The organism is Flavobacterium rhamnosiphilum, from assembly GCF_004349195.1.
Classification (GTDB): Bacteria; Bacteroidota; Bacteroidia; order Flavobacteriales; family Flavobacteriaceae; genus Flavobacterium; species Flavobacterium rhamnosiphilum.
Genome location: NZ_SMLG01000003.1, coordinates 230,686 through 288,356 on the forward strand (window position 1 = coordinate 230,686; position 57,671 = coordinate 288,356).

General features: G+C 35.1%; 46 protein-coding genes and 1 tRNA gene (2 of these 47 only partly in view). 12 read left to right on the plus strand and 35 right to left on the minus strand.

All coding sequences use genetic code 11. From position 1 onward, the window contains the following. Positions 1–247: the end of a L,D-transpeptidase family protein gene (locus tag E0I26_RS06095; protein ID WP_131915605.1), read on the plus strand. It extends 1,334 nt beyond the left edge of the window; 247 of the gene's 1,581 nt are visible here — the last part of the coding sequence; the start codon falls outside the window, past its left edge; the stop codon is at positions 245–247. A 93-nt stretch (positions 248–340) separates the two neighbouring features. On the opposite strand, the gene E0I26_RS06100 is transcribed toward E0I26_RS06095, so the two are convergent. The 12 genes from E0I26_RS06100 to E0I26_RS06155 all read right to left on the minus strand — a co-directional run bounded on the left by E0I26_RS06100 (position 341) and on the right by E0I26_RS06155 (position 14,454). Further along, a complete protein-coding gene (locus E0I26_RS06100) occupies positions 341–655 on the minus strand; it encodes an HPF/RaiA family ribosome-associated protein (protein WP_131915606.1) in 315 nt (104 codons plus the stop codon). Between the two features lie 109 nt (positions 656–764). Then, positions 765–1,034, minus strand: coding sequence for a hypothetical protein (locus E0I26_RS06105; RefSeq protein ID WP_131915607.1), 270 nt, complete (start codon positions 1,032–1,034; stop codon positions 765–767). A 104-nt stretch (positions 1,035–1,138) separates the two neighbouring features. Continuing rightward, positions 1,139–2,110: a HaeIII family restriction endonuclease gene (locus E0I26_RS06110; RefSeq protein WP_131915608.1), complete on the minus strand. Its 972-nt coding sequence runs from the start codon at positions 2,108–2,110 to the stop codon at positions 1,139–1,141. After that, on the minus strand, positions 2,110–3,201 hold the full coding sequence (locus E0I26_RS06115) for a DNA cytosine methyltransferase (RefSeq protein WP_131915609.1): 1,092 nt from the start codon (positions 3,199–3,201) through the stop codon (positions 2,110–2,112). Before E0I26_RS06115 ends, E0I26_RS06110 begins: the two co-directional genes overlap by 1 nt. 5 nt (positions 3,202–3,206) lie before the next feature. Then, positions 3,207–3,482 carry a helix-turn-helix domain-containing protein gene (locus E0I26_RS06120; RefSeq protein ID WP_235831721.1) on the minus strand — a complete coding sequence of 92 codons (276 nt, stop codon included), beginning with the start codon at positions 3,480–3,482 and terminating at the stop codon, positions 3,207–3,209. Between the two features lie 452 nt (positions 3,483–3,934). Continuing rightward, complete coding sequence (locus tag E0I26_RS06125; protein WP_394346098.1) at positions 3,935–6,022, minus strand: prolyl oligopeptidase family serine peptidase; 2,088 nt, start codon at positions 6,020–6,022, stop codon at positions 3,935–3,937. A 244-nt stretch (positions 6,023–6,266) separates the two neighbouring features. Next, the gene (locus E0I26_RS06130; RefSeq protein WP_131915690.1) at positions 6,267–7,280 is read right to left on the minus strand and encodes a PDDEXK nuclease domain-containing protein; all 1,014 of its coding nucleotides are present in this window, start codon (positions 7,278–7,280) and stop codon (positions 6,267–6,269) included. 148 nt (positions 7,281–7,428) lie between these two features. After that, complete coding sequence (locus E0I26_RS06135; RefSeq protein ID WP_131915611.1) at positions 7,429–9,636, minus strand: TonB-dependent receptor; 2,208 nt, start codon at positions 9,634–9,636, stop codon at positions 7,429–7,431. A gap of 150 nt (positions 9,637–9,786) precedes the next feature. Then, complete coding sequence (locus tag E0I26_RS06140) at positions 9,787–10,140, minus strand: hypothetical protein (RefSeq protein ID WP_131915612.1); 354 nt, start codon at positions 10,138–10,140, stop codon at positions 9,787–9,789. A 99-nt stretch (positions 10,141–10,239) separates the two neighbouring features. Further along, a complete protein-coding gene (locus tag E0I26_RS06145) occupies positions 10,240–11,229 on the minus strand; it encodes an aspartate-semialdehyde dehydrogenase (protein WP_131915613.1) in 990 nt (329 codons plus the stop codon). A gap of 268 nt (positions 11,230–11,497) precedes the next feature. Next, positions 11,498–11,914 (minus strand): large conductance mechanosensitive channel protein MscL, encoded by a 417-nt coding sequence (gene mscL, locus E0I26_RS06150; protein WP_131915614.1) that lies wholly within the window; start codon positions 11,912–11,914, stop codon positions 11,498–11,500. Positions 11,915–12,006: 92 nt separating this feature from the next. Next, a complete protein-coding gene (locus E0I26_RS06155; RefSeq protein ID WP_131915615.1) occupies positions 12,007–14,454 on the minus strand; it encodes a bifunctional UDP-N-acetylmuramoyl-tripeptide:D-alanyl-D-alanine ligase/alanine racemase in 2,448 nt (815 codons plus the stop codon). Between the two features lie 224 nt (positions 14,455–14,678). Here E0I26_RS06155 and E0I26_RS06160 point away from each other — a divergent pair, with 224 nt between their 5' ends. Continuing rightward, positions 14,679–15,284 (plus strand): hypothetical protein, encoded by a 606-nt coding sequence (locus tag E0I26_RS06160; RefSeq protein ID WP_131915616.1) that lies wholly within the window; start codon positions 14,679–14,681, stop codon positions 15,282–15,284. Here the strand turns inward: E0I26_RS06160 and E0I26_RS06165 are convergent. From E0I26_RS06165 to E0I26_RS06185, 5 genes are all read right to left on the minus strand, one after another. Continuing rightward, complete coding sequence (locus tag E0I26_RS06165; RefSeq protein WP_131915617.1) at positions 15,279–16,010, minus strand: porin family protein; 732 nt, start codon at positions 16,008–16,010, stop codon at positions 15,279–15,281. The genes E0I26_RS06160 and E0I26_RS06165 overlap by 6 nt on opposite strands. A gap of 702 nt (positions 16,011–16,712) precedes the next feature. Further along, a tRNA-Ser gene (locus E0I26_RS06170) sits at positions 16,713–16,799 on the minus strand. A 61-nt stretch (positions 16,800–16,860) separates the two neighbouring features. Further along, positions 16,861–17,889: an asparaginase gene (locus E0I26_RS06175; protein WP_131915618.1), complete on the minus strand. Its 1,029-nt coding sequence runs from the start codon at positions 17,887–17,889 to the stop codon at positions 16,861–16,863. Further along, a complete protein-coding gene (locus E0I26_RS06180; RefSeq protein ID WP_131915619.1) occupies positions 17,879–19,015 on the minus strand; it encodes a 1-acyl-sn-glycerol-3-phosphate acyltransferase in 1,137 nt (378 codons plus the stop codon). The genes E0I26_RS06175 and E0I26_RS06180 overlap by 11 nt, the downstream gene beginning before the upstream one ends. Positions 19,016–19,080: 65 nt before the next feature. Next, positions 19,081–19,860 carry a TatD family hydrolase gene (locus tag E0I26_RS06185; protein WP_131915620.1) on the minus strand — a complete coding sequence of 260 codons (780 nt, stop codon included), beginning with the start codon at positions 19,858–19,860 and terminating at the stop codon, positions 19,081–19,083. Between the two features lie 156 nt (positions 19,861–20,016). On the opposite strand from E0I26_RS06185, the gene E0I26_RS06190 reads away from it, so the two are divergent. Both E0I26_RS06190 and E0I26_RS06195 read left to right on the plus strand, forming a co-directional pair. Then, positions 20,017–20,454: a retropepsin-like aspartic protease gene (locus E0I26_RS06190; RefSeq protein WP_131915621.1), complete on the plus strand. Its 438-nt coding sequence runs from the start codon at positions 20,017–20,019 to the stop codon at positions 20,452–20,454. Between the two features lie 27 nt (positions 20,455–20,481). Further along, positions 20,482–21,249: a hypothetical protein gene (locus E0I26_RS06195; RefSeq protein ID WP_235831722.1), complete on the plus strand. Its 768-nt coding sequence runs from the start codon at positions 20,482–20,484 to the stop codon at positions 21,247–21,249. 81 nt (positions 21,250–21,330) lie between these two features. Here E0I26_RS06195 and E0I26_RS06200 read toward each other — a convergent pair whose 3' ends face one another. The 5 genes from E0I26_RS06200 to E0I26_RS06220 form a co-directional block, all read right to left on the minus strand. Further along, a complete protein-coding gene (locus tag E0I26_RS06200) occupies positions 21,331–21,528 on the minus strand; it encodes a hypothetical protein (RefSeq protein WP_131915622.1) in 198 nt (65 codons plus the stop codon). 4 nt (positions 21,529–21,532) lie between these two features. Then, positions 21,533–22,141 (minus strand): hypothetical protein, encoded by a 609-nt coding sequence (locus E0I26_RS06205; protein WP_131915623.1) that lies wholly within the window; start codon positions 22,139–22,141, stop codon positions 21,533–21,535. Next, complete coding sequence (locus E0I26_RS06210; protein WP_131915624.1) at positions 22,141–25,146, minus strand: HsdM family class I SAM-dependent methyltransferase; 3,006 nt, start codon at positions 25,144–25,146, stop codon at positions 22,141–22,143. The genes E0I26_RS06205 and E0I26_RS06210 overlap by 1 nt, the downstream gene beginning before the upstream one ends. 138 nt (positions 25,147–25,284) lie before the next feature. After that, positions 25,285–26,514 (minus strand): 2-oxoglutarate dehydrogenase complex dihydrolipoyllysine-residue succinyltransferase, encoded by a 1,230-nt coding sequence (odhB, locus tag E0I26_RS06215; protein ID WP_131915625.1) that lies wholly within the window; start codon positions 26,512–26,514, stop codon positions 25,285–25,287. Positions 26,515–26,684: 170 nt separating this feature from the next. Next, on the minus strand, positions 26,685–29,456 hold the full coding sequence (locus tag E0I26_RS06220; RefSeq protein WP_131915626.1) for a 2-oxoglutarate dehydrogenase E1 component: 2,772 nt from the start codon (positions 29,454–29,456) through the stop codon (positions 26,685–26,687). Between the two features lie 119 nt (positions 29,457–29,575). Between E0I26_RS06220 and E0I26_RS06225 the strand changes: the two genes are divergently transcribed. Continuing rightward, on the plus strand, positions 29,576–30,094 hold the full coding sequence (locus tag E0I26_RS06225) for a hypothetical protein (protein ID WP_131915627.1): 519 nt from the start codon (positions 29,576–29,578) through the stop codon (positions 30,092–30,094). 50 nt (positions 30,095–30,144) lie between these two features. Here E0I26_RS06225 and E0I26_RS06230 read toward each other — a convergent pair whose 3' ends face one another. Continuing rightward, entirely contained in the window at positions 30,145–30,498 is a 354-nt protein-coding gene (locus E0I26_RS06230) for a hypothetical protein (RefSeq protein ID WP_131915628.1), read from the minus strand. A gap of 218 nt (positions 30,499–30,716) precedes the next feature. Beyond that, positions 30,717–31,691 carry a polyprenyl synthetase family protein gene (locus tag E0I26_RS06235; RefSeq protein WP_131915629.1) on the minus strand — a complete coding sequence of 325 codons (975 nt, stop codon included), beginning with the start codon at positions 31,689–31,691 and terminating at the stop codon, positions 30,717–30,719. Between the two features lie 196 nt (positions 31,692–31,887). Between E0I26_RS06235 and E0I26_RS06240 the strand changes: the two genes are divergently transcribed. From E0I26_RS06240 to E0I26_RS06260, 5 genes are all read left to right on the plus strand, one after another. After that, on the plus strand, positions 31,888–32,409 hold the full coding sequence (locus E0I26_RS06240; protein ID WP_131915630.1) for a YceI family protein: 522 nt from the start codon (positions 31,888–31,890) through the stop codon (positions 32,407–32,409). Between the two features lie 137 nt (positions 32,410–32,546). Then, entirely contained in the window at positions 32,547–33,143 is a 597-nt protein-coding gene (locus E0I26_RS06245; RefSeq protein ID WP_131915631.1) for a TetR/AcrR family transcriptional regulator, read from the plus strand. A 3-nt stretch (positions 33,144–33,146) separates the two neighbouring features. After that, the gene (locus E0I26_RS06250) at positions 33,147–34,487 is read left to right on the plus strand and encodes a TolC family protein (protein ID WP_131915632.1); all 1,341 of its coding nucleotides are present in this window, start codon (positions 33,147–33,149) and stop codon (positions 34,485–34,487) included. A gap of 5 nt (positions 34,488–34,492) precedes the next feature. Next, entirely contained in the window at positions 34,493–35,560 is a 1,068-nt protein-coding gene (locus tag E0I26_RS06255) for an efflux RND transporter periplasmic adaptor subunit (RefSeq protein ID WP_131915633.1), read from the plus strand. A 68-nt stretch (positions 35,561–35,628) separates the two neighbouring features. Beyond that, the gene (locus tag E0I26_RS06260) at positions 35,629–38,805 is read left to right on the plus strand and encodes an efflux RND transporter permease subunit (RefSeq protein WP_131915634.1); all 3,177 of its coding nucleotides are present in this window, start codon (positions 35,629–35,631) and stop codon (positions 38,803–38,805) included. 103 nt (positions 38,806–38,908) lie between these two features. Here the strand turns inward: E0I26_RS06260 and E0I26_RS06265 are convergent, their stop codons facing one another. The 9 genes from E0I26_RS06265 to E0I26_RS06305 all read right to left on the minus strand — a co-directional run bounded on the left by E0I26_RS06265 (position 38,909) and on the right by E0I26_RS06305 (position 53,556). Beyond that, positions 38,909–41,062, minus strand: coding sequence for an alpha-N-acetylglucosaminidase (locus E0I26_RS06265; protein ID WP_131915635.1), 2,154 nt, complete (start codon positions 41,060–41,062; stop codon positions 38,909–38,911). 60 nt (positions 41,063–41,122) lie between these two features. Further along, complete coding sequence (locus E0I26_RS06270; protein ID WP_131915636.1) at positions 41,123–42,670, minus strand: MGH1-like glycoside hydrolase domain-containing protein; 1,548 nt, start codon at positions 42,668–42,670, stop codon at positions 41,123–41,125. Positions 42,671–42,813: 143 nt separating this feature from the next. After that, positions 42,814–44,367, minus strand: a complete 1,554-nt coding sequence (locus E0I26_RS06275) for a glycoside hydrolase family 31 protein (protein WP_205728774.1) — start codon at positions 44,365–44,367, stop codon at positions 42,814–42,816. Between the two features lie 217 nt (positions 44,368–44,584). Next, a complete protein-coding gene (locus E0I26_RS06280; protein WP_205728775.1) occupies positions 44,585–46,072 on the minus strand; it encodes a RagB/SusD family nutrient uptake outer membrane protein in 1,488 nt (495 codons plus the stop codon). Between the two features lie 23 nt (positions 46,073–46,095). Beyond that, the gene (locus tag E0I26_RS06285; protein WP_165929413.1) at positions 46,096–49,464 is read right to left on the minus strand and encodes a TonB-dependent receptor; all 3,369 of its coding nucleotides are present in this window, start codon (positions 49,462–49,464) and stop codon (positions 46,096–46,098) included. Positions 49,465–49,706: 242 nt separating this feature from the next. After that, positions 49,707–50,879, minus strand: a complete 1,173-nt coding sequence (locus E0I26_RS06290) for a FecR family protein (protein ID WP_131915639.1) — start codon at positions 50,877–50,879, stop codon at positions 49,707–49,709. 87 nt (positions 50,880–50,966) lie between these two features. After that, positions 50,967–51,566: an RNA polymerase sigma factor gene (locus E0I26_RS06295; RefSeq protein WP_131915640.1), complete on the minus strand. Its 600-nt coding sequence runs from the start codon at positions 51,564–51,566 to the stop codon at positions 50,967–50,969. A gap of 284 nt (positions 51,567–51,850) precedes the next feature. After that, positions 51,851–52,291: a LexA family protein gene (locus E0I26_RS06300; protein WP_131915641.1), complete on the minus strand. Its 441-nt coding sequence runs from the start codon at positions 52,289–52,291 to the stop codon at positions 51,851–51,853. Continuing rightward, complete coding sequence (locus E0I26_RS06305) at positions 52,282–53,556, minus strand: Y-family DNA polymerase (RefSeq protein ID WP_131915642.1); 1,275 nt, start codon at positions 53,554–53,556, stop codon at positions 52,282–52,284. Before E0I26_RS06305 ends, E0I26_RS06300 begins: the two co-directional genes overlap by 10 nt. 404 nt (positions 53,557–53,960) lie before the next feature. On the opposite strand from E0I26_RS06305, the gene E0I26_RS06310 reads away from it, so the two are divergent. Next, entirely contained in the window at positions 53,961–54,629 is a 669-nt protein-coding gene (locus E0I26_RS06310; protein WP_131915643.1) for a hypothetical protein, read from the plus strand. Positions 54,630–54,706: 77 nt separating this feature from the next. Here E0I26_RS06310 and E0I26_RS06315 read toward each other — a convergent pair whose 3' ends face one another. Then, positions 54,707–55,423 (minus strand): DsbA family oxidoreductase, encoded by a 717-nt coding sequence (locus E0I26_RS06315; RefSeq protein ID WP_131915644.1) that lies wholly within the window; start codon positions 55,421–55,423, stop codon positions 54,707–54,709. A 310-nt stretch (positions 55,424–55,733) separates the two neighbouring features. Beyond that, the gene (locus E0I26_RS06320; protein WP_131915645.1) at positions 55,734–56,696 is read right to left on the minus strand and encodes a Gfo/Idh/MocA family protein; all 963 of its coding nucleotides are present in this window, start codon (positions 56,694–56,696) and stop codon (positions 55,734–55,736) included. Positions 56,697–57,445: 749 nt separating this feature from the next. Here E0I26_RS06320 and E0I26_RS06330 point away from each other — a divergent pair. Next, positions 57,446–57,671 carry the 5' portion of a hypothetical protein gene (locus E0I26_RS06330; RefSeq protein WP_131915646.1) on the plus strand. 170 nt of this gene lie beyond the right edge of the window, so the window shows 226 of its 396 coding nt (coding positions 1–226); its start codon is at positions 57,446–57,448; its stop codon lies off the right edge, out of view.

Sequence of the window (57,671 nt, forward strand, 5' to 3'; positions counted from 1 at the left end):
ATGCATCCGTGTGGCCAAACCAAAAGAACTTGCTGCCATGATTATGAAGAACGATAAAAAATGGAATCCTGAAAAAATAGCAACCGCGATGAACAGCGGAGAGGAATATTGGTACACGCTTAAAAACAAAATTCCGGTGTACATTGGTTATTTTACCGCCTGGGTAGATGCGGACGGCGTGATTCATTTCTATCAAGATGTCTATAAAAGAGACGAAGCATTAGCAACCTTACTGTTTGACAAATAAAAGACAACCTCTTTCTCCAGAGAATAACTAACAAAAAAATGACACTGTCTTGTTTAGACAGTGTCATTTTTTTGTTTGCCAAAAGGCAACTATTTAATACGCTTTCTGTTTTTCGAAAGCGGTGTCCAACACTTTTTTAATTTTGTCCAAGGCACCGTGAAATGCTTTCTCTGTAGTATCGGCATGATTGGTAACCGCAACGGGTTGCATATTTACCGGTCGGGCTTCGATTAGGCATCGTTTGTCGTTGACTCCGGATTTATCACTGTTTTCGTCACCAAGATGCACTTCTAAACGAGTTACTTTATCTTCAAAACGCGCCAAAGCTGTTCCTATTTCCTCCGCTATATACGCTTTCAAACGTGCGTTTCCTTCTACATTGTTGTCTGTGTTGATCTGTACTGTCATGTTTTTATTTATTTAATGTTGTCTTTCAAATTTACCGATTGTAGTACGAAAAAACGAGCCAATTAATAAAACATTGTGAGAAAAAAGTGGATTTAAGGTAGGGATTGGATTAACCATTTTCTAAATAATCATAAATAAAATCATTCTCAGTTTCAAATTCAGAATCTAATTTCATTACAAACCGAGAAGTTAGTTTTTCTATCCAATTTTCAATTTCTTTTTTTGAATTTAGATTATCCAAAAAAAGCAATTGTGAATTTTCTTCAGAAAAATCATCATCAAAGTACATAATAATGTCTGCTTTAAAAGTATCTGCAAAATTCTCTTCTGTTTGATTGAGAAGTTGCTCTAAGTATTCGATTTTTTCAAGTAAAGTCATTTATATAAATTTTTAAACCGCCTAAATTTCATTAGTAAATGAAGTTTTTTAAATAAATACAAAAACAGACAGACCATAGTCCAAACTAGATTACATAATTAACATTAACCAATAAATAATTGATTTGAGAAAAGAGAATGTGGAGCTGAAACTAAATTAATATCGAATTTTAATGACGGCTCAATTCGAGAACTTGCATTATGAATCCTAAAAGAAATTTGCCATCCTTCATTTAAAGTTACTAAAAGTGTTGTTTGAGAATTATCCTGATAAACGACTTCAATCAATCGATTGGGTAATTTTAACTTTTGAATTTTTGCTTTTGGCTTGATATTTTCAAAAGGCAAATTCAATGTGCCGTGTAAATTATAAGCTTGTATTTCAACTTTATTTTTCCCTTTAATGACTTTATAAAAATCTTGATTACCAATTAAATACTTAACCAACCTTTCTGCTACGATTCCAGGATTTTGTTTATCTAACCTCAACAATTCAGCCCTAAAAGCATCCAAAACCGGCACATAAACTGATGTATGATAATCTCCTAAAGTTTCCCACTTCTGTGTTGCTTTGCTTGCTGTTCTTAATTTTGCCAAATTACTAAAAACAGGATTAATTTCTTCAAAATAATCAACGGAACAAGGGAATCCTAACCATTTTTGGCCGAAATCAATATCATTTGACAAACGCGAGTGTTTAACTGCTCTATGATTATTTTTTGCTGAAATTCCTATCTCCCATTTTTGTAATGACCTAATTGCTAACACATCACGAACATCTCCTGTTTGACCTGCTTTATCTGCAACAATTTCGAGTTGCAAAATATCATTTTCGTTAATTCCATTTGCCAACCGTGGCTCTATATCAAGCAGGAAATTAACAGCAAAACTTGCAACTAATTTATAATGACTTTGTTCTTTTTCATCAAAACTCACAAAACATTTAAGAGCCGTTTTAAATGGTTCATTTTCGATAACCGTAACAGAAGTTACAACTTTTAAACGTTCTAAAAATTCATTTAACAAAGCGTATTCAAAGGCTTTACCATTGATTGTTTGAGTTGATATTTTTACCATTATATAGATATGCTTTTAATTATTTCGTTCATTTTTTCAAGCACAATATTTCCATTCACCTCAGCTACAATACTTTTTGGAGTAACTTTTTTTACAACTTTTAATTCTTCCAAATCAGAATATATTTTTTGAGCTAAAACCTTCCCCATTCTCACAGGAACTGCATTCCCAATCATTTTGTAACCAGCTACAACACTATTATACTCAAAAGAAAAAGTATCAGGAAAAGTTTGAATTCTTGCACATTCACGAACGCTTAATCTTCGGTATAAATGTTCCTTTCCTTTTACAAATTCCCGAATATTTTGTTCAATAAAATTCATCTTTGGTGCTTGCGGATGAATTGGTGCATGTCTTCCACCAGCTTGAATCGTAAAAGAAACTTCATCCCAAGAACGAACTCTATTTCTTGACATAAACATAGAAGAAAAACCTCCAATCATGTATTCGTGGTTTAATACTTTGCAATCACTTCCGTTAGTATAGTTCCCTACTTTAGCAGCTAATGCCGTATCTTTTAAATCCCCAATAGCTTTTTCAAGTGTGATTTTGCTTTCAAGTGTAGTTGGTCTTGGAAAAGTAAATTTTATCTCTAAATCCTTTCTATAACCGATAAAGAAAACACGTTTCCTATCTTGCGGAACACCATAATCAGAAACATTCAACAATTGGAATGTCAGATCGTAACCAATATCGGTAAACATCTGTTTTATGTTTGCCAAAGCATCTTTATGTGCTGGCAATAACATTCCAGATACATTTTCAGCTAAGAAAAACTTTGGTTTTTTATCTGCCAAAATTCTCATAAACTCATAAAAAAGCTGACCTCTTTTATCTGCAATTCCTCGTTTTGAACCAGCTTCCGACCAACTTTGACAAGGTGGACCGCCAATTATTCCATCACAATCAGGAACTTCGTTTGAAGGAATATCAACAATACTTCTTCTATCTAAAATCGTGTTTTTATGATTTTTTTCATATGTTGCCCAAATTTCTTTGTCGTATTCATTTGCCCAAACAACATCAAATCCAGCTTTTTCAAAACCAAGATCTAGACCTCCAGCACCTGCAAAAAATGAAACTATTTTCATATATATTATTTCTTAAAACTATTATCACTAAAGAAGCTTGTAAAATCAGTATCGAGTGCGAGTATGATTTTTTCAATTATTATTATTGAAACATTTCTTTTTCCTTTTTCTATATCTGAAATATAATTCCTGTCAACATTCGAAATATTAGCTAGTTGCTCAATAGAGAAGCCTTTTTGCTCTCTTAATTCTTTTACTTTTTGACCAAATTTTTCTTTAATCTCCATATTTGATAAAATTAGTTTTACGCCTACAATTGACCCGCCTACAATTGACCTCATTAATTTTTAGTTTTCAACTTGATTTTTTTACTCCAAAAAACGCCGTTAGGTGTTTGATATTGGTAGCAACCAAAAACCCACCACCAAGAACAAGTCCCGTAGGGACGAAACCTATAATCCCTACGGGATATTATTGTGTGTATGAAAAAAATTTTACCACTATTAAATCCCATACGAGATAAAAATGTTCCCGAATTGAATTGGGTTTTCGATTTATTCCACAAAAAAACGCTACTCTTTCGAATAGCGTTTTTTGAATTTGTTATTGGTATCTGTTATGATGTGATTGCTTTGCCGCGTACCTCGCAACTCCTCGCAATGACAATCGTCTGAGGAATCGAATGTCCTAGCCCTGATGGGAACGGCATCCTTTTCCTTCCGCCTCTTTCGGCGGAGGAAAAGATACAGTGTACAGCAGGAAAAAGCTCCTAAAATAAATCCTGTTAGTCAAACTATGGCAATAACACCACTCCCATGTTGAATAAGGTAAAGGCCTGAATATCGACATTTTCCTGAATGGTTGCCGCCACTGATTTTCCGGCGCCATGTCCTGCATTGATGTCAATACGGATCAGCGTTGGATTTGTTCCGGTTTGTTTCTCCTGTAATTCGGCAGCAAATTTAAAACTGTGCGCCGGCACTACTCTGTCATCGTGATCGCCCGTAGTGACCATGGTTGCCGGATATTGAATCCCTTTTTTTATGTTGTGCACCGGAGAATACCCTTTGATGTAGCTGAACATTTCCTTGCTGTCCTGTGCCGTTCCGTAATCATACGCCCAACCTGCTCCTGAGGTAAAAGTATGGTAGCGCAACATGTCCATCACGCCCACTGCCGGCAAAGCGACTTTCATCAACTCCGGACGTTGCGTCATGGTAGCGCCCACAAGCAATCCTCCATTTGACCCACCGCGAATGGCAAGATATTGTGACGAAGTGTATTTTTGAGCAATCAGGTATTCTGCCGCAGCGATGAAATCATCAAATACATTTTGTTTTTGCATTTTGGTTCCCGCATCGTGCCATTTTTTCCCGTATTCGCCACCACCACGTAAATTTGGCACGGCATAAACGCCTCCATTTTCCATCCAAACGGCATTGGCAATGCTGAAACTTGGTGTCAAACTCACGTTAAATCCTCCATAACCATACAGCATCGTTGGATTTGTTCCGTCGAGTTTCAATCCTTTTTTGTGGGTAATAATCATTGGGATTTTGGTTCCGTCTTTGGACGTATAAAACACTTGTTTGGACTCGTATTGCTCGCTGTCGAAATCTACTTTTGGTTTTTGATATACCGCCGAAGTTCCGGTTTGTGGTTCGAATGAAAAAGTAGAACCCGGAGTAATGTAATTCGTGAAGGAATAATACAAGGTTTTCTCTTTTTTCTTCCCGCCAAAACCACCGGCAGTTCCTACGCCCGGCAATTTAATTTCACGCACCAGTTTCCCCGAATAATCGTATTGTTTCACCACCGAAACAGCATCTTTCATATAATTAGCAAAGAAATACCCGCCACCTGTAGATGGAGACAACACATTCTCAGTCTCTGCAATAAAGTCTTTCCAGTTTTCCGGTTTCGGGTTGTTGACATCTACGGTAACGATGCGTTTGTTGGGCGCATTCAAATCAGTTTCTATGAATAATTTTCCGCCTTCGTTTTCAATGATGTTGTTGTCGCTCTTGAAATTATCCACAATAGTCACAATAGGACTGTTCGGTTTTGTCAAATCTTTGATGTACAATTCGTTTCCGTAGGTAGAATTAGAAGCTGTAATAACCAAATAACGGTCATCTTCGGTCACGCCTCCGCCTACATAACGGCGTTTTTGGTCGGCGCCAAAAATCACTTTATCGTCTTTTTGTGCGGTCCCTAACTTGTGGAAATACAGTTTATGTTGGTCAGTTTTTGCCGATAATTCGCTTCCTTTTGGTTTGTCATAACTGGAATAGTAGAATCCTTCGTTTCCTCTCCAAGACACACCGCTGAATTTCACATCGACAATGGTATCTTCAATTATTTTTTGGGTAATGGCATCCATGATAATGACTTTTCTCCAGTCGCTTCCGCCTTCTGAAATGGCATAGGCTACTTTAGAACCGTCTTTGGAGAAATCCAATCCGCCAAGCGAAGTGGTTCCGTCTTTAGAAAACGTATTGGGATCCAAGAACACGGTTTCGGTTCCTTTGGCATCTTTTCTGTACAACACCGATTGGTTTTGTAAACCGTTATTTTTATAGTAGTATGTGAAATTTCCTTCTTTGAAAGGCGCGCCTATTTTCTCATAATTCCACAGTTTTTCCATTCTCGTTTTTAACGCATCACGAAACGGAATTTGGGCTAAATAACCATATGTCACTTCGTTTTGGGCTTTTACCCAAGCACCGGTTTCCGCAGATTTGTCGTCTTCGAGCCAGCGGTACGGATCCGGAAGTTTGGTATCAAAATATACATCAACGGTTTCCCCTTTACTCGTAGTGGGATAGGTTACCGGTTTTTGGTTTTGGCCAAAAGTCGCCATTGCAGAAGATACAGCCATTATTAAAAAAGTTTTTTTCATTAGATTCTGTTTTAGGTTGTTACAAAAATAGGAAAATAGTTACTGTTATAAATGAGGAAAAGTCTTAAATAAAACTAAAATACGCTACTCTTACGAATAGGATTTGGTTGCAATAAGAATACAACAAATAATTATATGTTGAAAAAAATTAAACATATAAGTCATGTAAGTTAAAAACGCTACTCTTTCGAATAGCGTTTTTTACTTACAGTTATGTGAATCCCTAATTATTTTCTTTTCCTATCTCAAAATTTTCCAACTCAATTTTCACAGCTTCCAGCAATTGTTGTTCTGTAGGCAGGTATAATTTATATTGACTGGCTACAATATTTTTTTCATTTTCAGGCAGCGTGAATTTTACGACACCGTCATTTTTATTGGCACAAAGCAAAATACCAATAGTTGGATTTTCACGAGGAAGTTTTTCTACTCGATCGTAATAATTCACATACATCTGTAGTTGACCAATATCCTGATGTGTGAGTTTATCTGTCTTGATTTCGATAATGACGAAGCATTGCAATATTCGATTATAAAAAACTAAGTCTGTAAAAAATTCATCGCCATCAATGTGTATTCTTTTTTGTCTGGCGACAAATGAAAAACCATTCCCCAGTTCCAATAAAAAATCTTGTAAATGGGTAATTATGGCACTTTCTAAATCTCTTTCATAATAAGCCGCTTCCCTTTTTAGTCCCAAAAATTCCAGATACATAGGGTCTTTTATAATCTCTTTAGCATCCGAAGGCAGTTTTTCATTTTTTGCTACAGCAAGTACGCTTTCTTTATCATTACTCATTAGGAGACGTTCGTATAAGCTACTGTTAATTTGACGTTCAAGTTGTCTTGATGTCCAATTATTTTTTACGCTTTCCGCAACATAAAACTCTCTTTTATATTGATTGTCAATTGCCAAAAGGAATTTATATTGTGTCCAACTCAATTGCGTCCGCAGTGCGGACGCAATTGGAAACATTCGGTAAAACTGTCGGTATCTCTCTAATTGCCTCACTGAAAAACCACTTCCATATTCTGGTCGTAATTGTTTCGAAAGAAATTTAATTAAGTATGTTCCATAGTCTGCACGGTCCTTTCCGTCTTGTTCTTCCTCGAAGATACGTTGCCCAATATACCAATACATCAAAGTTCTTTCATTGTCTACCGCTCTAATAGCTTTGTCTTTGGAAGCTGCTATAATGGCTTTAATATCAGGAATTACAGATTGGTTTTGTAGCATCATTATTTTGGGTTATAAAACTTATTCTATTCTATATACAATAATACGAAAAAAAGCACTGAAACAGTAATCAACACTTTTTGTCCTTAAAACTAAAAAACGCTACTCTTTCGAATAGCGTTTTTGTTTTTTTACTCAAGCAAATGAATTACAAATTAAAATTCACACCCAAAACGATGTTTCTTCCAATGTTTGGAATACCATCCGTTTTTAGACGGGAAAGATGCGCAATGTATCTTTTATCAAATAAATTATTCCCGTTGATATTGACGTCAAAAGCGGTTTTACCCAGTTTTACAGTTCCGCCAAAACCTAAATTCACTAAGTTATACCCATTCGATTCTGTCTCAAATCCGCTTACGTTTTTTTGGTTGAACGTACTGGAAACATTCAATGTTGCAAAACCATCTTCCAACCAGTTTTTGATTTTAAACTCAGTTCTAATGGTGTTGTTCCAATTGTTAGCCGGGATTAACGGCAAGTAATCTCCGTTTTGTTTCTCGCCGGTTACGGTTTCAAAACTGGTTTCAAAATGCAACCAATCTAATGGATGAGGGTGAAAATGCAGTCCAACTTCACCTCCGTATAATTTGGCGTTATTCTGGATATAATCAAAAACAGCATTTTCGTCAATCACTTCTCCTGTTGGCGAAGTGTAGATATAATTGTTGATGTGATTGTAAAATCCATTTACAAAAAACTCAAAATGATCCGTTTTGTATTCTAAATTTAAATCTGTTTGTACGTTTTGCTCGGTTTCTAAATCGCTGTTTCCTACTTCATAGCGATTCGTTCCTTCATGCACTCCATTAGAAGTTAATTCGGCAAGGTTTGGCGCTCTAAATCCAGAAGCCACGTTCAAACGCAACGTCAAATCATCGGCCAGATTGGTTTTGTAACCCAAAGACGCATTAAAACTGTCATATGATTTATCGATGGCTTCAAAGGAACCTTCTTCACCTGCAATTCCTTGCGCATCCGTAGTAATATTTCTATTGTCAAAACGCAATCCGGCTTGCAACACATTGGAATTCCACTCATAGTTAGCCGTTCCAAAAACACCAAAATCATTCGTAACAGCATCTGGAATTAAATATTCTTCTCCTGAATTTGTATTGGTTTGGTGCATTCCCTGAACTCCAACAATGGTTTCTATTTTTCCCATTTTTGGCAAATGGTATTTTGCATTGTAATTGAATGTCTTCAGTTTCATGTGTAAAACAGCCACATTGCTGTCTTCAAACTCACTTCGATCATTAGCAACATACCCTAAATCAAGATCCAGTTTTGATTTTTCGAAAAAGAAAACAGAATTCAAACTCAATAAATGATTGAAAACGCCTTGTTTTGGAAATCCGGTTTTCTTGCTCGTCGTTTGGTCTGCAATTCCATCTTTCGGAATTCCTAAATCCAATTCATTGTAATTGTATCGCAATACACTTGAGAATTTGGCATTGCTGTAGCCAATTCCTGTTTTGAAATCGGTTTCATTGTAACGGGTATTCGTCACTCGGTCGCCATCCGCAATTTTATAATCAGAATGGGTGTTGTAACTTCCACGAGCCATGAATTTCCAGTTATCGGTGGATGTTTTCAAACCCAAAGAAGAACTGCTTCCGGCGGTATTCGAGAAGTATTTTTGACTGAAATTAGCTTTAAAAGTATTCGCATCGGCAAATTTTTCTGGGTTGAAATACAAAACACCACCCAAAGCATCGGAACCGTACAACAAAGAAGCCGGTCCTTTAATTACCTCAACGCTTTCTATTCCTGAATCGTTCAATCCCAAACCGTGTTCGTCACCAAACTGTTGATTTTCTATTCGAACACCTTGAGAATACACCAAAACACGATTCCCGCTCAAACCACGAATTACCGGTTTCCCGATAGACGTTCCGGTAGAAACCTGAGAAACTCCGGGAATAGTGGCCAATCCTTCGATTAAAGTGGCCGTTCCTTTTCGTTGCAAATTTTTGATGCTTTCGTGCTCCACTTTCATCACGTTTTGTGATTGTATTTTATTGAAAGCGGTAGAAACGATTACTTCATCCATTTCGAAAATTGCTTCTTCAAGGATAACATCAAGCGTGTTTTCTTTTTGAAGACTGTTTATGGTTTTATTTTGGGTAGCAAATCCTACGAACGTAAAGCTGATTTTTAAGTTTCTATTTGGCAGATTGGAAAGTATGTATTTTCCGTTTTCATCTGTAGTGGTTCCTTTATGCGATTCTGACGCATATACCGAAACGCCTTTTATGGGTTGGTTACTTAAATTGGTTACGGTTCCCGAAAGGGTATTTTGTGCCTGAAGCATCGCCGAAAAACCCAAGAATAGGGCTATGATAAATTTTTTCATTGAAAATGATTGTATAGTTCTTCCTCTCCCCAGCCCTCTCCGAAGGAGAGGGAGCCGAGACCGGAATTATTTAGTAAATAAAAAGAATGATTCGTGCTGAAATAAATTCAACAGAAGCTAAAAATGAATTCAACAGAAGCTGAAATAAATTCAGCTTAAACTATTTACGGGAGGACCTCGAAGGGAATACAAACTGCCGGAAAACGAAATAACCGTTTCCGTTGCAGTAAAAAAATAAGGGATTTCTTCAATACTGGAGTACAATTGATAGGAGAAATCTTTTGGAGTAATGTAACTGCCAAAAGCGAATTCACAAACATAACAATGGTCTAATTTGTGGTGCTGGTGCGTTATCTCCGTACCGGTAACATTGTATTTATGGTGGCACTGCTTTTGGGAAAGCTGTTTTTCCAAATGCTCATAGGTATGAAATGACTGAAACAGCATTGAGAACAATACTGTAACAACCAGAGAAAGACTTACTATGAGTTTATTCTTTTTCATTCGAACCAAAGGTAACAAAAACAAGAAAAAAGAAAACCATTTGTCTCACAAAATATATTTTTGCGAAACAAATGGTTTCATTTTAAAATAAAAATTGATTTATACCAATTTGGCTGCAATCAAATATTCTGCAATTTGTATCGTGTTTGTCGCCGCTCCTTTTCTCAAGTTGTCCGCAACAATCCACATATTCAATGTATTCTCCTGGCTTTCGTCACGACGAATTCTACCTACAAAAACGTCATCTTTTCCTTGTGCATACATTGGCATTGGGTACGTATAGGTGTCATTATTATCCTGAACCACTACGCCATCTGTATGATGCAAAATGTTCCTTACTTCATTTACGTCAAAATCATTCGAGAATTCTACGTTTACCGCTTCACTGTGTCCGCCTACAATTGGCACACGAACTGCAGTAGCTGTAACGGCAATTGTATTATCGCTTAAGATTTTTTTGGTTTCACGAACCAGTTTCATCTCTTCTTTAGTGTATCCATTTTCTTCGAAAGAATCACATTGTGGAATCGCATTTCTGTGAATTGGGTATTTGTAAGCCATCTCACCTTGAACACCTGCGTATTCATTTTCCAATTGTTGCACTGCTTTCACGCCTGTTCCAGTGATGGATTGGTACGTAGAAACAATTACACGTTTGATGTTGTATTTTTTGTGCAAAGGAGCCAAAACCAATACCATTTGAATGGTAGAACAGTTAGGATTCGCAATGATTTTATCTGCTGCAGTCAATTCAGTTGCATTGATTTCCGGAACGATTAATTTTTTGGTTGGATCCATTCTCCAAGCCGATGAATTATCGATAACAGTTGTTCCTGCTGCCGCAAATTTTGGAGCCCACTCCAATGACGTATCGCCACCTGCAGAGAACAAAGCAATATCCGCTTTCATGTCTACTGCCGTTTGCATACCCACTACTTTATATTTTTTACCCTTGTATTCAATTTCTTTACCCACTGATCGCTCAGAAGCAACCGGAATTAATTCTGTTACAGGGAAATTTCTTTCTGCCAAAACTTTCAACATTACTTCGCCAACCATTCCGGTAGCGCCTACAACTGCTATTCTCATCTTATATTTTATTATTGAATATTAAATTTGAAGTACAAAAGTAAGTAATATTGAAATCAAAACAAGGGCGTTAACAAAAAATAACAAAATGTTATATTTACAACAAATAGTTATTGAGTAAAATTTGTTGCTTTTAAATTCTTTTGTAAATCTCAAATCTGCGGTATGATTTTATTTCATAAAAGCCCAAAGAAAAACCGCCTCGATTACGAAGCGGTTAGTCCTGAAATTAATTCAGGATAAATTAGAATATATAATGTAGCGGAAATTATTTTTTCAATAAATCTCTAATCTGAGTCAATAATTCTTCTTGTGTTGGTCCAGCAGGAGCAGCAGGAGCAACTTCTTCTTTCTTTCTGGCTTTTTCAGCAGCTCTTAAAACAACGAAAATAAAGAAAGCAATAATAACGAAATTAATAATCGCCTGTACCAAGTTACCATACGTAATCACAGCGGCACCGGCAGTTTTAGCAGCAGCCAGCGTTTCGTAACTGTTCCCGTCCAGCGTGATGAATTTCTGGGTAAAATCAATCCCACCAGTTATCAACCCTACGATTGGCATAATAACATCATCCACGGCAGATCCAACAATTTTACCAAATGCACCACCAATAACTACAGCAGTTGCTAAACTTAGAACGTCTCCTTTCATTAAAGAAGCTTTAAAATCACTGAAAAATCCCATAATTTATTTATTATTAGGTTAAAATTTATCTTTACAAAAACGAATTTAATCAAAATTTTAATACAATTAACAGCCTTTGGCCCAATATTTAATTACTCCCTGTAAAAAACCCGTTTCACTCGTTGGGAAATACTGGTAAGAATTTCATAGGGAATTGTGTTTAGTTTTTGCGCCATATACGTTACCGTCGGGCTTTCGCCAAAAATAATCACCTGGTCTCCTTCTGCACATTCTATGTCAGTAACATCAACCATCAGCATGTCCATGCAGATACTGCCAACAATAGATGCTTTTGATTTTTTAATCGTTACAAAACCCGTACTATTTCCCCAACTTCTGGAAATACCATCGGCATACCCAATAGGAATAGTGGCAATTTTCGTGGGTTTATCGGCAATGAATCGTCTGCCATAACCAACACTTTCGCCGGCAGCAATACTTCTGATTTGAGAAATCACCGATTTTAACGTACCCACATTCTCCAACTGCTTTTGTTCTTCGGCATCATTTGAAACACCATAAAGCCCAATGCCCAAACGCGCCATATCGTATTGTGAATTCGGAAAATTACTGATTCCCGAGGTATTCAAGATGTGTCGCAACGGTTTTATTTGTAATTCTGCCATCAATTTAGACGATAATTTTTCGAATAAATCAATTTGTGAATGTGCAAAATCCTTGTATTCTAAATCATCACTTGTGGCCATGTGTGACAAAATACTTTTTACTTTAACGGTTTGATTTCCTTTTAAAGTTGCAATCAAATCATCAATCGTATTGTCTTCAAAACCCAAACGATGCATTCCGGTATCGAGTTTGATATGTATTGGAAATTGGTTTAAATTCTTTTGTTCTGCAATTTTTAGGAACGCATGAAGTCCTTTTAAACTGTAAATTTCCGGTTCTAATTGATGCTGAATAATGGCAGGAAAACTGGTCGTTTCAGGATTTAAAACCATAATAGGCAAATGAATTCCTGCGCTTTTCAGCGAAATTCCTTCATCTGCGAAAGCCACACCCAGATAATCCACTTTGTGATGCTCCAATAATTTAGCAATTTCAAAACCGCCATTTCCATATCCAAAAGCCTTCACCATCACCATAATCTTGACATTCGGCTTCAATTTTGATTTAAAGAAATTCAGGTTATGACTAATCGCATTCAGGTTGATTTCCAGAACGGTTTCGTGTGTTTTTTCTTCTAATAAAGAGACAATTTCTTCAAATTGAAACGTTCTCGCTCCTTTGATTAAAATAGTTTCATTGGCAAAATTCAAATCATCAAATTTTGATATAAACTCGGCTGTATTTTTATAGGTGATGCAATTGGCAAACTTTTTTTCGAATGCCGAAATGGTTTCTCCAATCCCGATAACGCGATCAATTTTATTCGAAACAATCAACTGCGAAACTTTAGCATACAATTCGTCATTAGACAAACCACTTTGAAAAATATCCGAAAGAATCACCGTTTTCTTCTTGTATTGCTTTTGACTTTCGAGAAAATCCAACGCTATTTTCAACGACTGAAAATCAGAGCTGTAACTGTCGTCAATAATACTGCAGTTGTTGATTCCGTTCTTGACTTTCAAACGCATTTCTACCGGATACAACAGTTCCATTCGATTTTGAATGGTTTTTTCATCGTATTTAAAATACAACAAAACCATCAAACACGAGATTGCATTTTCAACAGATGCCTTATCCTGAAAAGGAATTACCAATTCAAATGAATCTCCTTTATATCGGTATTGAATTGTGGTGGTGTCGTTTTTTATTGTTGCATTGTAGACGAAAACATCAGCTTCTTGTGAGTCAAAACTCCAGGTAAATGTTTTTGCTTTTGAAAAAATAATGGAATCAACCATTTCGTTCTTTTGGTAAATAACCACTTCTGAATTTTCAAAAAGGGTAATTTTCTCTCTTACTTTATTTTCTAAATTTATAAAACCTTCATCGTGTGCAGAACCAATATTGGTAAGAATCCCAATCGTAGGCTTGATTATTTTCTGCAGTTTTTCCATCTCAGAATGGGTAGAAATTCCAGCTTCAAAAATCCCCAGATTGTGTTGCTCATTGATTGCAATTACTGACAACGGAACACCAACTTGGGAGTTATAACTTTTTGGACTTCGAATAATGTTATAATCAGGACTCAATAAAAAATTAAGCCATTCCTTAACTATCGTTTTACCGTTACTTCCGGTCAATCCGATAATAGGGAAATCAAAAAGACTGCGATAGTTTGCTGCAAATTGCTGTAAAGCGGTTAGTGTATTTTCGACAACAAAGAAATTAGCTTTACCCTCACACTCTTCCGGAATATGGGTAACCACAAAATTTTGAACGCCAATTGCAATTAAATCCTTGATGTACCGATGCGCATCATTATTGGCTCCGACCAATGCAAAAAACAAAGTCTGCGGTCCGTTTTGCAACGAACGACTGTCTATAGCAATAGTATCTATTGCCAAATTAGTGTTGTTACCACTAAATTCAGCGGGGATATTTTGAATACTTTTTAGGATTTTCTGGCTCATGGAATTAGAAAGAGATTGAAGTAGATTTCTTGTATAGAAATTACTTTTTTAATAGTTCGTCTATTTATAAAACTTCCTCAAAAATAACACTTCTTTTCAAAACGATGACTTAGATATACTATAATTATAAGCAATTCCGTTCATTTAAGAAAAAGAAACAATAGCATTAGCTTTAGTAATTTTGACAGATTACTTATATTTGTTTTTAGATAAAATCAGCAGTTTTGAAAAAAATACTCCCGTTGTTTTCCTATGTTTTCCATCCGATATTCATACCGGCAATGGCCACGTTGTTTTACCTTTCATTCAGCGGCGGTGAGTTTGTAAATCAAGAAAAATTATTCATTTTTTTTCAGGTTCTGGTGGTAACGGTAATTTTACCTGCTTTGGTATTTTTATTATTACGTACCGCAGGAAACGTAGATTCCATTATGCTTGCTGAAGTATCCCAACGCAAAATCCCATTAATCCTTCACTGCTTTTTACTTATTCTGTTGGTGCGAAAAAGCATTACAATAGACCGATATCCCGAGTTGCACTTTTTTCTGCTGGGTGCGCTTTTGAGTACTATATTGGCGCTTATTCTTTTGTTTCTCCATGTAAAAGCGAGTCTTCACATGATAGCAATCAGCTCCTTGACAGTATTTATAACTGGATTGAGCTTACACCTTCAGATTCAGATTACATTTACTATTGCAACACTGATTCTCCTGAATGGTTTTGTGGCTTCCTCACGATTAGAAATGAAAGCACACACGAATAAAGAATTGATTATAGGTTTTATTCTGGGAGCAGTGCCTCAGTTGCTTTTGTTAGTTCTGTGGCTATAAAATGTAGAATATAATTCCAATATTCAGTGATTTCATATTAACCGATTCGTCATTGACTTTAGCCGATTTAAACAGCGAATTCAAACCGTAATAGGCATATAAATTAATCGTATTATAGCCTGATGAAATGTAAGCTCCATATTGAACTTTATTGAAATCTTTATTTCCTGTCACCACCACTTTGCCATCTGCGCTATTAAAAACAGATCTGTCATAGAGTACATAACTCAATTTTAGTCCTCCGTAAATCCTCCAAAATTTATGACTTTCGTATGTAGATGTTCTCCATCTGAACTCAAGAGGAACATCAACAGAAAGTAGCGAGAACTTGTTTTTATCATATGGAATATCCGAATCAATAATAGTATATACCGGTGTTCCTGCGGGTGAAGAAATAGCAAGATTCTGATTGTAATTATTATAAGAAAAACCAATACCGGAAGCAATAGCAACCGTTCTTTTTTTATTAATGGGCATATCTCTCAGAAAACCTGCCGAAAGACCCGAAGAAAATTTACTTTGTGACAACCCAGACGGCTTATTCATCAAGGTATTGTACGTTATTGCAAAATAAAACTGATCTTCTCGATACAAGGAATCAACTTTCACAATGACGGTATCTTGAGTTGCTGTATTTTCTTGGGAAAAAACATTCAAAACCGATAAAAGAAGAAAACAACTAAGAAAAATTCGCATATTGTTATTTTTGTTTAATGATTGCTTCATAGTTAGTTTAAATACATTCTTCGATTCAGTTATATAGCTATACAAATATAGGATTTTTGGAAGGTTCCTGACACGTATTACTTTCAAAAACAAACTTCAATTCACAAACAGGACAAAAAACCCCCACTAAAAAAAATTTAGCGGGGGTTTTAGTTCAAATTCAAAAAGTAGATATATCTATAATCCCGATTGATATAGTTTATTAGTTTCTATTTTTATTATTTTTCACGACTTATATGCCAAATAATAAAATTTCGCGAAAAAACATCAATATTAAAATACCAATCAATGAACTCGCAATAGTAACAAAAAATCCACCTATGAACAAAAACACTTCGCTTTGTTTGTTGTCTATTTTCATCTGTTAATTGTTTTTTTATTAGTACACTTTTCAAACTGTTTCTTTTAACGATGCATTAAATACCTTAAATATTCCTTGTGTCCTCAACTTTTTCAACCAAGCGTTTAAAGTAGTTTCTGGAAATTAATTTAGGAACATTCTGATTTCTAATTCGTTAACCTAAATTACAATTTATCAGTTAGAACTACAAATATTATCGACTAAATACACTCAAAGATTATTTAAGTAATCCTTTTCTTGTTTTTATAATTAAAGTTTTAAATTACAATTCTAAAATTGAATAAATTACAGATATAAAAAAACCCAATCACTTAAATTATAAGTAATTGGGTTTTTTCTTGCAGAGAGGATGGGATTCGAACCCACGATGCAGTTACCCACATACTAGCTTTCCAGGCTAGCTCCTTCAACCACTCGGACACCTCTCTATTTTATTTGAGGTTGCAAATAACAATAAAAAAAACGAGTTAGAAAAGTAAAATCTAACTATTATGCTATTTCTCCTCGCAAAGCCGTTTCAAAAATAGCTTTAAAGTCCTTGAAAGCAGTTTTTTGGCCTAATAAATACATTAATTTTGCTATTGCCGCTTCCGTGGTGATGTCTTTTCCGGAAATCACACCAATTTCTTTCATGCCGGTACTCGTTTCATATTGTCCCATACTGACACTTCCACCGGAACATTGGGTTACATTGACAATATGCAAACCTCTGGCAATCGATTTTTTCAATAAGTTTAAAAACCAATCTTCGGTAGGCGCATTTCCAGCTCCATAGGTTTCTAAAACAATTCCTTTAAGATCCGGAATGTCTAAAATTGCCGACAAAACCGCTTCGCTGATACCGGGAAACATTTTTATAATAGCTACGTTGTTATCCAAGTTTTTATGGACCTTGAATTCTTTATTTTCATTTTTAACCAAGAACAATTCGGGATTCAATTTTAAATGCACACCAGATTCAACCAATTCAGGATAATTAGGCGAGGTAAATGCTTTGAAATGTTCGGCATTTATCTTTGTGGTTCTGTTGCCTCGATATAATTTGTATTCAAAATAAAGACACACTTCACTGATAACAGGTTCATCATTGTTTCGTAAAGACGCAATTTGAATAGCGGTAATCAGATTCTCTTTGGCATCCGTGCGTAAATCTCCAATGGGCAATTGGGAACCCGTAAAAACGACTGGTTTTGACAAATTTTCGAGCATAAAACTCAATGCCGATGCCGAATAAGACATGGTATCCGATCCATGAAGCACCACAAATCCATCAAAAGAAGCGTAGTTATCGGCAATAATCGTCGCAATTTTAGCCCATTTTTCAGGATTCATATTCGAGGAATCAATTGGATTTTCGAAAGAAATAGTTTCTATTTCACAATCCAATTGTTTCAATTCGGGGATTCGCTGCAATAATTTGCTAAAATTGAAAGCCTTGAGCGCACCCGTTTCAAAATCTTTCCTCATACCGATGGTTCCACCGGTATAGATTAAAAGTATTTTGGCTTTATACAACATCCTGATATTTTAATTTATTCACAACCGGATTGGCATACATTGCCAGAAAACCATCTAAAGCTACCGGATTATCATGATCAATTCGCATTTCCAGTCTGCGTTCAAATAGTGATTTTTCGTTTTCTGTATACAAATGAGAATAGATATTAGTTTTATTAACAATATCATACGCAATAAAATTAGTTGGCCATAACTTATAGTTGCTCAATATTGCATCATCAATTACTTGTGCCAAAGCTACTATCTGCTTGTTCGAACTGTCATTTTCAGCACTGATTGCATCAATTTCAGTATCCAGCACTTTCCCAACATGAATATGAATTCTTTTCTTTTGTCCCAAAGCACCACTAAGAATGGTCATGAAATCTTCATTCTTTTCTTTAATATAGATTTCATTATTGGCTTCAGCCATCAATTGCGGCATTTTCAAAGCATCAGTCGGATCGTATTCATAAGAAATAGAAACGGGTACGATTTTGATTTTTTTGAAGTAATCCATCAAATTCTTCTCATCAGAAGCCATTCCTAACATTTTCAAAACGCCAGGATTTGTCTCGTCATTCCCATCTTTCGTTCTTCCTTCGCGTTGTGCAATCCATACGGAACGGTTTTCATGAAGCAATAAGTTGCCAATGTATTCCGACAATAATTTTGAACTCTGCAGCATTTCCCTTGGCGTTAAGCCACGTTGCACTAAAAAGTTTCGATTTAATTTAGCCAAGGTATTCAAAAATGCTTTTTTGACTAAGTTATCTCCTATAGCTGATGCGGTCATCACTAATCCATGTTCAAATAAAGCAGTGTTCAACAAAGTGGTATCTAAAAGGATATCGCGATGATTCGAGATAAACAAATAAGAAGTATTAGGCCTTAAGTTTTCAAAACCCGAAGTAGTCAATCCTTCGGAGCTTTTTTCCAACACTCTTTGAACAGATTGGTAAATAAAATTACATTGAAAATCACGAATGGAATGCGTTTTACGAAGTTGTTCTTTCCAAACTTCGTCAGCGACATCCGGAAAAGTAAAATTCATCAATGCCTTCATCATCGGATGATTAATCACATTTTTAAGTGCTTCATTTATTTCGGAATCATAAAAAGGCCGAATAGCGTCAAATTTCTGCATTTTGGTTCTCAATTTTTGTGTTGGCAAATGAACAAAAAAAATATCAAATTAAGATGAATTCTGCTTTAAATCCCAAAAATAGCTTTAGAATTCTCAGTTGTTGTTACCGCAATATCTTTTGCCGAAAGGCTATAAATTTGCGCTAACTTATCTACCACGGTAACGATATAACTGCTTTCGTTACGTTTACCCCGAAAAGGAATCGGTGCTAAATACGGGGAATCTGTTTCTAAAACAATATGTTTCAAATCGATTTGATTCAAAAATTGATCGATTTTTCCATTTTTGAAAGTTACCACTCCGCCTATTCCAAGCTTCATATTGTACGAAATAGCCTGTAATGCCTGCTCATAAGTCCCTGAAAAGCAATGAAAAATTCCGAATAAATCAGCCGATTTTTCTTCTTCCAGGATTTCAAAGATTTCATCGAAAGCTTCCCGACAATGAATCACAATGGGTAACTTGTATTGTTTGGCCAATTGAATTTGCCTTTTGAAAGCGATTTGTTGCTGTGGCAAATGGGTTTTATCCCAATACAAATCGATTCCAATTTCACCAATAGCATAGAATTTTCTTTTAGCCAATTCGTTTCCCACATGTTGCAATTCTTCAAGATAATTGTCTTTTACATACGTTGGGTGCAACCCCATCATCAAGAAAACATTATTTGGGTAATTTTTCTCCAATTCGTACATCGATTCCGTGCAAGTAGAGTCGATTGCGGGAATAAAAAAACGCGAAACACCAGCATCAATCGCGCGCTGGATCATTTCGTTTCTATCTTGATCAAATTCCTCTGAATATAAATGAGTATGTGTATCGGTGATGATTGTATTTGCTTCCAAGTGTAAAGTTTAAGGATACAAAATTACAAGAATTAAAGTTGTCGAAAAAATGGTTTTAAAAAGATTCGTATAGAAAAATAGATTCATACAATTCCTTCACTAACTCCATGTATCTTTGTAAAACAGAAATAAATTACTGAAATAAAGTCAGCATAAATGAAAAACCTCCATGCTATTCTCAAAAAAGAAAACTACAAAAAAGTAAAATTTAAGATTACCAAAACCCAACACCTTTTGATAAAAGCAAAAATAAACGGTGTAATGGGCAGTTTCATTCTCGACACGGGTGCTTCAAATAGCTGTATCGGATTTGAGAGTGTCGATTTGTTTTTATTGGAAGCCAAGAAATCCAAAACTAAAGCTTCAGGAGCAGGCGCCACCGGAATGTTTACACAAATTGCCACAAAAAACCAACTGCAACTGGGTTCTTGGAAAGACATCGCTTTTGATATTGTTATTTTCGACTTATCGCACGTCAATGAGGCTTTACTACAACACAAATCAAAACCCGTTCACGGAATTATTGGCGCCGATATTTTGATAAAAAGCAAAGCCATAGTCGATTACGCTAATTATTTCTTATATTTACAGTAAAAGTCAACCGCTAAACCACAAAGAGAAATGAAAAAAATCTTTAAAAAACTGCTGCCTTTTATGGGATTACTTTTATTTTCCTGTTCTCCCGAAAATTTAACCGACGGAAACGAAACAATAACCAATTCAGACTCCAATGATTCAGGTATTTCGAACGCCAACAATTCAAGAGTTTCAAACACCAATACTTCAAAAATTTGGAATTTCGATACTTTAACCGAATGGGAAGATGCTACCCAAGTGGGCAATCCAAATTACTGGATTGAAAGTGGAAATTTACACATTTTCACCAATCCAAACACCTGGGAAAGATCAAAAGTAAAAACTATTTCAAGTTTTACCGCTGGAACTTATACTTGGAAAGTCTTTATTCCAGAAATGGGAGTTGGCGACATGGCAAGCATCGGCGCTTTTTTATATAATAACGATACTCATGAATTGGATTTCGAAATTGGTTACGGAAACCAAGCCATTCGAAACCAACTAGAGGCAGATCCTGATGATCTTATTGCATATATGACTTCACAAGCAAATCCATTTCAATCTTTCAAAAAGAAAATCAAAAGAGGACAATGGTATACTTTATCTCTGGAATTGACACTAAATTCAAGCCGAAAATATCATGTAAATTGGAAAATCAACGGCGAACTCACGGGAGCTACCCAACTTACTTATGGCGATAAAACAAAATTTAAAATCTTTTGCAGTATCGAGAATTTAACATTTATAGGGGATCACATCCCTAATATCCAAAACTACGCTCTTTTTGATTCTGTAGAATTTAAAAGCAATTAATTACACTTATTTTACCGCAAAGTTTTCTCAAGGTTCGCAATAAAAAAATCTCAAACTCTAATTTAGAATTTGGGATTTCTATTAGATTACAATTGTCGCCAAATGTTCAGATTTTGAATTATCATCATAAACATGAATTTCATAACCCTCTTTTAAATTTCTACTCCACACCAATTCATTTACAGCAATAAAATAGTTGTACCATTTTCTTTCTCCTAAAATTGAAGGATTAAGTCTATTGGCTTTAATTGCATTTAAAATTTTAGTTTCTATATTCATAATTTTAATTTACAAAATCTAAAAAAAGATGAAAAAGCCTTTTATTATTATGATTAGAAAAATAATTATCAATTGATAATTTGTATATAGTTTCATTTCCTCTTTGATCCTTTTGAAGTAACTTATTTATTCCTTCAACACAATTATCAACTGTTCCTTCAAGAATATATCCAACAAGAAATCCTTCACATTCGAAATATTTCCCATCCGCTAAAAAATTATCAATACCTGTAGCAATATATCTTCTTTTTAAACCAGAATCATTTACTTTAAGATTTTTTGCTTCAACAAAATATTTGTATTCTTCACCTTTCCAAAAAGCAGTGTACCTCATATCAATTCTGGAGAAATTGGCAGCAAAACCTTTAATATAAGTGGCTTCTTTATCAAAAAGATAATTTTCAAGATTTGTTGAAATTCCCCAACCTTTCCTTTTGGGATTTTCATCGATGTAATTATGAAGAATAGCAGTTATATCATTTTCATCAAAATCTAAAAAAATAGATTTTGATGAAATAGAAGTATAATACGCCTCAATAAACAAAGTTGTACACCTACCTTTGAATTTGTCTTGAAACTTTAGAAATATTGAAGTGGTTAAAGTTCCTGCCATTATTCTTTCATATTAAGAATTTCAACTAACAAAGACTTACTATCTTCCATAGCAGTAGTTTGACTCCAAAAACGCCTTTGATTAGGCTTTATGACATAAACATCATTACCATCAAAATAATTCATTTTTTTTCTAAAATAAAGGCTTGAAGCTTCTTCTTTCCAAAGATTTTGATCCAATCTTTTTAATTCACTATAAATATTTTCTTTTGATTCAAAAATTGGTTTTTGTTCGTTTCCAAATGACATTTTAATCAAATACAATGGGCAATTTCTGTTGATATCAAAAATAGTTGCCGAAGCTTTTAAATCAACATCATCTAGCCAATCATTAAGTTCTTTTGATAATCTATTAGTGTAAATTTCAATTTCATTAACTGGCAAAACAGCTTTAGATTTCTCTTGTTTCTCGAATAAGTCTAAACTATAATTTAAAGTATCTTGAATAACTATTTGCTCGTCTTTAGTTAATTTAAGAATATCATTAAAAATGATTTGGTCAATTTCTTTTTCTAAATGAGAAATGTCTTGGGATACTTCGTCTGATTTTTTTATTGAAATTATTTCATCAATTATTGAAGCTATTTTCACCAAAATATTTTCGCTCAAATCATTTATGATTGCTGGCAAGAGAACTAATTCATTTAATTTTATTCGCTCACGTTCAATTCCCCACGATGAAGAGTAAATGGATAAAAAATAATATGTAAAAACAGAATTAATATAAGCACATAGAACTTTTGATTTTCTAAAATCTCCAGAATTAGCAAATCCAAAAGCAGAATTTAAAAAATATTCTTCAACATCTATTATTGAAGAACAATATTGCTTGTTTTTTTGTCCTTCTTTAATAATTAAAAAAGGTGCTTTTATAAATTTTGAGTCAATTTTCCTAAATAACCTCTCATTATTTATAAGTGCTTTTTCTGAAGTGTAATATCTAGATATTGATTGCGTATGAATTACTTTTTCTGGTATAAATTCTAACTTTAAACTATCTGCCATTATTCCTGTGGAATAATCCCAAACTTCATTATTCTCTTTTACAAAATTCTTTAATGAAATAAAATTTGAGTTTAACTTTTCAATCAACTCAAAATCAAAACAACTACCCCACATTGCTATTTTCCAAATCTTTGTGTCTTTCTTTTCACATTCAATTCTTGGCAAATGCTTTTCATCCGATGCATCAATTACAATCCCTTCTAAAACATCATTTTTAATATACGTTTTAGGTGCGTAATAAGTTATCGTATCTTTTGAGTTTTCAGGTTTTTCTTTTTGATAAAAAACAATACTTATTGGACCAACCGCTGAGCCAAAAAGTTGTCCCCCAGAAAATTTTGGAGCCTTTCTTAAAATTGAAAAATTATAAATTTTTTCTACATAATTACCTTTAAACAACCATTCTCTAAAGTTTTGATACGTCCCTGCTGTATTCGTTAAAACTTTAGTATTAAAAATCAAAGCAATCTTCCCATTTGGAGCAAATGCTGCGGCTTTATGAAGAAATGGCAAAACCATTTCCTGAGCAAAATTCTCTTTTTTACAATAGTTGGTGATTGTAGGCAATAGATTTTTTGTTCCAAAAGGTGGATTTCCTACAATCAAATCAAAATTTTTCAAGATTTCAATTTCTGATAAATCCGAAATAGTATCTCTTTTGAAGAGGTTATTTCCTTGCTTTTTTAGTGTTGTATCTTCGGGATCATTAATTAAATAAGGAAATTGAATGGTTTTATTCCACCAACCTGTTTTTGGATTTAAATTTTCTAACAAAGCCAAATACAAGCTAAAAGCTGCCACTTTTATAGATTTAGGATCTATTTCAATACCAAAAATATTCTTTTTAAGAATTTCTTCAAGAATTTTAAAATCCGTAAGTGGTCTCTTGGTTTGTTTCTCGTATCGTTTTATGAGTTTTTTAAAACTTTGAACCAAAAAAATTCCCGAACCGCAACCTGGATCTAAAGTTTTTACGTTGTAGTTGGTATCATTCTCTGGTAGCGTTTCTTTCAAAACTAATTCAACTAATGTTGGTGGTGTGTAGAAAGTACCCGTTTCTCTTTTGTCTAATTTAGTTAGAAAATTTTCGTAGATTTCACTTAACAATTCTATCCTGATGATGCTAAAGTCAAATAATCGCCAATCAGAAAATAAATCAGTTTGAGAATCATCAGAATATCCATTAACAAAGCATTTCTTTATTAATGCTAACTGTTCTTTTGTTATAGAATCTTTCTCATTTTCTTCAAAATTGAATAGACTACCATTAAAATCATCAGCGAGTTTTTCAAACAAATTGTAGGTTGCCTCTACATCCTCAAGAATGTCAAAATAAGAAATTGCCTTTGGCAAAAAGGACTGATACAAATCAGCTGAAGTTGCTTTTCTATCTTCTAAATACAATAAAAACAAAGACCGCATTACTAATTTATGGATAATCAATTTATTAGTAAGTCCTATTTTCTCTAACGAATCTGCAACTTTTACAAGACTTTGAATAAGATATTTATCAACTCTGTTTTGTAAATTTATTTTTTTTCTAATTGATATCGCTTCCTCTGATGACCAAATAAAACCAGTATCAATAGCCAATCTGGAAAAAACAGTATTTAACGTTTGAAGTTTTGATTTATCGTCTGTCTCTTTACAAGAATAAAGTTCTATTTCTTGTAATTGATTTTTTAGTTTTAATTTCGTTGTATTCTCTTCTAAAACAAAAGGCTTTTTAGAACAATTGTATATCCTTATTTCGGTTTTAGTATAAACGTAGAAAAACAATACTTTTTGAAAGTTCCAACATAAATGCTGTATCTCTGCAATTTGTTTTAAACTATCGCTATCAAAAACATCAATCTCTTTTATGAAAAGAACAGGTTCACCTGCATTTTCATAAGCTTTAATAATTCCATGTTTTTTTTCATCAAAAAATTCAATATCAATTTCCTTGCAATCTTTTGCAAAGTCATTAAAATCGAGTTGTTGAAAAATGGAATTTGACATTATTTTGGTTTTAAACAAAAATAATTTAAAATTTAATATTGCGTACATATACGCAAAATATTTTTAACTTTTATACTAACAAAAAAATCCCGTTTGATTTCTCAAACAGGATTTATAAATATATTGAAATAGAATTATTTACAACTCTAAAGCTTTTTTAGGATTGTTGTCCATCAATAATTCCATTGGATTTTCTAACGCTTCTTTTACAGCTACCAAGAACCCTACAGACTCACGTCCATCAATAATTCTGTGGTCATAAGAAAGTGCCACATACATCATTGGGTGAATTTCCACTTTTCCGTTTACGGCAATTGGACGCTCAATAATGTTGTGCATTCCAAGAATTCCAGATTGTGGAGGATTGATAATTGGCGTACTCAACATACTTCCAAAAACACCACCATTAGTAATCGTGAACGTTCCACCAGTCATATCATCTACTGTGATTTGTCCGTCACGTGCTTTAAGAGCCAATCTTTTAATATCAGCTTCTACACCACGGAAAGTCAAATTTTCAGCATTACGAACTACAGGAACCATTAATCCCTTAGGTCCTGAAACCGCAATTGAAATATCGCAAAAATCGAAAGCGATCTTATGATCACCATCCATCATTGAGTTTACATCTGGGAATAATTTTAACGCTCTCGTCACTGCTTTAGTAAAGAAAGACATGTATCCTAAACCAATTCCACCATGTTTTGCTTTGAATGCATCTTTGTATTCATTACGAATCAAGTTGATTGGCGTCATGTTTACCTCGTTGAAAGTAGTCAACATTGCTGTTTCGTTTTTAGCGGCAACTAATCTTTCAGCCACTTTTCTACGCAACATAGATAATTTAGTACGCTCCGTTCCACGAGATCCACCTGTAGGAGTTCCCATTGAAGGCACTGCATTTACTGCATCATCTTTAGTGATTCTTCCGTCTTTTCCAGTTCCTGTTATTGAAGCTGGCGCTATATTTTTTTCGTCTAATATTTTTCTTGCCGCTGGAGAAGGTGTTCCTGAAGCATAAGTCGCAGCTGCTACCGGAGCTGCTTTTGGAGCTTCTGCTTTAGTTTCCGCTTTTGGAGCTTCAACTGTTTTTGGAGTTTCAGCAACTGCCGCATCACCTGCTGGTTTTGCTGCGCTGGTATCGATTAAACAAACTACCGCTCCTACTGCTACTGCATCGCCTTCTTCTGCTTTTAAAGTAATAATTCCGCTTGCTTCTGCTGGCAATTCCAATGTTGCTTTATCAGAATCAACCTCAGCAATTGCTTGGTCTTTCTCTACATAATCTCCGTCTTTTACCAACCAAGTTGCAATTTCAACTTCCTTTATAGATTCCCCTGGTGATGGGACTTTCATTTCTAAAATCATCTCTTATTATTTTAAATTATGAATTTTAAGTTTTAAATTGTTCTAGAACAATCTATGTGTTTATTGTGTGAACTGTTTTTTTAGCCCTGATGGGAAGCGGCATCCTTTTTCTTTTTTCCTTTAAAAAGAAAAAGATATAGCGTACAGCAGGAAATAGCTCCTTATTTTTATCAAAATAAATTTTTATCAAAAACCATTTTTATCGCATCAGCCTGACGACGTTTTGCTCTGGTATAACTTCCTGAAGCCGGAGCCGCGTAAGCTTTTAACGAAGCCAATCTCCATTTTACTAAATCGAAGTTCATCAACATGTAACTGTAAGCTCCCATGTTTTTTGGTTCCTCTTGTGCCCAAACATAATCATCAGCGTTTGGATATTTAGCTATAATTGCTTTTAATTGTTCCACCGGTAATGGGAATAATTGTTCGATTCTAACAACTGCAACATCTTTACGACCGTTATTTTCTCTTTCGGCAGTGATGTCATAATAGAATTTTCCGGTACAGAAAACCAGTGTTTTCACATCGGTTTTATTCACTGTTTCGTCATCGAATGTTTCCTGAAAACTACCTGTTGCAAATTCTTCAACAGTAGAAACGACTCTTGGATCACGCAACAAACTCTTTGGTGTAAACACAATAAGCGGCTTACGGAAAGTGGTTTTCATCTGTCTTCTCAACAAGTGAAAGAAGTTGGCTGGTGTTGTACAATCCGCAACATACATATTATGTCTGGCGCAAAGTTGTAAATAACGCTCCATTCTAGCTGAAGAATGCTCCGCTCCTTGTCCTTCATATCCGTGAGGCAACAGTAAAACGATTCCGTTTTGGTTGTTCCATTTGTCTTCTCCACAAGAGATGTATTGGTCAATCATAATTTGGGCTCCATTACTGAAATCTCCAAACTGTGCTTCCCAAATTGTTAATGTATTTGGATTTGTCAAAGCATATCCATAATCAAATCCTAAAACACCGTATTCAGATAAAAGAGAATTGAAAATATTGAATTTCCCAGTTGCCCCTTCTAAATTACTTAACAAGGTCACTTCTTCTTCTGAATCTTCCACTTTTACAACGGCATGACGGTGAGAGAATGTACCACGCTCAACATCTTGTCCGGAAATACGAATATCGTATCCTTCTTTTAAAAGAGATCCATACGCTAAATGTTCGGCCATGGCCCAATCCAGCTTGTTAGTTTCGAAAAACATTGTTTTTCTGTCGTTGATCAGTTTTTGTATTTTACTGATAAACTTTTTATCTGTTGGTAGGTTACAAATTACGTTTGCAACCTCCGTAAGTCCTGCTGCAGGGAAAGTAGTATCTACTTTTTTAAGCATTTCAACATCTGAAACTTGCTCAAAACCTTTCCATTCATTTTTCATAAATGGAGTAATAATAGTCAAATCTTTTTTACGCGATTCTTCTAAATTTACCTCCAAGTTTGATTTGTATTCTTGTTCTAATCCTTTTACAAAAGTGCTGTCGATTACTCCTTCTGCAAGCAATTTCTCCATGTAAATATCTCTTGGATTTTTGTGCTTTGCAATGATTTTATACAAAACCGGCTGGGTAAAACGAGGCTCATCACCTTCATTATGTCCGTATTTTCTATATCCTAATAAATCGATAAATACATCACGACCAAATTGCATTCTGAAATCCAATGCAAATGATATCGCATGAACTACTGCTTCAGCATCATCCGCATTTACGTGTAATACTGGCGAAAGTGTTACTTTGGCAACATCCGTACAATACGTAGAGGAACGTGCGTCAAGGTAATTAGTGGTAAATCCTACTTGATTATTGATTACAATATGGATTGTCCCTCCGGTTTTATAACCGTCAAGTTGTGCCATTTGTACAATCTCATAAAGAATTCCCTGACCTGCAATTGCAGCATCCCCGTGAACGGCGATTGGCAATACTTTAGAGAAATCGTTAGGAAAATATTTGTCTTGCTTCGCTCTTGTAATTCCTTCGATAACTGCACCTACTGTTTCAAGATGCGAAGGATTTGGAGCCAAATTGATATTGATTTTTTTTCCAGTGCTGGTAACTTTGTCAGCGGTAAGTCCTAAATGGTATTTTACATCCCCGTCAAAATATTCCTGATCGTAATCTTTACCGTCAAATTCTCCAAAAATGTCTTGGGTTGATTTGCCAAAGATATTTGCCAAAACATTCAAACGGCCACGGTGTGCCATTCCCATTACAAATTTTTCCACTCCTTTTTCGGCAGCTTTTTCAATTAAAGCATCCAAAGCTGGAATTATAGATTCTCCACCTTCAAGAGAAAAACGTTTTTGACCTACATATTTAGTATGCAAAAAGTTTTCAAAAGAAACGGCCTGGTTTAATTTATTCAGAATCGTTTTCTTTTCGTCCAGCGAAAATTTAGGTTGATTGTCATTAACCCCCAATTTTTTCTGAATCCATTCCACCACTTCCGGATTACGGATGTACATATACTCCACCCCAATATGTTGACAATAAATGGCATCAAGGTGCTTTATAATTTCCTGAAGTGTACACGGTTGTATATTAATAACCTTTGCTGCATCAAAAACAGTATTTAAATCTGCTGCTGAAAGTCCGAAATTCGAAATTTTAAGTGTAGGTGATGAAGTTCTTCTTTCACGAACCGGATTTGTTTTGGTAAACAAATGACCTCGAGAACGGTATCCATCTATTAATTTCAATACATTAAATTCCTTTTGAAGCTTATCTGACACCAAATTAATATCAGCGTTATTAGCTGCAAAATTAGCGATTTGCTCGACCTTGTTCTCCTCATTGTAAGTCGTCATCCCAAAATCGAAACCTTGAAAAAAACTCCTCCAACTTGGCTCAACGCTATCTGGATTCTCTAAATATTGATCGTATAATTGTGCGAAAAATTCGGTGTGTGCTGCGTTTAAAAATGAAAACCTATCCATAATATTTAGTGAATATACTTTTTTGTTAAAATAGTTTGGCAAAAGTACAATAATAGAATAAATTTATAATTTATTTTAAGATACTTTTACATTGAAAAATGTTAAAAAACCACAAACTTATGACAAAGAATAGCTTTTTAGAGGATTCCAAATCATTATTGGTGATTATCACCTTATTTTTTTCAAGTTGTCTGTTTGCACAACAAAATCAGTTTTGGAGGAATGTGCAATTTGGAGGCGGAATCGGTTTAGGCTTTGGCTCTGGCTATACGGATATTTCATTGGCGCCAAGTGCTATTTATAATTTCAATGAATATGTAGCTTTGGGTGTTGGTTTACAATATAAATATTTAAAGCAAAGAGACTATTATACATCCCATTTGTATGGTGGCAGTGCTGTAGGTCTTTTTAATCCAATGCCTGAAATTCAACTTTCAGCTGAACTGGAACAATTAAGAGTCAATGTAAATTTGGATGGATCCAATAGCAATTCACAAGATTACTGGAATACCGGATTATTTCTTGGAGCAGGATACCGATCCGGAAATGCTACAATTGGTGCCCGTTACAATGTTTTGACTGACAAAAACAACATTTACGGCAGCGCCTTTATGCCATTTATCAGAGTTTATTTTTGAATCCCCCCCTGCCCCCTCCGAAGGTGGGGGAGCCAAAACTGGAAAAAAAACTAACGATACTTATTCCTGAACCAAACTTTTTGCCATTCTCTTTTTAGGATTAGAAAAGCGACTTGTTCCGCCAGAATTACTAAATCAGAGCCGTCGAGTTTTTTTATTTCTTCTTCAGAGACATCAATTATGTAAAGTAAATTGAGATATTCAGCAAATTTATATTGAATGAGTCGGTAGATTTTTTCATGCAATTGCAACTTCAATTCATTCGGAGAAATACTCAAAGGAAAATCAATTGCTTCGTTAGCGAGATTGAAATCCTTATTCATTTGTTCGATTAATTTCAAATATAAGTTTTCGCCTTCCGCCTCGGAGAGTAGTAAATCGGTATTTTTTGGAACTATAAACATATCATAAAAATTTCAATGGCAATATCAATGTCAATTTTCAATATTGTTATTATTTTACACTTTACTTCTTGTTAAATTTTCAACGGCAACATCAACTTTCAATGTCAATGCCAAAAATCAATATCAATCCTAGACAACCAACCTTAAAGTCAATTTTTCAATATTACTATTGATTTTTGACATTGCTATTGCCATTGATTTTTGATATTGATTTTTTTTTAAACTTTTCTCCCCATTAAATTCTCCCCAAAAGTTTTTAGCAATGCTTTTTTATCGGAGCCAATATTCATTTTATCCAACGTTTGAAAAGCCTTAAACGTAAAATCCTGTATCGCATCTTGAGTTGCTTTTGAAGCACCTGAGCTGTTAAAAAGTTCTTTTACCGTTTTGATTTTTTCAGCATTGTCTTTTGGCTGAATGGAGAATAATCGTCTCAATTCCTGTGCTTCTTCTTCTTTTGAAAAAGCAACCGCTTTTAGATATAAATACGTTTTTTTATTTTCTATAATATCGCCGCCAACTTGTTTTCCAAAGGTTTCAGGATCACCAAAAGCATCCAGGAAATCATCCTGCAATTGAAAAGCCAAACCTAAATTTAATCCAAAATCATAAATCAGATTTGCGTTTTCTTCTGAAGTTTCCGCAATAATCGCTCCCATTTTCATGGCTGCAGCAACCAAAACGGCTGTTTTATACTGAATCATTTTCAGGTATTCGGGAATGGTAACATCGCTTCGTACTTCAAAATCGACGTCCCATTGCTGACCTTCACAAACTTCAAGCGCGGTTTTACTAAATAATTTAGCTAAATCCCGAAAAATAATGGGTTCATATTGTTCGAAATATTGGTACGCTAAAATCAGCATGGCATCACCAGATAAGATTCCGGTGTTTAAATTCCATTTCTCGTGAACCGTTTCCTGTCCTCTTCGCAAAGGCGCATCATCCATAATATCATCATGTACCAACGAGAAATTATGAAAAATTTCAACAGCCAAAGCCGCCGGCAACGCTTTTTTATAATCGGCATCAAAAACCTCGGCGCTCATTAATGTAAGCACCGGACGCATTCTTTTACCTCCAAGATCCAATATATAATGTATGGGTTCGTATAGATTTCTCGGTTCTTTGGTTTCATATTGTGATTGCAAATAATCCGAAAGAAACTCTTGATACTGATAAATGGAATGCATAAAATAAATTTTTGGCTAATTTACAGTATTCAATTTGCATTACAAACTCCCTTTTCCTATCAAATGTTAAATAAATAAAAATACATTGGAAACTATAATAGTATTCAAAGTTTCCTTCTTACATTTGCAAACGAAAATTTAACATTTAGAATTTATTCCGATTTTGAAATAAATTCTAAATACAACGCAACGAATTATGAAAACAAAGTGGACAGTTGACTCGAGTCAATCAGATGTTCTGATAAAAATGAGACACTCAATAATTGCTTATCTGGCAGGTTCTAAAAATAAATTTAACGGACATATTGATATTGAGAATAATCAAATAGAAGATGCTTCAATCGAATTCTTATTGGATGTCAATAATAAAGACACAAAACTGGAACAAATAGATACTCACTTGGGATTAAATGACTTATTTGATATTAAGGAGTTTCCAATTATTAGTTTCAAGTCGACTTCATTCGAAAAAGTCAATAAAAACATTAATTTTCTGAAAGGAAACCTAACCATAAAAAACATCACAAAAGTGGTGGAGCTTGATGCTGAATTCATTGGAATCAATACTTATGACGGAGATCAAAAAGCTGCTTTTGAAATAACGGGTCAAATCAATCGTAAGGATTTTGGTTTGAACTTTAATTCATTTAATCAAACTGGCGGTTTAGCTTTAGGACAAGATATTAAGCTTATGGCAAATTTAGAATTCACGGTTTAAAAAAAGACCCGTTTATGTAAATGTTAAATTTATGTAAATACTTTGGAAACTATTTTTGTATTCAAAGTTTCCTTTTTACTTTTGCACTCAAATTTTAACAGTTTAAAATAAATCATAACTGGTTACGAATAAATAAAATGAAAAATAAAATTACATCAAAAGCAAAAGAGATGTTTTTGAAACTGGGTTTCAAAAGTATTACTATGGATGATATTGCTTGTGAAATGTGCATTTCAAAAAAAACAATTTATAAATATTTTGCCAATAAAGAATTGTTAATTGAAGAAAGTGTACAGATAATTCAAAAAGAAGTTCACGAAATTATAGATCAAATTATTGCTCACAATTACAACGCAATTGAAGAAAATTTTGTCATTAGACGACTATTTGGCGATATGTTCAAATCTTCAGAAACTTCACCAATCTATCAATTGAAAAAACACTATCCAGGTGTTTACAATAGTGCTTTAAAATTTCAAACTGAAGAATGTGAACGTTGTTTTAAACAAAATATTGAAAAAGGAATTGCTCAGGGCTTGTATCGAAAAGAAATAAATATTGAAGTCTATGTTAAACTTTATTACTTTTTAATTTTTAGCATTAACGAAAACACCCGTTCAGAAAGAGAAGCTTTTGCGTTAGAAATGGAAGCACTAGAATACCACACACGAGCAATGGCTACAGAAAAAGGAATTGTCGAATTAGAAAAAAACTTACTTAATCCAATTATATAAATAATGAAAAAAACAATCATACTACTAATCCTAACATTTACACTTGGTGTCAATGCACAAGAAGTCAAATCGCTCACGCTGAAAGAAGCCATCAACTACGCTTTAGAAAATAAAGCGGATGCCAAAAAAGCAAAACTACAAGTAGAAAATGGCGAATACGAAATTCAAGAAATACGTTCAAGAGCATTACCACAAATTTCTGCTAGCGGAAGTTTAAATCACAACCCAATTTTACAAACAACAGTTATTGACGGAGCAGGTTTTGGTGCACCCGGAACTACAATTCAAGCAGCTTTTGGACAAAAATGGAGTTCTGGCGCAGGAATTACGCTAAACCAAGCTTTATACGATCAATCGGTTTTTATTGGACTGAAAGCTGCAAAATCTACCAGAGAATTTTATCAGATAAATGCACAATTAACCGAAGAGCAAGTTATTGAAAGAGTTGCAAATGCCTATTATCAAGTATATGTGACACGTCAAAACTTAAATGTTTTTGATAATAATTTGAAAAATACCAATAAAGTTAAAGATATCATTAAAGGTCAGTATGATAATGGTTTGGCTAAAAAAATTGATTTAGACAGAATCCTGGTAAGGATTTCGAATATCAATACGCAACGTCAACAAACAATAAACGCTGTTCAAATTCAAGAAAATTCTTTAAAATTTTTGATAGGAATGCCAATTGAAACTAAAATTTCTATTCCGCAAACCGAATTTGAAGTTACCGCAAATGCGCTTTCTCAAACGCCAGACACAACAACTAGAACGGAATATTTGTTGTTAAAAAAGAACGAACAACTTTTACAATTTCAGAAAAAATCAGTTCAGGCAGGATATTACCCAACACTTTCTTTAACTGGAAGTTACAATTACATTGGTCAAGGTCCAGAAATGCCTTGGTTTAAAAAACCATCTGATGGTGTTTATTGGTCAGATTATGCGGCAATTGGTTTAAATCTAAACATTCCAATCTTCACCGGATTTGGAACTCGTGCCAAAGTACGTCAAGCAGAAAACAAATTACAATCGATAAAAGTAGATTTAGAAGAAACCAAATTGTCATTGGATTTAGAATATGAAAATGCTAAAACTCAAATTGACAACAGCATCATATCTATCAATAATCAAAAACAAAATGCACAATTGGCTCAGGAAGTTTTAACGAATACCAACAACAATTACATTCAAGGTTTGGCTTCTTTAACCGATTTATTAGATGCAGAAAACGAATTGGTAGCAGCTCAAAACAACTACACAACAGCATTATTAGATTACAAACTGGCAGAAATACAATTAATCAAATCAAAAGGCGAACTTAAAACACTAACAAACAAATAATCAAGATGAAAAAAATTATAATAACAACAGTAGTAATTGTAGCAGCATTGGGGCTAATTGCTTATGTGTTAACCAATAACAAAAAAGAAAACGAAGCTAAAACGGCCATTGTTGCTGAGAAAAATGCTACGGTTTCTGTAAGAATTGAAACGGTAAAGACAGAAGAAGTTTCATTAGATTTCGCATCAAACGGAAATTTTGAACCAATTCAAGAATTAAAATTTTCTGCAGAAAAATCAGGAAAGGTGGTAAAAGTCTTGGCTAAAGAAGGTGATTATGTAACCGTTGGTCAAACACTTGCAATTGTGAGAAGTGATGTTATAAATGTAAATGCACAAACTGCAAATTCATCATACCAAAATGCTGTGGCAGATTACAATAGATATGAAAATGCTTTTAAAACTGGCGGTGTTACCAAGCAACAATTAGACCAAGCAAAACTAGCAATGGTAAATGCAAAAGCGCAATTAACTCAAGCAAACATCAATGTTGGTGATACAAGAATAAAAGCACCAATTAGCGGATTTATCAATAAAAAATACATCGAACCAGGTTCTATTTTAACAGGAATGCCAGCAACTGAACTATTTGACATAGTGAACGTTTCTAAATTAAAATTAAAAGTTGCCGTTAATGAAAGTCAAGTAGCAAGCTTAAAAATTGGAACTCCAATTAAAGTTACCGCTAGTGTTTATCCGGACAAAACTTTTTCTGGAAAAATTACTTTTATTGCTTCTAAAGCTGACGAAAGTTTGAACTTTCCGGTAGAAATTGAAATTGCAAACAATGCTTCTAAAGACTTAAAAGCTGGTATGTATGGAACTGCTGAGTTTGCTTCAAACCAACAAAAACAATCGTTGATGATCGTTCCTAGAAATGCGTTTGTAGGAAGTGTGAGCAGCAACGAAATATTTGTAATCGAAAATGGAACTGCTAAACTTAAAAAAGTAACTGCTGGAAGAATTCTTGGTGATAAAGTTGAAATTTTAAACGGACTTTCAGATGGCGAAACTGTAATTATTACAGGACAAATCAACCTTCAAGACGGATCTAAAGTGGATATTATTAAATAGTCGAAAGTCTAAAAGTCAAAGGTCGAAAGCAGAAAACTTTATGACTTTAAGACATAAAAAATAAACATATGAAATTAGCAGAAATATCCATAAAACGTCCCTCATTAGTAATCGTATTATTTACGATTCTAACATTAGGAGGACTGTTCAGTTACAGCCAATTGGGCTACGAATTGATTCCAAAATTCGAAACCAATGTAATTACTGTTGCCACTATTTATCCAGGAGCGTCTCCAAGTGAGGTAGAAAATACGGTGACTAAAAAAATTGAAGATGCGATTGCATCCTTAGAAAATATTAAAAAAATAGACTCGAAGTCCTACGAAAGTTTGTCAACTGTGTCTATTACATTGACCTCTTCGGCTGATGTTAATATCTCTATGAACGATGCTCAACGTAAAATAAATGCTATTCTTAGTGATTTACCAGATGATGTTGAAACGCCTTCGTTGAGTAAATTTTCCTTAAGCGATTTACCAATTATGACTATTGGTGCCAACGGAAAAATGGATGAAGTTGCTTTTTACGACTTAATTGATAAAAAATTAGCGCCAGTTATTTCTCGAGTAGAAGGTGTAGCGCAAGTAAATATTATTGGTGGACAAGAAAGAGAAATTCAAGTCAATCTTGATGCAGTAAAAATGCAAGCTTATGGACTTTCTATTCCGCAAGTGCAACAAAATATTTTATCTTCTAATTTAGATTTTCCAACAGGAAATATTCAAACTCGTGAGCAGAAAATATTAATTCGTTTGGCCGGAAAATATAAAAATGTTGACGAATTAAGAAACTTGGTTGTATCATCTAAAAACGGAATTCAAGTTCGTTTACGCGATATTGCTGATGTTCAGGATACTCAAAAAATCACTGAAAAAGTAGCGCGTGTCAATCAAAAAAGTGCTATTATTTTACAAATTATAAAGCAATCTGATGCCAATGCGGTTGCGGTAAGTGAAGAATTAGTTAAAACAATTGCTAAACTGGAAACCGATTATAAAGCGAATGGTTTAAAATTAGAAATTGCAAAAGACAGTACTATTTTTACACTTGAAGCTGCTGATGCTGTTGTGCATGATTTACTTATTGCGGTACTTTTAGTTGCTCTTGTAATGTTATTTTTCTTGCACAGTATTAGAAACTCGTTGATTGTAATGGTTTCTATTCCTGCCTCATTAATTGCTACTTTCATCGGAATTTATTTAATGGGATATACTTTAAACTTGATGAGTTTATTAGGTCTGTCTCTTGTTGTAGGTATTCTTGTGGATGACGCCATTGTGGTTCTAGAGAATATTTACAGGCACATGGAAATGGGTAAAAACAAGGTACGTGCAGCCTATGATGGAACTGCAGAAATTGGTGGAACTGTTGTATCGATTACTTTAGTAATTGTGGTAGTATTTTTACCAATTGCGATGAGTACCGGATTGGTTTCTAACATTATTACGCAATTTTGTGTGACTGTAATTATTTCAACATTGTTGTCTTTGGTAGCTTCATTTACAATCATTCCATGGTTGTCTTCAAGATACGGAAAACTAGAACATATTGAAGGTAAAAATCTTTTTGGAAGAATTATTCTTGGATTTGAAAGCTATTTAACACGATTTACAAACTGGGTTTCAGGATTATTAGAATGGTGTTTAGATCATTATTTTAAAACACTGGCTATAGTTTTAGTAATCTTTTTTGGTTCTATGATTAGTTTATTTGGTGGCGGATTTATTGGTGGAGAATTCTTTGCAGCGTCTGATAGTGGTGAGTTTTTAGTTCAAATAGAAATGCCAAAAGATGCTTCATTAGAGCAAACCAATTTCATGACGCAAAAAGCAGAAGCATTTTTGAAGAAAGAAGAGTATGTTTTTAGTCAAATTACAACGATTGGTCAAACCAGTGAAGGTCTTGGTGCTTCGCAAGCAACTGCTTACAAGTCTGAGATAAACGTTAAAATGGTTGGATTAGATAAACGTGATGAACCTGCAAATGTGTATGCTGCAAAAACAAAACGTAAATTAGAAAAAATATTAGTTGGAGCAAAAGTTAAAACGGTTCCGGTTGGTATTTTAGGAACTGCAGAAGATGCAACTTTAGGATTAATTGTAACTGGTCCAAATGTAGAAAGCGCAATGCAATTTGCAAAAGCAGCAGAAAAAGAATTACGTACCATTCCAGGAGCAACAGAAATCGAATTATCAGTAGAAGATGGAAATCCGGAAGTAAACGTAAAAGTGGATAGAGATAAAATGGCAGCTTTGGGATTGAGTTTGCAAACAGTTGGTGTTACCATGCAAACTGCTTTTAGCGGAAATACTGATGGTAGATTTAGAGCTGGTGAATACGAATACGACATCAATATTAAATACAATGCATTCGACAGAAAAAGTATCGCTGATGTAAGTAATTTAATTTTTATAAACGATACTGGTCAACAAATAAAACTGAATCAATTTGCAACCGTAACCGAAGGTTCTGGACCAAGTGAATTAGAACGAAGAGACAAATCGGCATCGGTAACCGTAAAAGGTCAGAATGTGGGTGTAGCTTCAGGAACAATTGTAACACAATGGCAAGAAAAAATTGAAAAATTGAAAAAACCAATAGGTGTAAATTACATTTGGGGTGGCGATCAGGAAAACCAAAGTGAAGGTTTTGGTACATTAGGAATTGCGTTATTAGCTGCGATTATCTTGGTTTACCTGGTAATGGTTTCGTTATACGATAGTTTTGTACATCCATTTGTGGTATTGTTTGCGATTCCGCTTTCATTTATTGGAGCAATGTTGGCTTTGGCTTTAACCAATAATACACTGAATATATTTACTATTTTAGGTATCATCATGCTTATTGGTCTAGTTTGTAAAAACGCGATTATGCTTGTAGATTATACCAACCAAAGGCGTAAAGCTGGCGAAACGGTTAGAACAGCATTAATCCAAGCGAATCATGCGCGTCTTCGTCCAATTTTGATGACAACTATAGCGATGGTATTTGGTATGTTCCCAATTGCACTAGCATCTGGAGCTGGAGCTGAATGGAAAAACGGTTTGGCTTGGGTAATTATTGGGGGATTAATTTCCTCATTATTCCTAACTTTGGTGGTAGTTCCGGTAATTTACCAAATTATGGAAAAAGTCATCAATAGACTTTCTAAAGGAGAAAAAATTGATTATGAGGCTGAAATGGTTGCTGATTACGTGCACACCGAATTAAGCGAAGACGGATTTAACCCAAAACATACGGTATAAAACTTAACCGTTAAGCATACAAAAAAGAGGCCGTCTAAAAATACTTTTTAGACGGCCTCTTTTTTATTGGCCTTAATCACTTGTTATTTCATGCCCATTATTTTTAAATTTTCTGCGATAAAATGGTGTTTATTAAAACATTTTGTTGCTCAGGAGTTAAAATTTTTGGCAAAAACAATTCCTTTCCTTCTGTCCATTTCTTTTCCATATTAAAATAATTTGGTGCAGTTACAGCTTGCTTGTTCATGATTTTGATCTTTTCATCGGCAAACATTTTCCATCTTTCCAGATACAAAGACCCTAGTAAGCCTCCCCATTCTTTGTGTGCATATTCATGCAGATTGGTTTTAGCATCTGTGGGGCCCCAAAAGGTAATTTGTTCTTTTGCATTTCGCAATGCTATTTCTTTATCGGCAGCTGAAGTCCCAAAATCATTGGCCTGTTTCAACCAAGTGTGTAGCGAAAAATGTTTGCTACAACTCAATAAAGCATCCTGTTGTTGTATCATTTTTTGAAACTGATTTGAGGCTGATGTAAAGGTATTCACCTCTTTGGCATTAAAGGCATCAATCATTTTTTGATAAACTACATCTCCATTATTGGCTTGCAACTGTCGTACCAAATCAATTCTATCAACTTGATAGGTTTCACTTTGTTCAAATTCTTTCGAGGCAGAGACAAAAAGTTTTACAGCTTCAGCAAATTTTTGAGTATCATAATTTCTTTTTCTGGTTCCCCAAGAGGAAACGCTTCCTATTTTAACCGAAGGTCTTGCGCAAAAAATAGATTCCGAAGGACCTTCCTGATACACCTCCGGGCTGCTATAGGCCGTTTCCAGAAATCCTTGCCAAGCATTTACTACCGCTTCATTACTTTTTCCGTAACGGTATTTTACATAGTTTTTTATCCATTCTTTGGTATCTACTTTATCAGTGTGCCAGCCTAATTCTAACATGAAATCATAGGCTACAGAATTGTTGTTAATCCCCTCTGGGATAATCCCGATTCCTTTCAAGAAAGCACCATAAGGACTGTTTTTGGCTCTATGAACTTCGTTAGCAAAACGTTGCAGTTTACCATACAAACCCACTTTTCCCCCAAAATTACTCACATTACTCCATACAAAAGGAGTTCCGTCATATCCCTTGCGTTCTTCCCAGTTAGCAGTATTTTCGCCAAACAATTCAATCACCAAGGTTTTTGATCTATCTAATCCGTCCAATAATCCCTTCGACGGATTTTCTTGCCATCCCTGAAGCACCCATGTACTAGCCGGAAAATATTGTTGCATTTGTTGCTGAATCCCTTTGGCGCAAGCCGTAAGATCGGCACCTTTTGAACTTCCTCCTTCGTGAAAAGGATCTCCACCAAAAAAATGAATATCACTGCCATATAGTTTTTTCATTTCCGTATAATAAACTCCCGCCACTTTCTTGAACATGGGATCGGTAGGCAGCAAAAAATCAGGTCTTTGAAAACCACCGGCCCATTTGCCTTGACTTATAATCTCGATTTTCATTTTGTTTTTCAACGTTGTAGGTATCATTCCATAAAATCCTTGCATTACAGGTTGAATTCCAAGTTCTTTCATGCGTTTCAGAATCTTTTTTTCTAATGTGGCTTGTTGATCAATCATGGTTTGTGTTATCGGGCCACCCCAACCTTCAAGATTTCCCATCAACCACCAAGCACCAAAAGCAGGGCCTGGTATAAAGTCAGCTACTTCTTTTTGGGTAAAACCTAATTGATTCATGGTGTTTTGCCAAACCGCTTCCATTCCCACGGGAGCCAGCATCAGGTTTACACCATTCAAGGCCATCCAATCTAATTCACGTTCCCAATCTTTCCAGGAATAAAAACTCATGGTATAGCTAATGGTGCAATAGTTTAACGCATACCGAACGGGATACGGAGATATAATTCTCACTTTCCCATCAACAGTTGGTAATTTTTCGACAGCCGAAAGATTATCTCCCATATGGGACATGTTACGGTGACAATAATATTTCAAATACCAGTTTAATCCGGATGAAGCAGTGTTGGCATCCGTAGCAGCGATGTGTATTTTATTGTTTTTGGAAAACAGTTCGAATACATCTTTGCCATCTTCTTTTGGTATAGTTGAAAAAACCAGTTTTTTGGCTAACCAAGGAACACGTCTCTCTGCCAATTCTTTTACAGTCCCAAAAGACTGCGAATTTGCTGAAAAAATAGATCCAGCAATCAAAAGTACTAATGCAAAATTTTTAATTTTCATAATTTTTTTATAATTTTTAATATTGTTTTAATTTTTATGTTTGAATACTCCCTTTTTGCTTTATAACGAAAACAGTTGCTTTTCCGTTGCTGCTATTTTAAAAGCTTTTCCATTAACAATAAGTGTGTATTTTTCATTGCTGCTTATTTCAATTTTATTACCAAAAGCAATAATATCGGTTATAACTGTACCGAATTTTAAACGGTGGATACCATGTCTATCGGTTCGTACTTTATTCCATTTTATGGTTTTTGTGGCTGCATTGATATCATAAAAACCCAATACATTTTCAATTAACAAAGAAATAGCTCCTAATGCCGACCAACCACAAAAGTCGGGACGAACAAGTCCATTATTTGCATGTTCATTGGTTGCCGGTTTAGGTTCAACAGGATTATAACATTCCCAAATAGTATGAGGAGTAAACTCCCGATATGTTTTTTCCATATGAGAGATGGTATCATACGCATTTTGATGGGCGAGTTCTAAATAGTTATATTTTTCAAGCGATTTGATTCCCATATAAGCTAAAGGCAACCATACCGAACCTCTCCAGTAATTTCCATTTTCCTTAAAATCGGCATCGTTACGTGCCAGTGAAACCCAAGGCACGATACCACCCAAGACATTACTATCTTTGATCTTATCCACCATTTTTTTTGCTTGTTCAGCAGAGCACATTTCGGCAAGCATAGGCCAATAAGATGCTGGAGTTACCACTTTGATTGGTTCAAGAGTATCCTCATTGATGTCGTAATAAAAACCATCCGTTTCATCCCAATAGAATTCATTTACCGTTGTTTTAATTTTGTTGTATGTAGCTTTCCATTTAGCAGCCATTTCCTTATTTCCCAACTGTTTAAATAAACGGGAAACACATAAGGAGCTCAAGCCTTGTTGTGCAATGGCATCGATCCATAGCATTTTAGGATTATTAGGACGGCTTTTTGTTGCATTCTTACCGGTTCTTCCCCTTGGCGTATTATCCATACCACTGCGGCCTCCTTCCCAATGGTAACCATGCTCCACTTTTTCAAGACAGCTTGGAGCACTATCGGCTATTACCTTACCCGGTTTGGTGGTATCAAACCAATCAAAATGTTTTTGAAGGTATTGATTTCTCAACAGCAGTTCTTCTAAATGCTTATGGTCGTTGGTGAATTTAAAATATTCAGATTCTGTCCATGCAAAAAGTGGTGGGTTATCTATTATTTCAATTCGAAGTGGTATTTCTATATGGTCATGTATTGGGGCGTAAAAATTGTTTAAACTTTGTATGCCCGGAAAAACAGCAGGTGCGTATTTGCAGAACTGTACCATAAAGCAGGTGTCCCATATCCAAATGGTTGAATCGTCAAACGCCTCATCCATATATGGTGAAGCTGGTAAATTAGCTTGTGTTTTGATATGACTATACGCTAATTCCCATGCTTTGTAATAGAGATCTATAAAACCATTATCATTTTCCATTATTGGTTCAGGAACAAAACTTCTGTCAAAAGGTACATTATCTCCTCTCAAGGTTTTTTCAAACGCAAGTAAAGAAGATGGCAAGAAAAATACCCCGCTTGCTAATACATTTTTTATAATAAAGTCTCTTCTATTCATAAATATTTAAATATTTTAGTTCTTGCTTAGTTTCAAAGCATTGTTGATTACATTTTTTCGCCACATGGAGTTTCTTTTGAATGGGTCTAGGGTTCTAGTTTAAAATGAAGATGTTGAGCGTTTTAGCTAAATTATAAAATGTATTATTTTTTAATAAATACAGGCAATTCATTCAGTGCTACTTTTATAACATACGTTTTGCCACCTTGCCATTTTTTGTTTTGGTAAAACCAATTCCCTTTTGGCAGTACAATTGTTCTTTCATCTTCTTCTGTTACAACGGGTGCCACTAAAATATTCGTTCCCAGCATAAACTCGTCTTTTATATTTTCGAAACCTTGATTTGGATAATTATACTCTAAAGGCCTTAAAACAGGTTCACCAGTTACAGCACCGTCTTTCAAAATAGCCATTAGTTCTGGCATCATTTTTTGGCGTAAAGCCACGACTTCTTTTGTTGCATTAAGATGCTCTGTGTCTAAAATTCGCCATGGGGCAACGGAAAATTGCATCATTGGCATCAAAGCGTGCACTTGGGCTGAACGAACAATTAATTTTTGATTGATTTTTGCGCCTGGTAAAAAGGATCCGAAAGAACCACCGCCAATCATATCAGGACAGGTGAAAGTATAACCCAATAATTGTTGTGCAATGGTATTAGGAACAAGCATTTGTAGGTCTTTCCAGCTATGACTTTTATCCGCCAAGCGTTGCACTAAGGGTTGACCACCCATTTTCCACATAGCACGGTATTCGTTTAATGGGAATGACAATCCAATTTTTGCCCACTCCTCTGAATGTTCATTCGGTGTTGCTTTTCTAAAAGAAACTAATTTTGTACTGTTATAAAAATAAGCATCTCCAGCATCAAATTTAAAACCGTCTACACCATATTCTTTTTGAAGGAATTGCAGTTTTTCTGTTAGCCATTTTTGAGTCTTTGGATTTGTTAGATCCAAACAAGCCGAATAGCCGTTCCACCATTCGATTAACAATGGCTTTTGAGTAGTATTCCAATCCTTTTTAGCGTTACCATCATTGTCTAAAAGCATTAATTTTTTCTCTTGAAGCTCTCTAAAAACTTCACTGTCGGGAGAAATAAAAGGACTTATCCAAAGCATTACTTTAAATCCTTGCTCGTGTAATTTGGCAATGGCTTGTCTGGCATCGGGAAATCTTTTTCTGTTAAAATCGAATTCTCCATAATAATTACTCCAGTTATCATCAATCATTAAAACTCCTGCTGGAAGTCCTTGTTTCAATACATCAGTCGCATATTGCAACACATCCTTTTGATTGGGATTGTATTGCAACTCGATCCACAAATTATATTGCGGTGCAGTTATCAATAGCGGATCAGGCCAGTTGCCCGAGGCAGGAAAATAATGTTGCGAGGCGTAGGCATAGGCTGTCGCCAAATTTTTACCCGCTACACCACTTTGAATTTCCGCAGAATCAGAATGAAGGGTCAAGGAATTATTCTTGAAAGCATAGCTAAATGGGGCATCGCACCAAATCCATCTTCCTTTATTTGAAAGCAATAAAGAAACGCTTTGATTTTGTGAAGAATCGCCTAAAAGATTAAATTTAAAATCACTCTTTTCATTGAAAGGCATTTTATATCCAAATTGACCTGCTCCTCCCCACCATTGCTCCCCCGCTAATAACGGCAGCGAAACAGTAGATTGTGCATTCATTTTTGTACCAAAAGTGCATGTTATAAAAAAAGCAAGTAGAATAATTTTTATTTTCATTATAATATTTATTGTGACTCAGTTAATTGATTAAAAATATTGCGATAATTTACGGTGGAAATCTTGAAAAACAACAACACTTTTTACAGAATTTGTTTAAAAAAAAGCACCATCAGAAATAAATCCGATGGTACTTTTTAACAAACCAAAACAAAAAAGTTTAATACCCTAGATTTTGTATTATTTTACCGTTGCTCTCATCCACCGCTTTTCTAGGTAATGGATATAATTCTTTGTTAGGAGTAGCAAATGGAGAACCATCATCAATACCTCTTTGAATGTATTTGCCCCAACGAATTAAATCGTCTCTACGACTCCCTTCACACCAAAGTTCAAATAATCTTTCGTCCATAATCTTATTTCTGAAGAGATCTTTTGATAAACCAGCAACTAAATTAGGAAGTCCTGCCCTAGTTCTTACTCTATTTATTAAACTATAGGCTTCTGGTGTTGGACCGTTTACTTCATTTGTTGCTTCAGCTATCAAAAGTAATACATCAGCATAACGCCATACGACAATGTCAGTTCCATGCGCTTCTCCGGCAGCAGCAGGATCTATACCATATTTTTTAGGAATTGCACCTTCTAATCCTTCTGCACGAGCATCAAATAATACCCCGCCATCTGTAGGATAAACTGCCAGTAATTGTTTCAGACGTTTGTCTGCTGGATTAAACTTGTCATAGGTTTTCCAAGGCATTTTATAACCACCCCATGCTTCAATTGCTTGACCTGAAGGGTCGACATAATTTCCTGGTATACAATGTGCCAACCACATGTTGTAATTATCTGTGGCACTGTTACAGGGAATTGCGAGAATCATCTCTTTATTTTGTTCATTATCAATTTTGAAAATATCTTCATACTCTGGAACCAAAGAATAAACTCCTTGTGCTTCCAATGCTTGCAATTGGTTTCCGATAGCAATAGCTTCAGGCCATTTTTTTTCTTTCATATACAACTTAAGTAAACCCATCATGGCAGCTCCTTTAGTGAAACGACCATAGTCATTGGCACTATAAGTAACGGGCAAATCAGCCATTGCTTCTTTGTAATCAGTTTCAATTTGTTTAAACATCCAATCACTTGAGGGTCTCGCTTCAGGCAAAGAAGCAGGATTCTGGGCATAAGCAGGATCAATTACAATGGAAACAGGACCATAAAAATTATACAAGATAGTACTCAGGTGTGCTCTTAAAGCTTTTACCTCAGCCAAATATCTTTTTTTGAGGTCTGGATCCATAGTAATGCCATTTATCTTTTCCAAAAGAATTGTAGCATTGGTTATTTTCGGCATCAAACCCGTGTAATGAGTTGTAAGTGAGCCAAATCCATCGTCAAAATTCAGGTTGTTTAATTTAGCCCAACTACCACCATCTCCCCATGAGCATACTAACTCATCGGTAGTTTGTGAACTTTGAACCACCCAAGAAGCTTGGGCACCACCATAACCACCTCCCCATCCTGCTCCAAACATGCCGGTATATAAGTTGGTAAGCGCCGCTTTGGCATCGGCTCCATTTTTAAAGAAAGTAGATGGTGCTAATTTATCAAATACTTCCGGCTCAAGGTCTTTTTCGCAGGAAGTAAACAATATCATTATGAGCAACAGCCTAAAAACCGTTGCTTTATTTATAGTATTTTTCATATCGTTCGTTTAAAAGTTTATAATTAAAAAATAACATTAAGTCCTAGTATAATAGAACGTTGAGCAGGATAGGCAATGAAGCTTGATAATTCCGGATCTATACCTGAGTATGGCGTAATGGTAAATAAGTTTTGTACATCGGCAGACAAACGAAGGGATTCAAATATTTTTTGATTTGGAAACATATTCTTTGTCAATGTATATCCTAATGTAATGTTACGACATTTCAAAAAGCCAGCTTTTTCTCTGTAAAAATTACCTACATAGCCACCGTAAGGATTCACTAATCCACTCGGATTGGTCCCTGTTGTGTTGTCAGAAGCCCAACGGTCTTTTACCATGTCTAAAGCGTTCCAACCAAATGACCCCATTTTACTGGACAAATCATAAGCAACAGCTTTATCATCATTATATTTTAGTCTGTCAAGCATACCGTACATAAAAATATTTAGATCAAATTTTTTGTATTTAAACGTATTTCCAAAACCATAGGTATAACCTGGATCTGAATTGCCTAAATAAATAGCATCTGCTGAACTCAACTTACCATCTGGTATTCCGGTAAGATTACCCTCTGCATCATAGCCATTAAGGTCTTTCGCTTTTAGCATCCCTGGTTTCAGGTTAGGCATAGCAGCTGGGACAGCTTCACCAATTTGTAATATTCCGTCTGTTTGGTATCCATATATTGCTCTAATAGGATCATGTAGTCCAACATATTTAGGCAACGTTTTTGCGACAAGAGGATCTCTTTCTTTCCAAGTATCTTCATAATGAGCGATATTAAAATCCGTTATCCAACTAAAGTCGTTTGACTTAATATTGACTGTTTTTAGCGTGAACTCAAAACCCTTACTCTGTGTTTTACCAATGTTTGCTGCCACACTACTTACTACAGAAAAAGCAGGTAAGGGTCTAAAGCTTAATAAATCAGATATTGTTTTGTCGAATACTTCAAATGTTCCGCTGATACGATCGTTAAACAAACCAAAATCCAATCCAAGGTTTATCTCTCTAGCCGTTTCCCAGCTTAGTTCAGGATTTGCCAATTGACTTTGGTAAACCCCTGTGCTTTGTGTATCCCCAAAAACATAATTAGAACCCGCTCTATAAAAAGGAAAAGCATTCGCTCCTATATTACTGTTTCCAGTTGTTCCATAACTGGCTCTTACTTTCAAAAAGGAAATTGCCGTCAAATTTTGCATAAATTCCTCGTTTGATATTTTCCAAGCTGCTGAAACAGAAGGGAACCAACCATATTTTTTATTCTCAGCAAAATTTGAAGAACCATCACGACGAATAGATCCTTGTAAAATATACTTGCCTTGATAATCGTATCCTAATCTCCCGAAATAAGAAGCCCAAACTTGTTCGTCTTTAAAAGAACCTACAGTAGGTCTTGGAGCTTCGCCAACTTCTAGACTGTTATATAAAAATCCATCTGTTATAAACTGGCTGTTACCCGCATTAAAACCTTCTCTGGAACGCACTTGGTAAGAATAACCTGCAACTCCATTCAAATGATGGTTCTCATTAATATCTTTTTTATAAGCTAATGTGTATTCTAACAAACTAGTATTAGAAGTATTTTCACTAATATTTGCGACACCACCATTCCTTGCTCCATATAAAAATGATTTCGGCAAATAAGTACTGCGTTTTGCAGTAGACTGATCGTAGCTAAAGTTAGCTTTTGCTTTCAAATTCTTAATGATTTCCCATTCTGCAAAGGCAGTAGTCATTAATCTGTTTAGCACAGTTTTATCAGTAGTTTCCAAAAATGAAACTGGGTTTGGGGCGTTTTTATAATCCGGATTCAACGGATAAGAACCATCCGGAGCTACTAAATCAACAGTAGGCGGATGGTAAAATGCCGCTAAAATAATCCCCGAGTTTTCAAACTGACCCGTACCAATAGAGGGGTTCTCACTAAAAGATTTTGTTTCAATCAAGTTTACTCCAACTTTCAGTTTATCGGTAACTATCTGATCTAAATTAATACGACCCGTATATCTTTTGTAAGATGAGGTTTTGATAACACCTTCCTGATTAAGATAATTTCCAGACACAAAATATTTTGTTTTATCAGTTCCACCAGCAATAGATAAATCATGTTGAAAAAGAAGACCCGATTGGGTAATTTTATCCAAAGCATTTACACCTTCCCCTGCGCTGTCTATTTCTGCCTGCGAAAATTTAGGAATAAAAGCAGGGACTGTAGACGGATCTGTAGTACCATAAGGTGCAATTTTTTTGGTCAATAAGTATTTTTCTTTCGTTATACGGTTGCGTTCCACCATATAATCATGTTTATTCAAAATATCGTAAAATTGAGCAGGTTGCTGAAAGGCACTACTCGCACTGTAATTCACTTTTGCTTCGCCTGTTTTCCCTCTTTTAGTTGTAATCAGGATTACTCCGCCACCTGCTCTGGCACCATAAATGGCAGCAGCACTTGCGTCTTTTAAAACCTCTACAGATTCAACATCATTAGGATTAATAAAGTTTAATAGTGAACGGCTGATACCAGCTCCAAAAGGGCTACCACTTCCAGGTTCACCAGCTCCTGCATCAATAGGAACTCCATCAACTACATACAGCACTCCATAAGAAGCGAAGGAAGCATTTCCTCTTATTTGTACATTTACACCAGCGCCCGGTTGTCCTGAAGTTTGAGTAGCCACCAATCCTGCGGCTCTTCCGCTTAAAGCTTGATCAATAGATGTATTTGCTCCTTTAGGAATATCAGCCGTTTTTATAGTAGAAATGGCTCCTGTAATATCTTTCCTTTTTGTGGTTCCATATCCAATTACAACCACATCCTCCAGTTTTTGCCCTTCCTCTTTTAGAACAATAATGAGGGGGTCTTTTCCAATGACTACCTCTTGTTCTTGCATGCCAATAAAGGAAATAACTAACTTTGTAGCGTTTTCAGGCACTTCAATCATAAAACTACCGTCAAATCCAGTCTGCACTGCAACAGTACTTCCTTTGACATGTACGTTAGCGCCAGGTATAGGTTCTCCTTTTTCATTAATCACTTTCCCTTTAACTAACTTTTGCACTAGTGACAAATTGGTTGCCTCTTTTACTTTTTCGGCTTTAGGAACAAACGAAATTGTTTTCCCCTCGATAACCCATGTGATTGGTTGATCTACAAAAACTTGTTCCAGCACCTTCTCAATTGAGGCATTCACTACATTAATGGAGATGGGCTTAACATTTTTCAGAATAGCAACGTCATAGAAAAAAACATAATTCGTTTGATTTTTTATGACCGATAATACTTTTTTAAACGCTACATTCTTTCCCGAGAAAGTAATCGTTTGTGAAGATACTGCTGCCGAAACTTGTAAAGTTAGAGCGATAACCAGTATGGATGTTAATTTCATAACTTTCCAGGTTTTAGAGCTAGGCCAATAATTTTTTGGCTTGGTTTTTGGTAATAATTTCATACTTTTGGTAATGGTTTTTGGTTAATAATAAATTCTCCTCGCTTGGTTTATCTATCTATTTTTCCATAACTGTTCCTTCTTTTAGGAACCAGCCAGCGATGCTTCCAACATCTGCTGGCTTTTTTTATGGATAACAAATACATATTTTATAAAAAAGGGTTTCCCCGTTCTAATCTAAATTATGGCATCACTCTTAAAATCTTTCCATCGATTTTAAAATGAACCTTATTCTTTTCTAAAATTTTTAATACTTGTGATAGCTGTAAATTTCTTTGTATTTCTCCTTCAAATGTTCTTGAAGGCACATCCTTTTCGAATACGACATCTACATCATACCAACGGCTCAATTGGCGCAAAACCGTTTGAAGACTAGCATTGTCAAAGTAGAATACGCCGTTTTTCCACCCCATCACTTCATCCAAATTCACGTTATCGTTTACGACAATCGCGGCGGTCTTCTGCTTTTTAGCTTGCTGCCCAGGTTTCAATAATACTTTTTTACCTTTTTCAGTAATTAACACGCTTCCTTCCAAAAGGGTGGTATTTATTGCCGCTTCATCATCGTACGCATTTACGTTAAAATGTGTCCCTAACACATTGACCTGCATGTCATCGACTGAAACGATAAAGGGTCTTGTTTTATCTTTAGCTACTTCAAAATATACTTCTCCAGTTGTCGTTACTTTTCTTTCGTTTGCCGCGAAAGAAGTAGGAAAAGTAATTGACGAAGATGCATTGAGCCATACTTTTGTACCATCTGACAATTCCAGATTATACTGACGCGCTCTGGGAGTGGTCATGGTATTGTACACCGATTGCGCATTGTTACCCGCCGTATATACAACCCCGCCATTCTTTTTTGAAACAGCCGTATTGTTTTGATTGGCCAACAATCCATTTGCTACACTATCCAAAACGATTTTTGAACCGTTGGAAAGGGTAAGTATTGCGCCTGTTTTACCCGGCTCTTTATCATCGCTTCCCTTTGACGCAACCGCCACAGGAGATTGATCGCTTTTTTGAAAGATAACAAGAGTCCCAATACCAATGGCTACTAAGACACTTGCAGCAACCGCTATTTTTCTCCAGTTGAATAACCCTAAAACGGACGATTCTTTTGTTTTTGAAGAAGCATTCATTTTCTCCCTAAGTTCCTTAATGAATTTTTCAGTTGCTTCAGAACTAATAGAAGGAATTTCTACGGAGTCATAATTTTCTCGAAGAAAGACATCCAATTCCTCTGAATATTGGGGATCATCCAGCATTGGAAGCAGCATTGCCTTACCTTCGGGAGAAATTTCTCCTGAAATAAACTGATTCATAAGCTCTTTAAATACTTCGTTTTGATACATAAATGCAAGATTTTGGGCCGACCTAAGCTGTCCTCCAATTATAAAGACGAGTATTGGTTGCTAAAGTGGCAATGAAAAATAAAAAAATTATGAAAAAAAATTTACCCCTAATGAAATTAGTGTTAATAAATTGACATTATAATGCTTGTGTAGGTAATTTCTAAGAAAATTCAATGCCTGCACCAAATGCCAACGAACGGTTCTTTTAGCGATACCCAATTCTTTACTGATATAGTCGGCATCTCTCCCTTCTATACGGCTTAACAGGAAAACGGAACGCCTGGGTTCCGGTAAAAGTGTAGCCCCCTCATTTATAATTTCAACCAATTCTTTAAACTCATATTGTTCATCTGGTTTGAAAAATAGCTCTTGTAGTTTTTCTCCTTTTAGCGAATCCGTTTCTATAAGTTTTTTCCGAATATGACTGACAATTAAATTGCGACTCACGATAAAAAGGTAGTTGTCAAAACTCTTTACTTCAGATAGTTTTTTTCGTTTTTCCCAAATCTGAATAAAAATATCTTGCGTTAATTCCTCGGCAACTGGATATGATTTCACAAAGCTGAGGGCATGCTGAAGCACCTTTTTCCAGTGTCTTTCAACAAGTTGCGTATAGGCCAATTCATTTCCCGCAGCCACCCTTAGTAAAAGAGCAGATTCATTTGAAGATATCAATTGGGAGTTCATACTATAGGTCGGCTGTTAGTTTTAATGCAATACGATTGGAGCAAACATAGCCAAAATAAATAAAAATACGGGAGAGAGAGTGAAATTTATTAAAGCGTTCACATCGTTAATTTTCTTAAAATTTATTTTATTCATCATTAAAACTTATGAAATGATGTGCTTTATATGGCCATATAGTATAAAATATAGATATTTGGCAATTTCGAAATTAGTTTTTAATTTACTGACAACCCAAAATTTCACATAGTCATTGTCATTACAGCAATTTTCAGCTAAAAACGACACTATACTTTCTTAATCACATAGGTCACAATTCCCCAAATGATTAATTGGTTTTCTTCGGTGACTTTTATTGGAGAATAATTGGGATTTTCAGGCATCAGATACAAACAGTCTTTCTCCAGTTGCATGCGTTTTACAGTAAACTCTCCATCGATAAAACAAATCGCAATTTTATTGTTTTGCGGTTCCAAACTTCTATCCACAACAAGAACATCTTTGTCATTTATACCCGCATCAATCATGGAATTCCCTTTGACTTTGATGTAAAAAGTCGCCAACGGATTTTCGCTAAGTTCCTTGTTCAAATCAATATTAGTTTCCATAAAATCAGCCGCCGGCGATGGAAATCCAGCCGAAACACCTTCGTTTATGAAAGGAATTCGCAATTCACTTTCAAAATCAGGCAGAAAAAAATTCAATTTTTGCTCTTTGTTTATTGACATTTTATTTCAAGAATATCTTTAAAATTAGTGGTGTATCTGGGTGACAAATGATTCTGGTTCATATTCCAGGTCAAGCTTAAATTTTGGGTAGCCAACTTTACTTTTTTATCTCCAATCTTGTTATTGAGTCCATCCATCACTTTCATCAGTACCAAATGTTTTGGGTTTTCCTCATCAAACAACTGCAACTGTTTCTTGTTCTGATCAATCAATTCGGTAACGATAACACCTGCTTTCTTGAATTTTATAGTTTCATTTCCTTTGTGCAGTTTTTTCAACATATCAATGGCTGCATTCGAAATCGTCAGCGTAGAATTTGACGCATAAGGCAATGTAATCGCCATATTAAAATAATATTTCGAGGTTTGTACCGTATGTTTATCAACCACCAGCATCACGATAATGGTATGACAGCAGGAGTTTTGCTTCCGCAATTTCTCTGCACAAACTGATGCAAAAGTGGCCACGCGTTCGCGCAGCAAATCAAAATCGGAGATTTGTTTTGGGAAACTTCTGGTCGTGGCAATGCTTTTCTTTTGATCAACAATGGGCTCTAAATCCAAAACTGATTTTCCTTCGAGTTCATATTTCAAACGCAAACCGGTCACGCCCATTTCTTTCCTGATCCAAGCTTCGTGTTGTGGTGCAATAAAGTCTAAAGCAGTCACAATGTTTTTGGCTTTCATCTTTTTATTCATGCGATAGCCAATGCCCCAGACATCTTCAATCTTTGTCCATTTCAAGGCTTTGATTCGTTTTTCATCACTATCTATTACGTAAACACCTTGCGTTCTGCCTTGGAATTTTTTGGCTATTTTATTGGCTACTTTTGATAATGCTTTCGTTGGTGCAAAACCAATACAAACGGGAATTCCTACCCATTTTTGCACCCGGGCTTTCATTTGAATTCCATAATCGTGGTAATCGGAAATAGTCAAACCATCAAAATTAAGGAAGGCTTCGTCGATGCTGTAAATTTCCACATTAGGTGTAAACTGACTTAAAATTGCCATCACCCGATTGCTCAAATCACCATAAAGCGGATAATTCGAAGAAAATAGTTGCACCTTTTTCTCTTTTACCAATTCCCTAATCTTGAATATCGGCGCACCCATAGGGACTCCAACATCCTTTGCTTCATTGCTTCTGGAAATCACACAACCGTCATTATTTGACAATATTGCAACGGGTTTCCCAACGAACTGCGGTTGAAAAACGCGTTCGCAGGAAGTATAGAAATTGTTACAATCGACTAAAGCATACATGTTACAAAATTACTCAATATCAATTGATGCGAGTTCGTAACCAAAGTTAATTTTAAAGCAATGTTGATAAGTAGTTTTATATAAAAAGATTTTTAAAAATTAGGTTCTTTCTCTTTTCTTGGGATTATTTCTTCGTCAAAACCACAAAAAAATGCATCGAACCCAACAGAAATTGTATTAAAAAAATCTTAATGTTAGCTTCTGAATAAAATTATTTTTTATTTTTTTTAAACACCAATACGTTGATTTTAAACAAATTATATGTTAAAAATCAATTCATAATCTAAAAACACAACACCGTGATTCAAATCTTTGGCATGCTACTTGAATATACCTAATCAAATAAGTAAAAAAAGCGAAAGCCGAAAAGCTCAAGAGTAGGCAAAATTCAAAATATATTTATCATGAAAAAAATTACCCTTTTAGTAGCTAGTATCTTCGTATTTGGAGGTAGTGTAGTGAATGCAGCAGAAAAAATCGATTTTTCTGTTGAAAGAAGATCTCCAGTAGATTTTAGAAATGCCGACCCAATTGTGTTTACAGAAAGAGGAATTGAGTTCTTCATATTTCCTGACGGACAATTTGATTTTAATACACGCCCTTCAACCGGTTCAACCGACGGTATGTATTATAAATCAGGCAAAAAAAATGGTGTGAATAAAACGTATGGTGCACCTGGAAATGTTCGAAACGGAAATTACGGTGTAAAAGTGGAACACGACTACATGGGCAGAATAAGACGTATTGGAAATGTGTTTATCAACTATGACTCAAATGATAGAATCAAACGAGTGGGTTCAGTTTACATGACGTACAACCGTTATGCTTTGGAACGAGTAGGTGGTTTAGAAATTATCTATAACCGTCGTGGTCAAATTGTTGATATTGTTGGATCCGTAAAAGGCGGCAGAGGTTATGAATACAGCCAAAACAACAATGGAAACAACGATTATGGTGATAACCAAAACTCGAATGATGAAGATTACTACTATTATAGAACAAATGGCACAAAAGCCAAAATCGAGGACACCAAAGCAACAGGTAGTGTAGCCATCAGAATAGACAGAAGATAGTTAGTTATAAATGGTTGGTTTAAAAATTCCCGCTGGTATTCGTATCAGCGGGAATTTTGTTTGAAGTTATTTCCTTTTTAGTCACAACCATCGATTCCACAACTGTCTCCATCAGTAGCATTCAATACAGTTGGCTTTATTTCAAATTTGCCTTCTTCCCATACTTTTTCGAGTGTTTTCACAAACGTCTCAACATGTTGTGCCCCCGAAACTGCATATTTACTATCGAAAACAAAAAAGGGAACACCTTGAACACCGATAGCTTGCGCTTCTTTAATGTCTTGCTGCACTTCAGTTACGTAGGCATCAGAATGCAATACTTCATCAATAGCTTCCGCATTCAGTCCTACTTCCAGTCCCAACGTTTTCAATGTGTTCAGATCATTAACGTTCTTGCCATCGGTTAAATAGGCTTTGAACAACAATTCCTCTAAATCATTGGCCAGATTGTGTTTTTTAGCCAAATGCAACAAGCGGTGTGCATTCAATGAATTGGCCATAACCGCTTTTTCAAAATGAAAATCCAATCCTGAATTTTTAGCATTTTGGGTCATGTTGTCAAGCATGTCTTGTGCCCAATCCCTATCTTTTCTATATTTTTCAGCTAAATGGTCTACCAAATTGTCTTCAGGAGAAGCAATAAAGCCGGCGTCTAACTGAAAACTTTTCCATTCAATTTCGACTGCGTTTTTATGTTCAAAATTCTGTAAAGCGGCTTCTATTCTTCTTTTTCCTATATAACAAAACGGACACATGATATCCGACCAAATTTGCACTTTTAATGTATTTTCCATCTTTATTACTTTTGTAAATAATTAAATCATTTGTATATACAAATGTACTAAAAGTAGTTTGAAACTAATCCGACATTATGCTTTTATTAGGAAATGGTAAATTGGTGTTTGTTTAAAAAGAGTACTACATAAATCGAATAAATTCTCCGTTCAATCTTTTATCTTATTACAAATACATTTCATTGCGGAGCTGGTTCTATGATGCAAAAATCATCAATTCAGTTTTGAGCTGTTTTGGCTTTAGGTTTTTATTGGTAATTCTTCTTTCTGGGAATTTATCATGAAAAGTTAAGCAATTTTCTATTTAACCCTAAACATTTCCGATAATCCTGTCCATAACCCAACTGGTATGAGCGCCTGTCAAACCATTGGAAGGATGCTTGCTGTTCCCCAAAAGATGTTCCCGAATTTGCTGTACATGATACAGTTGAATGTTTTCCGGATGAGCAATAAAAAGTTCCGTTTTTCCTTGTTCGTTCGAAAGCACTATTGGTTCATCATTAAATACAGAGAATGCTATTTTACCTTTACTCCCAAAAATTTCTACCGTATCTTCCCGCTCATAGCACCCAAAATTCCAGCTGCCTGTACCCGTAATTCCCGACTCATGAAGCCAACAGGCAGTAGCCGCATCTTTGGCGGAATACAATCCCTGCTGATTAAGACTAATGCCGGAAACCTCTTTTATATCTCCTAAAAGATAGATGAACAAATCCAACCCATGACTGGCTAAATCATCAAAATAACCACCAGCAGCTATTTCAGCGTCAGTTCGCCAGTTATAGTTTCCTGACAAATCTTGAGGTGTTGCAGGTTTACTCAAATGCCACCTTATATGCCGGACTTCACCAATATCATTGGCATCAAGCCATGTTTTTATCTGTTTGAAACGAGGGAGTGAGCGCCTGTAATAAGCAACAAACAAAGGAATATTTTTAGCTGCAAATGCTTGATGAATCGCCAGACTGTCTTGATAATTTGGCGCTAACGGTTTTTCGATACAACAGGGTTTTCCTGCCAATGCTACTTTAAGTCCGTAGTATTTATGGGTATCAGGAGGAGTTGCAATATAAACTGCATCAATTTCGGGATCGTTAATTAACGCATCTGCATCCGTATAATATTTAGTAATTCCATGTCTTCTGGCATAATCAGCAGCTTTGTCACCATCTCTTCTCATTACTGCTGTGAGCTGAAACCCTTCTGTTTTCTGATAGGCAGGACCACTTTTTATCTCTGTAACATTTCCACATCCCACAATACCCCAACGAATAATCCCTGGTTCTTTATTTTTATTAATCCTTTTTAATTGATTTTAGATCTGTACCTTTTTATGATTTAGTCAATTTTTTTTAGCTTCATATACGAACCTCAAGCTCTCCAACTTTGCTCCATTTTTTAACACTAATACAACTCACTGCCTAAAAGTAAATATAATATTGTTGACCTGATATTTCACAATTTGATTCAAACAAAAAAACCATCAAAATTGCTCTTGATGTTTTTGTATATTTTTAAAGACAACTTGACATTTTGAACAATATATAAATCGAACAAATTCTCAGTTCAATCTTTTATTTTATTGTAAATACTCTTACGAGCACAAAGTCGGAGACATTTACTCAGTATTCATAATGAAATTATATATTCATAAACACACTTTGTAGAACTGGGAATGTCAAGACATTAAAAATATAAATAAGACAGCAGATGACCTTTTTTCAACAACGATATCAATGGTTCGACAACCTATTGAGTCTTTTTTTAATTGGTTAATTGAAAAAACTAATATTCAAAAAGCTAGCAAGGTAAAATCAAGCAAAGGACTCTTAATTCACATATTTGGAAAAATAGCTACCGCTTTAATCAATTTGATTTTTTAACCCTTGATCAACATGATTAAATATTTGTCACAAAATTGAGAGTCTTCATAAAGCATTGCCAACATTATCAACATCAAGTCGATAAATGTTTTTTGGCATAATCATTGTAGTATTTTATTTATAACTAAAAAAAACCAATATGAAAAAAATGTTATTATTATCGTTACTAGGAATTGGATTGTGTCTGTCCGTTTGTTCCTTCACAACTTTTAAAGAAATTGCTTTTGTGAAAGACGGGAATTACAAAGCGTTTATTAGTAAAAAAACTAAGACAGATGGCAGAGGCTTTTCGGGAGCAAATGGTTTTGAAGAGAATGTAATTGTCACTATTGAAAACAATCATGTAAAACAAATTAGCCCAGTTA

Excerpts from the sequence above, each read along its gene's own strand:
- E0I26_RS06230 (WP_131915628.1), bottom strand. The coding sequence starts at position 30,498 with ATGTTTATAGTTCCAAAAAATACCGATTTACTACTCTCCGAGGCGGAA.
- E0I26_RS06220 (WP_131915626.1), bottom strand. The coding sequence starts at position 29,456 with ATGGATAGGTTTTCATTTTTAAACGCAGCACACACCGAATTTTTCGCA.
- E0I26_RS06270 (WP_131915636.1), bottom strand. The coding sequence starts at position 42,670 with ATGAATAGAAGAGACTTTATTATAAAAAATGTATTAGCAAGCGGGGTA.
- E0I26_RS06240 (WP_131915630.1), top strand. The coding sequence starts at position 31,888 with ATGAAAACAAAGTGGACAGTTGACTCGAGTCAATCAGATGTTCTGATA.
- E0I26_RS06190 (WP_131915621.1), top strand. The coding sequence starts at position 20,017 with ATGAAAAACCTCCATGCTATTCTCAAAAAAGAAAACTACAAAAAAGTA.
- E0I26_RS06280 (WP_205728775.1), bottom strand. The coding sequence starts at position 46,072 with ATGAAAAATACTATAAATAAAGCAACGGTTTTTAGGCTGTTGCTCATA.
- E0I26_RS06125 (WP_394346098.1), bottom strand. The coding sequence starts at position 6,022 with ATGGCTGTATCTTCTGCAATGGCGACTTTTGGCCAAAACCAAAAACCG.
- mscL (WP_131915614.1), bottom strand. The coding sequence starts at position 11,914 with ATGGGATTTTTCAGTGATTTTAAAGCTTCTTTAATGAAAGGAGACGTT.
- E0I26_RS06165 (WP_131915617.1), bottom strand. The coding sequence starts at position 16,010 with ATGAAGCAATCATTAAACAAAAATAACAATATGCGAATTTTTCTTAGT.
- E0I26_RS06175 (WP_131915618.1), bottom strand. The coding sequence starts at position 17,889 with ATGTTGTATAAAGCCAAAATACTTTTAATCTATACCGGTGGAACCATC.
- E0I26_RS06310 (WP_131915643.1), top strand. The coding sequence starts at position 53,961 with ATGAAAAAAATTACCCTTTTAGTAGCTAGTATCTTCGTATTTGGAGGT.
- E0I26_RS06100 (WP_131915606.1), bottom strand. The coding sequence starts at position 655 with ATGACAGTACAGATCAACACAGACAACAATGTAGAAGGAAACGCACGT.
- E0I26_RS06210 (WP_131915624.1), bottom strand. The coding sequence starts at position 25,146 with ATGTCAAATTCCATTTTTCAACAACTCGATTTTAATGACTTTGCAAAA.
- E0I26_RS06245 (WP_131915631.1), top strand. The coding sequence starts at position 32,547 with ATGAAAAATAAAATTACATCAAAAGCAAAAGAGATGTTTTTGAAACTG.
- E0I26_RS06315 (WP_131915644.1), bottom strand. The coding sequence starts at position 55,423 with ATGGAAAATACATTAAAAGTGCAAATTTGGTCGGATATCATGTGTCCG.
- E0I26_RS06195 (WP_235831722.1), top strand. The coding sequence starts at position 20,482 with ATGAAAAAAATCTTTAAAAAACTGCTGCCTTTTATGGGATTACTTTTA.
- E0I26_RS06135 (WP_131915611.1), bottom strand. The coding sequence starts at position 9,636 with ATGAAAAAATTTATCATAGCCCTATTCTTGGGTTTTTCGGCGATGCTT.
- E0I26_RS06110 (WP_131915608.1), bottom strand. The coding sequence starts at position 2,110 with ATGGTAAAAATATCAACTCAAACAATCAATGGTAAAGCCTTTGAATAC.
- E0I26_RS06115 (WP_131915609.1), bottom strand. The coding sequence starts at position 3,201 with ATGAAAATAGTTTCATTTTTTGCAGGTGCTGGAGGTCTAGATCTTGGT.
- E0I26_RS06200 (WP_131915622.1), bottom strand. The coding sequence starts at position 21,528 with ATGAATATAGAAACTAAAATTTTAAATGCAATTAAAGCCAATAGACTT.
- E0I26_RS06180 (WP_131915619.1), bottom strand. The coding sequence starts at position 19,015 with ATGCAGAAATTTGACGCTATTCGGCCTTTTTATGATTCCGAAATAAAT.
- E0I26_RS06250 (WP_131915632.1), top strand. The coding sequence starts at position 33,147 with ATGAAAAAAACAATCATACTACTAATCCTAACATTTACACTTGGTGTC.
- E0I26_RS06285 (WP_165929413.1), bottom strand. The coding sequence starts at position 49,464 with ATGAAATTAACATCCATACTGGTTATCGCTCTAACTTTACAAGTTTCG.
- E0I26_RS06275 (WP_205728774.1), bottom strand. The coding sequence starts at position 44,367 with ATGAATGCACAATCTACTGTTTCGCTGCCGTTATTAGCGGGGGAGCAA.
- E0I26_RS06145 (WP_131915613.1), bottom strand. The coding sequence starts at position 11,229 with ATGAGAATAGCAGTTGTAGGCGCTACCGGAATGGTTGGCGAAGTAATG.
- E0I26_RS06205 (WP_131915623.1), bottom strand. The coding sequence starts at position 22,141 with ATGGCAGGAACTTTAACCACTTCAATATTTCTAAAGTTTCAAGACAAA.
- E0I26_RS06305 (WP_131915642.1), bottom strand. The coding sequence starts at position 53,556 with ATGTATGCTTTAGTCGATTGTAACAATTTCTATACTTCCTGCGAACGC.
- E0I26_RS06140 (WP_131915612.1), bottom strand. The coding sequence starts at position 10,140 with ATGAAAAAGAATAAACTCATAGTAAGTCTTTCTCTGGTTGTTACAGTA.
- E0I26_RS06295 (WP_131915640.1), bottom strand. The coding sequence starts at position 51,566 with ATGAACTCCCAATTGATATCTTCAAATGAATCTGCTCTTTTACTAAGG.
- E0I26_RS06120 (WP_235831721.1), bottom strand. The coding sequence starts at position 3,482 with ATGAGGTCAATTGTAGGCGGGTCAATTGTAGGCGTAAAACTAATTTTA.
- E0I26_RS06260 (WP_131915634.1), top strand. The coding sequence starts at position 35,629 with ATGAAATTAGCAGAAATATCCATAAAACGTCCCTCATTAGTAATCGTA.
- odhB (WP_131915625.1), bottom strand. The coding sequence starts at position 26,514 with ATGATTTTAGAAATGAAAGTCCCATCACCAGGGGAATCTATAAAGGAA.
- E0I26_RS06105 (WP_131915607.1), bottom strand. The coding sequence starts at position 1,034 with ATGACTTTACTTGAAAAAATCGAATACTTAGAGCAACTTCTCAATCAA.
- E0I26_RS06300 (WP_131915641.1), bottom strand. The coding sequence starts at position 52,291 with ATGTCAATAAACAAAGAGCAAAAATTGAATTTTTTTCTGCCTGATTTT.
- E0I26_RS06265 (WP_131915635.1), bottom strand. The coding sequence starts at position 41,062 with ATGAAAATTAAAAATTTTGCATTAGTACTTTTGATTGCTGGATCTATT.
- E0I26_RS06255 (WP_131915633.1), top strand. The coding sequence starts at position 34,493 with ATGAAAAAAATTATAATAACAACAGTAGTAATTGTAGCAGCATTGGGG.
- E0I26_RS06235 (WP_131915629.1), bottom strand. The coding sequence starts at position 31,691 with ATGCATTCCATTTATCAGTATCAAGAGTTTCTTTCGGATTATTTGCAA.
- E0I26_RS06130 (WP_131915690.1), bottom strand. The coding sequence starts at position 7,280 with ATGCTACAAAACCAATCTGTAATTCCTGATATTAAAGCCATTATAGCA.
- E0I26_RS06155 (WP_131915615.1), bottom strand. The coding sequence starts at position 14,454 with ATGAGCCAGAAAATCCTAAAAAGTATTCAAAATATCCCCGCTGAATTT.
- E0I26_RS06225 (WP_131915627.1), top strand. The coding sequence starts at position 29,576 with ATGACAAAGAATAGCTTTTTAGAGGATTCCAAATCATTATTGGTGATT.
- E0I26_RS06290 (WP_131915639.1), bottom strand. The coding sequence starts at position 50,879 with ATGTATCAAAACGAAGTATTTAAAGAGCTTATGAATCAGTTTATTTCA.